This window comes from Paraburkholderia sp. ZP32-5 (assembly GCF_021390495.1).
Classification (GTDB): domain Bacteria; phylum Pseudomonadota; class Gammaproteobacteria; order Burkholderiales; family Burkholderiaceae; genus Paraburkholderia.
The window spans coordinates 2191123-2248486 of the sequence record NZ_JAJEJP010000001.1 but is presented as its reverse complement, the minus strand read 5'-3'; the positions used below and the strand labels follow the sequence as shown (position 1 = coordinate 2248486).

The following is a 57364-nucleotide window of genomic DNA, read 5'->3' as shown; positions in this document are numbered from 1 at the left end:
ATCCGCGAGCGACAGCTTGTACGCGGCGAGGCGCACCGGATCGATCGCGACTTCGAATTCGTCCTGCGCGCCGCCGGTCACCTCGACGCGCGCGACGCCCTCGACCGACGACAGCAGCGGACGCATCTGGAACTGCGCGAGATCGCGCAGCGCGGCAAGCGACTGCCGCGTCGACGTGAGGCTGTACGCGAGCACCGGAAACACCGTCGGGTCCATGCGCCGCACCTGCATCGTCGTGCCGGGCGGCAGCGTCGCGAGAATTTCGCTAATTGCCGATTGCGCCTGCAACGTCGCCTGCGCCATGTCGGTGCCCCAGTCGAAGTTCAGCGAGATTTCCGCCGCGCCCCGGCTCGTCGTCGAATCGACATCGCGCACGTTCGGTACGCGGCGCAGCGCTTCCTCCACCGGCATCGTGACGAGCGTCGCCATCTGTTCGGCCGGGCGGTCGCCGGCATCGAGCGACACCACCGCGCGCGGAAAGGACACGTTCGGAAACAGCGAGATCGGCAGACGGAACGCGGCGAGTGCGCCCGCGATCGCGAGCAGCGCGATCACGAACAGCAGCGAGCGGCGATGCGTCTGCATCCATTGGCCGAAATTCATCGTGGCGCGTCTCCCGCGGCGCGCACCGCGATGCCGTCTTTCAACTCATAGTTGCCGCTGACGACGACGCCGAGCAGCGGATCGAGCGGACCGTCGACGCCGTAGCGCGCGCCGTTTTCGACCGCGATCGTGACCGCGACGCGGCGCGCGGTGTTGCGCGACGTGACCTGGAATACGTACGCGTGATCGCCGTCCTTCAGCACGGCCGCGCGCGGCACGATCCAGTGCATGCCGGGGTGCGTCGCGACGTCGGCGGCAACGCGCGTGCCGGGAATAAACGCGCTCGACGCGAGCGGCAGGTTCGCGCCGATGTCGACCAGTTGCGACGACGGATCGATCGCGGCGCCCACGAATACGACGCGGCCTTCGAGCGTCGTCTTCGCGAGGGCCGCGGACAGGCCGCGCAGCGTCACCGTGTCGCCTGGATGGATCGCGGCTGCGTCCGCCGGCTCGACGCCGAGCATCACGTTCGCACGCGCGGCGCGGGCATCGCTTGCGTCGCGTGCATTCGTGCTCGCGAGTTGCAGGATCGCCGCGCCGGCCTGCACCTGGTCGCCTTGTGCCGCCGACAGTTGCAGCACGACACCGTCGAACGGCGCGGTGACGGTCTTGTTGCCGCTTGCGATGCCGGTCCGGGTCTGCGCGGCGAGTGCTTCACGCGCATCGTCGGCGGCCTTGCGCGCGCCGGCGAGCTGCGATTGCGTGGCGAGCCCTTTGTCGTATAACGATTGCGTGCGGGCGAGTTCGCCTTGCGCGAGCGTCAGCGCGCTTCGGGCCTCGCTGGCCCCGAGTACCGCGGCGGGGTCCGCCTGCACGACGAACAGCGGTGCGCCGCGCCTGACGGTTTCGCCGGCCTGCACGCGCATCTCGGTGATACGCGCGACGTAGGGCAGATTGACGGTCGTCACGTTCGACACCGAGGCCGCGACGATACCGAAGCCGCGCACCGGCTGCGCGATCGTTGCGCGTGCTGCTGGCACGGTTTGCACGGCGACGGAGGGTTGCGCTTCGGCGTTCGCGCTGTCGTTGACGCCGCCGTTTACGTTTTGATCCGCGTGGACCGGATAAACATACGCGTACAGCAACGACGCGCACACGAGCATCGCGGCGGCCACGGTGACGCTCCGCCACGGCCCGCGCCGCGGCGGCGGAAAAGGATTATTTCGCATGGATGTCGATGAAAGTCTGGGCAGAAGAGAAGGCGCTAGCGGGCGCTTCGGAGATCGCGCTGCCGAGCAGCGCCTGCAAGCCGACGCGCTGTTCGGCCAGCGCTTCGTGCAGCGTCGCCACGTCGATGCGTTTGGCAAGCGCGGCGCTTTGCGCATCGGTATACGCGCCGAGCACGAGATTGTGGTCGGCGTAGGCCGCGCCGGCGAGCTGCGCGGCGTGTTCGACATGCGGCAGCGCGGCTTCGGTTTCCTGCAACTGGCGCGCGAGAATCGCGCTGTCTTCGCGTAGCCGCGCGACCTCCGCGTACGCCTGGTTCAAACGCGTCTGATACTCGTCGCGCAGCCGCTGGCGGGTCGCCTGTTCGATCGCGATATTGCCCCGGTTGCGGTTGAAGATCGGCAGACTCAGGTTGATCTGAAAGCCGCTCGTGTAGATGTTCGACGTATCACGCGCGCGCACGAAGCCGACCGACAGGCTCGGAAACTGGCTCAGAATCGCCGCGCGATATTTCTGCTCCTGAGCCTCGTAGCCGGCCTGCAACGCGATCAGGTCCGGGCGGCGGCGCGCGAGCCCGGCAAGCGCGGCATCGAGCGTGGCGTCGTCGAGCGGCGCGATGGTATCGCTGTCCTGCGTCTGCAATTGCAGTTGCATATCGGGCGCGAGACCGAGCAGCGCGTTCAGATCGTGATGCGTTTGCGCGGCCGCGCGTTGCGCGTCGCGATACTGCTTTCGCGCGTCGCTGTATGCGATGAGCGCGGCGTTCAACGTGTCGTCGGTCAGATTGCCGTCGCGGCGCGCCGCGGCCATCCGTTCGTAGCGCGTGCGCGCGAGGTCGCGCTGGCGTTGCAGTAACGGCAGCGTGTCCGCTTCGAAGCGCGTCTTGATGAACAGTTGCCGCGCCTGCGCGACGACCTGCCACTCCTGCCATAGCAGGCCGAGATCGGTCTTCGCGACCGTCGCGTCGGCGGACTGCTGGTTCGCGCTACGCAGCACGATCGCCATCACGTCGATGCTCAGGCCATAATTGAACGCGCGCGTGGTGCCCACGGCGCCCGGATAGTCGCTCGATACGCTCAGTTGCGGATCGGGCAGCAAGCCGGCCGAATACGCCTGCGCGCGGGCGATGCCGAGATCGTCGCGGGCGAGTTTCAGATCGGGATTGTTCGCGACCGCGAGCATCGCGACTTCGTCGCTGTCGAGACCGTCGGCGGGATCGAAGCGATGCGCGGCGAGTTCAGGCAGCGGCATGCTCGACGAATCGATGCGGATGCGTTCGAGCGACTGCGCGGAGGTCGATGTGTCCTGTGGCGCCAGCGGTTCGCGGTGGTAGGTCGCGCAGCCGCCCAGCAGCAGCGCGCCAAGCACGGCGAGCACGATGGGCGCTTTAGGCGCTTTAGGCACTATAGGTGCGATAAGCGCTTGTTGCCGGCGCGCACGGCGAAGGCGTCGCGCCGGAATGTTGGGACGAGCCCTTGGCAAAGCCGCCGCAACGGCATCAAAAATCGGCAAAATCGGGCTCCTGTGCGTCATGTAACGAGGTCGGGCGAATCCGGCTGGATGCCGCTCGACCGGAGCCGATTCTGCGAAGAAGGCGCTTAAGACAGGCTTAACGTGGATACACGTGGATGCACGCGCGGTTTGCCGCGATGCGCCGGGCCCACGGTCAGCGTTCCGTAAGGAATCGTTAAGCCGCCGGCGCCGATAATGCTGCGGGAACAACCGCACGAAGGAGAGGCCATGCGCCTGCTATTGGTCGAAGACGACGACATGATCGCGGAGACGGTGCTCGGCGCGATGCGCCGCGCCGGCTATGCGATCGACTGGGCCGAAGACGGCCGCGCGGCCGAACTGTCGCTCGATAACGACGTGTACGACCTCGTGCTGCTCGATCTGGGGCTGCCGAAAAAGGACGGTATCGACGTGCTCAACGCGTATCGCCGCAACGGCGGCGGCGCGCCGGTCATCATCCTGACCGCGCGCGATGCGATCGACGAACGCATCCGCGGACTCGACGCCGGCGCCGACGACTATCTGGTCAAGCCGTTCGATCTGGACGAACTGGCCGCGCGCATCCGCGCGCTGCTGCGGCGGCGCACCGGCCACAAGCAGCCGGTGTACTCGCACGGCGAGCTGACGCTCGATCCGGCCGCGCACGAAGTCACCAAGGACGGCACGCTGCTGCCGCTGGTGCCGCGCGAATTCGCGTTGCTGCAGGCGCTGATCGAGGAGCCGACGCGCGTGTTCACGAAGGCCGAGCTGGAAGAAAAGCTGTATGGCTGGGGCGAGGAAGTCGGCAGCAACACGATCGAAGTGCATGTGCACAGCCTGCGCCGCAAGATCGGCGCGGATCAGATCGTGACGGTGCGCGGCGTCGGCTACCGGCTCAAGCGATGCGGATGACGTCGATCCGCCGCTGGCTGCTCGGCTGGCTGATTTTCGGCACGGCGGCGGCGTCGGTGGTCGCCGCCTATGCGATCTTTCATACCGCGCGCCGCGAGGCGAGCGAACTGTTCGACTACGAATTGCGCACCGTCGCGCTGTCGTTGCCGTCGAACTTGCGAGGCGCCGCCGACGGCGCGCAGCCGGAGCCCGACTTCGGCGATCTCGCCGACGACCGCATCGTCATCGAAATCTGGGATCGCAGCGGCGCGTCGATCTATCACTCCGCGCAGGCGCCGGTATTCGCGCGTCTGCCGCCCGGCTTCAATACGGTGGAACTCGGCGATGCGCACTGGCGCGCGTTCGGCGCGGAGCAGGGCGAGCGTTATGTGCAGGTCGCGCAGCCGGTGTCGGTGCGCGAAGACCTCGCACTGCAGCTCGCGTTGCACACGCTGTGGCCGCTCGCGGTGCTGTTGCCGGTGACGATCGGGCTGGTGCTGCTGGTGGTCGCGCGCGGGCTCGCGCCGATAGGCGGACTCTCGCGCGCGCTGGCGACACGCTCGATCGATTCGCTCGAACCGCTGCGGTTCGACGGCAACGTGCCGGTCGAAATCCGGCCGCTCGTCGAAGCGCTCAACGATCTGCTGCAACGGCTCAATACGGCCTCGCAGGCGCAGCGCACGTTTATCGCCGATGCCGCGCACGAATTGCGCTCGCCGCTTGCCGCGCTGAAGCTGCAATTGCAGGCGGCTTCGCGCGACGGCTCGTTAAAGGGCGAAGGGCACACGCTCGAACGCGTCGAACATCGCGTGAACCGCATCATCCACCTCGTGCAGCAACTGTTGACGCTCGCGCGCGAAGACGCGCAGCCGGCCACGTCGATGGAGCCGGTCAGCCTGCGTCGCATCGGCGAGCAGGCGGTCAGCGATTTTTCGTTGCTGGCGGAAATGCGCGAGATCGATCTGGGTCTCGAATGCGAGGGCGAGCGCATGCCGAACGACACCTATACGGTGCTCGCCGAATCGCACGGGATGAGCGTGCTGCTGGGTAACCTGATCAACAACGCGATCCGTCACACGCCGGCGGGAGGCCGGGTGGACGTCGTGCTCAGGCGCGACGGCGAACGGGTCGGCTTCGAGGTGGTCGATAGCGGCACCGGTATTGCGCCCGCCGAGCTCGAGCGCGTGTTCGACCGTTTCTATCGCGGCGAGGGCGCGAAGGGCGAGGGCAGCGGGCTCGGACTCGCGATCGTCGCGCGGATCGCCGGGCGTCATCAGCTCGCGCTGTCGCTGCGCAACAACATCGGCCGCGCCGGCCTGAGCGTCGCGGCGTCGGGCCTGCACGCGTACGATGCGAACCCGCCCGCGAGCGGCGCCAGTTGACGATTCGCGTGGCACTAATTGTTGTAATAGTTGTCGCAAGCGTGTTTGCACTCACTGCTACAATCGCACTTTTACGAATCGACAGATTGGTTGTGCACTATGGGTTTCGAACAACTCGCTGAACTGAAGAAGCAACTGGCCGCCGCGCGCGCTGCCGCCGAGTCCGCCGCCAGGCCCGATCGCAAATCGGCTGCGCGGCCCGCTTCGAAGCCCGCTGTCAGGCCGGATGCGACGCCGGGTTCGAAACCGGAGTCACGCGCTGAAGGGCGCTCCGAATCACGTTCGGACACGCGCCAGGATGCAGGCCAGAATGCACGGCCGGAATCCCGGCCCGGTTCGAAACCCAATACGAAAGGCGGTGCGCGTCCGGAGCGCAAACCCGGCGCACGGCCTCCCCGCCAGCACACGCAGCCGCGCGGCGCGGCACCCGCAGCACAAACCCGGCCGCCCGCCGCGGATGCCAAACCGGTGGACCCGGTCGTTCGCTCGATCGGCCGTCTGCAGAAACGTTTCCCGAATGCGTTCCCGAAGAATCCCGCGCCGAAGCTGCCGCTGAAAATCGGCATTTTCGAAGACCTGGTCGTCCATGCGAAAGACCTGTCGCTGACCGAAGCCGAGTTGCGCGACGCGATCAAGACGTGGTGCCGCGGCGGCCGTTACTGGAAGAGCCTCGTCGACGGCGCGGCGCGTATCGATCTGACGGGCGCGGCGGCCGGACAGGTCACCGCGCAGGAAGCGGCGGGCGCGCAGCGTCTGCTCGCGCATCGCGCGGCGCGGGGCGCGCAGAAGGCGGCGGAAGCGGCGAATTCTGCTGAAACTTCGAGCGAAACGCCGAGCGAAACCCCGACCGTGACGCCGAATGCGGATGAAAGCTCCGCAGCAGGCACGCCGGATGTAGCGGCGCCCGCTAACGCAGCGCCTGCGCCTGCTCCCGAAAACGCCGAAGCGGCAGCAGAACCGGCCGCCCAGCAGGCCGAAGCGCAAACCCCCGCGCAAGCCGACATTCAGCCAGAGCCGCAAACGGCCACCGCCGCACCTACTCCCTCGCAGGCATAACTTCCGCAACGGCCTCGTTCACGAGGTCTCCACGGGCCGCGCAGCCGTCAGACGGCTGCGCACGAAGCCCACATGCTCGCGCAGCACATAGAACGCATCCGCATAAGCAAGCGGCATGCGCAGACTATTCAACGCCACTTCAATTTCGTCGAGCCGTGCGAGCAGCTTCGCGCGTTCGTCGTCGGTGGCACCGGCGAGCGCATGCCGTTCGATCGCGATCAGCGAGCCGTAATAGCGATAGATGCGCGAGCGCACCCGCCAGCGATAGAGCGCCGGAATCACGCGCATCGCCGGCACCAGCAACACGGCGAGCGGCAACAGCAGGACGAGCGCGCGATCGCCGATGCTGGCGAGCCAGAACGGCAGCGTGCGGTACAGAAAGCCCTTGCCGGTGCGGTAATAGCGCAACGCGTCTTCGCTGATCGGATATTCATGCTCGACCGGGTTCGGAAACTGTCCCGCGCGCTGCAGCAGCCCCGCCTTGCCATGCACCTCCTGCGCGGCCTCGATCAGCAGATCGGAAATCGCCGGATGCAGATTGCCGCGCGCGACCAGCTCGACGGTCGGGCTGATCAGGTGCACGGTCTCGGGCGGAATCCGCCGTTTCAGATCGAGCACGCCCGGCGGCAAATCGATCTGGTCCAGAAACGGAAAGAGACGCGTATAGGCGTTCGCTTCGTCGAAATTCATCACCGATACGCCAGGCACCTTGAGCAGCCGCAGCATCAGGCCGCGCGTCGCAGAGTCGCCGCTCAGGATCGCCGCGTCGACGTTGCCCGCCACCAGCTGGGTGGCTGCCTCCAGACCGTCGCTCGGCACCAGCGTGGTCCTGCCGCCGGGCTCGATGTCGTTCGCGGCGAGTAGTTGCAGCGCGAGCAGGCGCGTGCCGCTGCCTTCGCGGCCGATCGCGACGCGCTTGCCTTCCAGATCGGATAGCTGCGTGAGCCCCGCGCCGCGATAGAACACGACGACCGGCACATAGAACATGCTGCCGAGCGAGATCAGCGACGACGTATCGATTCCCTGCGCGACGCCGCCTTGCACCAGTGCGAGGTCGACGTGCTGTTGCGGATCCATCAGCCGTTTGAGGTTCTGCACCGAGCCGTCCGATTCGAGCACGTTCAGGCGAATGCCGTTGCGCGCGAGAATTTTCCTGTACTGGTTCGCGGTGACGATAAACGAGCTGTCGCGCGGACCCGCGCTGATCGTGATCGTGCGCGGCGGCGCCGGATTCACAACCCAGACGACCAGCACGACGATGAACGCGACCAGCAGTGCCGTGACGAGCCAGGGCAGCAGATGGTCGCGCCATTCGGCATGCGTGTGCTCGCCATGAAACTGCGGGGTACGCGGACGCTGTGCTTTCATCAACACTCCGTGCCGGAAGCGGGGTTCCCGCATTGTCGCCTGTGCGCGGCGGCTTGACCGTTGGCGGTTTGCTCTATTGACCGGGCGGTTGGTGTGTCTTCGGGGTGTTTCGGCGCTTGTCCGACGTGCCTCCGGTGGGCTTCCCACTATGCGGCCTGGCGGCGGAAAAATGGGGGGGCGTGGCATAATTCGCCGCAAATCGTGGTCTGGCAATCATCGGCCATTACTTTGCAGCGTAGTAGCTGTCGTGCGCATGTTGAATCGTTGGCATCTGAAGATCGGCGGTTGGCTGGGATTGCTCGCGATCCTGATGACGACGCTCGCGCCCACGGTTTCGCAGACGCTTGCCGCGCTTGACCGCGGCGGCGATGGGATGGCGGCCGCGCATTGCCAGATGGCGTCGATGGACGACATGGCGTCGATGCCCGGCATGCAGATGGGGGACACCTCGGCGGATGCGTTGCCCGATGCATCGCCGCAGCCCGTGCAAACCGCCGCGAATACGTCCGGCGACTCCGCCGGCAAGCACACCGGAATGTCCGCCGGCGACGCCTGCGGTTATTGCAGCCTGCTCGCGCATCTGCCGGTGATGCCGAGCGTCGACACGCTGTTCATCGCCGCGGTCCGCGCGCGCCAGCATACGGTCGCGGCGCGCTTTAACAGCGTGCGCCGCGTCGAGCCGCTGACCTTCGCGCAACCGCGCGCCCCACCTGCTATCTGCTGATTCGAATCCCTACGACGTGATGCGGTGAATCCGCATCGCGAAGGCTTGCGCACGTCCATCGGACCGCCTGCGCGGGCATCGTCACAACCGATCAGACAGGATCAGATATGCACACTCCAACGACGCGCGGCGGCCAGACGCCGCGCGTGGCGCCGCTCGCCGCGGCTGCCGCCGCTTATGCCACTACCTGTGCCACCACCTATGCCGGATATGTGACCCGTGCCGCCGATAGCGCGCGCGCCGTGTGCCGCAGATCGGGCCGCGCAACAAGGCTCACCGCAGGTCTCGCGTTCAGCCTCGCATTGGGCTTATCGACCGTGCCATCCATCGCGCGCGCCCACGCGATCGCGGGCAATCGCGTGTTTCCGTCGACGATGGCTGTCGACGACCCCGGCGTCGGCGACGAAGCCAACTTCGAATACGGCCATCAACGCGTGCCTGGCGACGACGGCGATCAGAGCATCAACACCTTCAGCTTCGAGTACGACAAGCTGATCACGTCACGCCTCGCGGTATCGATCGAAGGCGGCTATGTGATGCAGAACAACCCGCGCGCGAGCGGTTTCGACAACTTCGGCGTCGGCCTCAAGTACCTGCTGTACGTGAACGACGCGCATGAGTTCATGACATCGATCGGCGTCGATGCCGATCTCGGCGGCACCGGCAGCCGCGCGATCGGCGACAACTTCTCGACGATCTCGCCGACGATCTACGCCGGCAAGGGCATGGGCGATCTGCCCGATTCGCTCGCGTATTTGCGCCCGGTCGCGATCACCGCCGAGGCGGGGCCGTCGCTGACCACCGGCGCCGGCCAGCCGAATGCGTTCAACTACGGCTTCACCGTGCAATACAGCCTGCCGTATCTGCAGCAGCACGTGCACGACGTGGGCTTGCCGCAGCCGTTCGCGAACCTGATTCCGCTCGTCGAGGTTCCGCTGTCGCGCAGCCAGGGGCAGACGACCGGCACGGTCAATCCGGGCTTCATCTGGATGAATCGCTATGGACAGTTCGGCGTCGAAGCGCAAATTCCGATCAACCGCGCGAGCGGTTCGCACGTCGGCATTCTGGTGCAGGCACATCTGTTCTTCGACGACATTGCGCCGACGACGATCGGCAAACCGCTATTGCACTAACGCAGGAGAACGACGATGAACAGCACACTGAAGTATCGCGCGATGCGCGTGGTCGCCTTGCTGGCCGGTATCACGCTGGCCGGCGCGGCTTTCGCCCATGTGTTTCCACAGAAGCAGGAGCCGGGCGCGGGCGCGACGGTTGCCGCGCCGAGTCAGGTGAAGGTGACGTTCGACGGACCGCTGGAACCGGCGTTCAGCTCGCTCACCGTTACCGATGCGAGCGGCAAGACGGTCAGCACGCAGAAGTCGGCGGTCGATGCGCAGCTACCGGCCGTGATGACGGTGCCGCTGCCGTCGCTCGCGGCCGGGCACTACACCGTGCATTGGGTCGCGGTCGCATCGGACGGACATCGCACGCATGGTGATTATGGGTTCGACGTGAAGTAGCGAAGGGGCCGGCACCGCGTGATAGGTCCTTTGGAGGATCGGTCGCGCGGTGCCCGTGCATCGATAGTCGATGCGCCGAAGCGATAAAGCGAAACAAGCACGATAAAGGCCGTGAATTCGCTGAACGTCAAAACGAAGCATTGGTGAATTAACTAATTCGAGATAATAAAAATCAATCGGACGACTTTGATTTTTTAAAGGTGTTGCAAGTACGCATCGGATTTTGCAATAGGTGACATTTAAGAGCGCATGGATGCGATACCGTACTCGACGGTATTCTTCCTCGGCGCAATGCAGCACCGGCCGGAGCGCTTTTCATCGCTGGATGAAGGCAGCCCCGAAGGCGGCTCGACGCGCCTGCCGTTCAGCCATGAGTTTGGCTATGACGCGCCGTGGAAATATCAAAAACACAGTTCGATCAAAATCCGCTTTGAAGAACGGGCGAATCGAACCGTGATTGATTTCCGAATTTCCAACGGGGGGTCATCCTTTGAAAACATCCACCAGATTTGGCGCGCTGGCGCTCATTTCCGTTGCGGCAGCATTGAGCGGTTGCGCGACCGAATCGTCGCAGAGCTTGCCGGTGCCGGTCATCAGCAGCGCGCAAACGCCTTATGCGGGCAAGCCGGTCGAAATCGCGCTCGGCAAATTCGATAATCGCTCGAGCTATATGCGCGGTCTGTTCTCCGACAACATCGACCGTCTCGGCAGTCAGGCGAAGACGATTCTCGTCACGCATCTGCAGCAGACCCATCGCTTCAATGTGCTCGATCGCGACAACCTCGACGAGATCAAACAGGAAGCGGCGTTCATGAAGAAAGCGCAGAACGTGAAGGGCGCGCGCTTCGTCGTGACCGGCGACGTCACCGAGTTCGGCCGCAAGGAAGTCGGCGACCAGCAGCTGTTCGGCATCCTCGGCCGCGGCAAGAACCAGATTGCGTATGCGAAGGTGAATCTGAACATCGTCGACACGACCACTTCCGAAGTCGTGCTGTCGAGCCAGGGCGCCGGCGAATACAGCCTGTCGAACCGTGAAGTGATCGGCTTCGGCGGCACCGCGAGCTACGATTCGACGCTCAACGGCAAGGTGCTCGATCTGGCGATTCAGGAGGCCGTCAACCGTCTGGTCGAACAGGTCGATGCCGGCGCGCTGCGGGCGGCGAACTAGAACGGTCAACGAAGGGCGTGATCGCGTGCGAGCGGGGCGCTGAAGCGCGTGCGAACCGGTCGCGCCTGAACCGTGCATCGACTCTCGCGCGTCGGCCTCATGCATTGACTTCTTGCATGGACCTCACGTTAGCCGCGCCTAAAGCGCTCAACCGTGCAACGCGGCCTCGCGCGCCTGTCATGCCGCGCGTCGCCGCGCCATCCCCAACAACTATTGATTCGTTTCCCCAATGAGAACCACCTTCATCATGAAAAGCGCATGGCTGCCGCTCGTTGCCGCGGCAGCGATGCTGGCCGGATGCGCGGCGTCTGGACCCGCGCCGCTCTACCAATGGGACGGCTATCAGCCGCAGGTCTACGAGTACTTCAAGGGAAAGTCGAGCCCCGAGCAGCAAATCGACGCGCTCGAACAAGCGCTGCAGACGATCCGCGCGAAGGGCAATACGCCGCCGCCCGGCTTTCATGCGCATCTGGGCATGCTGTACGCGAGCGTCGGTCACGATCAGCAGGCGAAGCAGGAGTTTGCCGCCGAAGAGCAACTGTTTCCCGAATCGTCGACGTATATGGACTTCCTGCTGAAAAAGCCCAAACAACCCTAAGAGAACGCCATGCTGAAACTGATTTCCGTGAAGCTCGTATCGGCGCTGTCGGTCCTCGGCCTGCTGGCCGCATGTGCGACCCAACAACCGCACGCGACGGACTACACCGCCTTCAAAAAAGCCCAGCCGCATTCCATTCTCGTGTTGCCGCCGGTGAACGACACGACCGATGTCAGCGCGTCGACCAGCATGCTGTCGCAGATGACACTGCCGCTCGCCGAATCCGGCTATTACGTGATTCCGGTCGCGGTGATGGAGGAGACGTTCAAGCAGAACGGTCTGACCGCGCCCGTCGATATCGAGCAGGTCGCGCCCGCGAAGCTACGCGAGATCTTCGGCGCGGACGCCGTGCTGTTTTCGAAGATCTCGGCGTATGGGTCGATCTACCGGCTGGTGGATGCGACCACCGTGGTCACCGCGTCGGCGAAACTCGTCGATCTGAGAACGGGCGACGTGCTGTGGCAGAAAGTCGCGACGGCCAACGGCAACGAAGTCGGCGCGAATGCCGGCATCAACGGCGGGCTGATCGTGATGCTCGTGCAAGCGGCGGTCAAGCAGGTCGCGCATTCGCTGACGGACGAAGCGCACGATGTCGCTGGATTGACGAGTTCGCGGTTGCTGTCGGCGGGGCCGCCGAATGGCTTGCTGTACGGACCGCATTCGCCGAAGTTTGGCTCGGACTGAACGGCGTCGGTTTGTTGAGCCGGTATGCGCGAGCGTGCTGGCTTTTTCCTCCGGCGCTCAGGTCCGTTTGAACAACTGTCGCGCGAGCGAACACATCAGCATGGTGGCCGGCGATTCGTCCTGTAAGCGGCGGCTCATGATGATCGGCGACGCAGCACTGGCCGAAGGAATCCGCCGGTACACGACACCATGCGCGCGCAGACCTTCCACGCTCTCCGGCACCAGGCACACGCCAACTTGCGCCGCGACCAGTCCCAGCGCGGTCTGCAATTCCCTCACTTCATGCACGGCCTTCGGTTCCAGCGCCTGATCGTGCATCGCCGAAAGCTGTTGGTCCGCGTAACTCGGCCGCGGTGTGCTCGGATAGACGATCAGCGTTTGCTCGGCGAGCGCAGCGAGCGTCAAGGGCTTCTTTTGCCGCGCGAGCGGATGGTCCTGCGGCAACGCGGCGATCATCGGTTCCTCGACGAGCACTTCGCGCGCGAGTTGCGCGTCATCGAAACGCAGACGGCCGAAGCCCACGTCGATACGGCCGCCCTTGAGCGCGGCCAGTTGCTCGATCGTGAACATTTCGATCAGCGACAGCTCGATATGCGGCGCGGCCTCGCGAAATGACCGGATGACGGCGGGCAGCGCGCCATACAGCGTCGACGGCACGAAGCCGATCACGATGCGCTCGGCCAGTTGCGCGAGCCGGCGCGTGAGCGGCGCGAGTTCGTCGGCTTCATCGATCAGACGCTTCGCCTGCGTATAGAAAATGCGGCCGGCTTCGGTGAGCCGCAATGGCCGCGAGCCGCGCTCGAACAGCGGCAAACCGACGCTTTCCTCGATCTGCTGGATCTGTCGCGACAGCGGCGGCTGTGTCATATGCAGACGGTTGGCCGCCCGCGTGATGTTCATTTCCTCGGCGACCGCGATGAAGTAGCGAAGTTGGCGGAATTCCATGCATACCCTGTGGACAGAGGTTTATCCGGAGCCCGGCATGTTGCCGTCTGGACGTGCGTCGTTATCGGAAGATACTTAAAATCGATCGCGCATATTCTATTCCGCAATTTTTTCCGGCATTGATCTTCGTTGCGATTGTTGCAATCGCAGTGATTTGTGCGTGCGGCGATCGGCGAGGTTCACGGCGCCTCGTGTTTGAACCTCGGGCGTCGGCCTTGAGTGTCGACCATCAGCTTCAACTATCAGGCTTCACCTACAGGCAGGACCATCGAACATGACGAATCTGATGCATTGGCGGCTGTTGGTGGCGATCGCCGATACGGGCTCGGTTTCCAGCGCTGCGGCGCGATGCGGTATCACGCAGTCGGGCGCGAGCCAGGCGATCAGCCAGTTGGAGGACATGCTCGGCATCAGGATACTCGTGCGCGACCGGCGCAAGACCACGGTGACGGCGATCGGCGAACCGGTGATCGAACGGGCGCGCCGCATGCTGGCCGAATGGGATTCGATCAAGGCTCTGGCCGACGCGTCGCGGGGGATGCATACGGGTCGCATCAAGCTCGCGACTTTTCCGTCGGTGTTCACGAAGCTGTTGCCGGGTCTTCTGCAATCGTTCAGGGAGCAGCATCCCGGTGTCGAAATCATCGCGCTCGACGGTACCGACGAAGAAATCGAGACGTGGCTCGCGGCCGGCACGATCGACGTCGGTGTCGTGATGAATCCGGCGGCCGGGAGCGATGCGTTCGTGCTCGGCCGCGATGCGTGGGTCGCGGTGGTGCCGACCGCGCATCCGTTGGCGCGCCGTTCGAGCAGCGTCGCAATCGCGCTTGAGATGCTGATCGATCAGCCCTTCGTCGTCGCGACAGGCGGGTGTCATCTGAACGGCCAACGGCTCGTCGAAAGTGAGGGTTTCGCGTTGTCCGACGTGCGCATTTCCGTGCGCGACTGGCCGACGGCCTTCGAGTTGATTCGCGACGGGGTGGGCCTGTCGGTCGTGCCGGAATCGATGTTGCCCGGCAATCAGCAAGGGCTGCGGATCTTCAGACTCGACCGGCCGATCTATCGGGAATTTGGTCTGATCAGTGCGGAAGCGGCTCGCGGTGCACCCGTGGTGCAAGCGTTTTTCGAGCACATTCGCAAGAGCATGCTGCCAGGCCCACGCGGTTCCCGCGGCGCGGTTGGCACCGTTAGCCGTGTGAGCGAAGCCACGTCATAAGCGTGGCTAATGAGGGCTTGGTCGAATCCGGACTTTACGCGCGCCTCTGCGGGGCCATAGCATTGGCTGTTCATCGCGACGAACGCGGCTGCAAGGCCGGCCGGCTACGCTGTGTTCGCCGTTGTTATCGCCAACTACGTCCGACTATGGTCGACTATCGCTCAACAGGGAGCAGCACTTGAAACTCTATTTCGCGCCCAACGCATGCTCGTTCGCGCCGCACATTATTCTGCGCGAGCTGGGCGTACCGTTCGACCTGGTGCGCGTCAACAACCGGACCAAGCAGACTTCGGAGGGGCGCAGTTTTCTCGAGGTCAATCCGAAAGGCTACGTCGCCGCATTGGCGTTGAGTGACGGCGAGGTCCTGACGGAGGGGCCCGCGATCCTGCAGTACCTGGCCGATCTGAAGCCCGACACCATGCTCGCGCCGGCCAACGGCAGCTGGCAGCGAGTGCGTTTGCAGGAGAGCCTGAACTTCATCACGTCGGAAATTCATGCGGGCTGTGCGCCGTTATTCAGCCCGGACATGCCCGGCGAGGTGAGGACGTTTTTCAAGGAAAAGCTCTATATGCGCCTCGATTCCGTCGATGCCGCGCTGTCGCGGCAAGACTATCTGATGGGATCGTTTAGTGTCGCCGATGCGTATCTGTACACCGTGTCGTCGTGGTTGCCGAGGTTCGATATCGACATCCAGCGCTGGCCTTCGCTGGAGCGTTTCGTTGCGCGCGTTAGCGCGCGGCCGTCGGTGCGCGCGGCGCTGATGGCTGAGGCGGCGATGCCTGAGGTTTGAGCGGTTCGTGGTGGAGAGGTGAAGGGGTGCGGTGCTGAAGTGCTGTAAGCGGCGGCCGGCTAGAGGCTGCGCGTTACTTTTCCGGAAGCGCAAGCGCGGCTTGTCGCCGCTGATCGGTGCGCTGATCGATGTATTCACGGTCTGTCACCAGCGTGTTCGTCGTGCCCGCAGTACCCTGTCTATAAAGGGCTCGCTTTGACAAACGAGGGCATGTTTCAGCTGCTCGATCCGTCTCTCACGATATCCATCCCGCTGATCATCGCATCCCGCGAACATGCATGCGTTCGCTGTCGTTGAACCGGGCGATTCGCTCGCAGCGATGTTGCCCACGCTCGCCGCCATGCAGCTCGGCACGCGCGTCTCGCGGAGCATCAGCGCCGCGATTTTCAGCGAGGGCTCTTCGTCTGTCGCCTCTGCCTCTACATTGAATAAACCGCGTGCGCATTCGTTTAATCAAGACGTGACAGCGGCGAATATCGAAGGAGGGAGATCGTGTGGCACGTTCTTCTGGATACGCTCGGCGCACTTGCGGTACTCGCGAGCGTGACCGCGCAGATCATGATGCTGCGCAAGCAGTGAGTGATCTGCGTCTATTTCACTGCGCCTGTTTGTCCTGTTTATTACATCGGCGCGCAAAGTCAGAGTGAGGCTTTGATATGCTTCGCAAGTTGACCAGGCATTCGCGGGTTGACGAGGCATTAATGCTTGCGATGCAGTACACGCAATGAGCAGCGCCCGCTTATGCGTCCTAAAGCCGCCGAGCTTTGCAGACATCGTCGCATCCGGTAGATCATGCGTAGCACCACGTCCGGCGCGTACGCCGTCCCCACACCTTCCGCATGCCTCGCGCATCGTCGGATTTCAATATGTGGCACCACACACCGCCACGATCACCAGCCGATGCGCCCCAGGCCCACGCCCAAGCCGAAAACAGTAAGCGATCCCATAACCAAATAACCACGACACAAAGCACGCCCTCCGCATTCAACCACTCCGATTGTTCGCCGCAACCGGCCTATCAATTCGTTTCGAGCCACTTTATCCGGACGATGCCGATGTCTACATTGTCTCCAGTGACGGCGCCACTGCATCTGCAGCTTCAGCGGCGCGAACCTCGCGACTTCTCGCGGCGGCGCGCTGGCGCAAACCAATCTGAAAGGACACGATCATGAGCAAGCTCACAGGCAAAGTAGCGGTAGTAACGGGTGGTTCGAAAGGCATCGGCGCGGCGATTGCGAAAGCATTGGCCGCGCAGGGCGCGTCGGTGGTGGTGAACTATGCGTCGAGCCGCGCGGGCGCCGAAAAGGTGGTCGCCGATATCGCCGCGGCGGGCGGCAAGGCAGTGGCGGTAGGTGGCGACGTGTCGAAGGCCGCCGACGCGCAGGACATCATCGATACGGCGATCGAAACGTATGGCCGCCTCGATATTCTCGTCAACAACTCGGGCATCTATGAGTTCGCGCCGATCGAAGAGATCACCGAAGCTCACTTCCATAAGCACTTCGATATCAACGTGCTCGGTCTCCTGCTGGTGACGCAGGCGGCGGTCAAGCATCTCGGCGAAGGCGCGAGCATCGTCAACGTGAGCTCGGTGGTAAGCCGCATCACGCCGCCGAACGCGGCGGTCTATACGGCCACCAAGGGCGCGGTCGACGCGATCACCGGCTCGCTCGCGAAGGAACTCGGCCCGCGCAAGATCCGCGTAAATTCGGTGAATCCGGGCATCGTCGAAACCGAAGGTACGCATGGCGGCGGCATCATGGGTTCCGATTTCGAAACGTGGGCGATCAGCACCACCCCGCTCGGACGCGTCGGTCAGCCTGAAGATATCGCCGACGTGGTCACGTTCCTCGCATCGGACGACGCGCGCTGGCTGACCGGCGAAAGCCTGATCGCGAGCGGCGGTTCGCGTTAAGCGTGACTTTTTTGGCAGCAGGGCTGGCAATGCTCGCATAGCGTGCCAGGCGTGATAAGTGAGCGGCGCGGCCGGTAGTACGAAGGCCGCGCCGCTCGCTGTTTATTCATAACATTGCCGCGCAACCGCAACCGCAACCGCAACCGCAACCGCAACCGCAACCGCAACCGCAACCGCATCGGCGCTTGGGGACCGCCGTGTTCTACACACGCCCCCCTTCGCCGCCCCCCACCTCATCCGCCCCCACCAACTCCACCGCAAAAAACGCATCGAGCAGATTCGACCCCGGCCGCTCGGCCAGCCGCGTCAGCGATTCGATCATCTGCACCTGGCAATCCTGTAACGGCACCATCCTGATGCGCCGCGATTCCTTGAACTCCGCGCGCGCGATCACGCCGACCCCCATGCCTTGCGCGACCGCTTCCTCCAGTGCCTCGCGCCCATCGACGTAAAGTACCGGCTCCACCTGCAGCGATTCGCGCACCAGTTCGATTTCGAGCAGTTGCTGCGTGACCGATTGCGGCTCACGGAAGATCATCGGCTGTTTGACCAGTTCCGCGTAACTGAGCCGGCGTTTCTTCGCGGCGGGGTAGCTCGCCGGCACCATCGCGGCCAGCGGTTCGCGCCGCAGCACGCGCGACTCCAGCCGGCTATGCACCTGCGGCGCGGCGGTGATGGCGGCGTCGACCGCGCTCGATAGCACGCGCTGCATGCACTCGGCCGCGTTCGCGATCGACAGTGTGACGATGATGCCCGGATGCCGGCGACGAAACGCACTGATCAGCGCGACCGCCAGATCGGGCGCGTCGGCGGCGAGCGATAGCGAACCCGATTCGAGCCCGCCTGCCGATTCGAGCAACTGACGCGCGTCGCGCTCGCAACTGAGCATATGCCGGGTGACGCTGAAAAGCCGCAGACCCAGCTCGGTCGTCTCGACGCCGCGCGGCCCGCGCTCGAACAGCTTGACGCCGTAATCCTGCTCGAGCCGGCGCACGTGATCGGACACCGCCGGCTGCGTCAGCGACAGTGCCTGCGCCGCTTTCGAAAAGCCGCCGTGTTCCGCGACCGCATGAAACGCCCGCAATTGCGCATATTGCACATGTGCCTCGCTGCAAAGCCGTTGGATAAGTTTTTACGATATCGACATCGATTATATCGATTTTACCTATGACTGGCCTTTCGATACTGTGTGACGTATCGACATAGCGAATACGGAGTTCCAGTCATGGAAAGCACGCCCGGCGGTTCAGCGGCGAAATCGGTGGCAGCCGCCGCGGCGGCGAGCATGACCCTCCACGGCACGACCCGGCGCGCGCGGCCGGCCGGCGGCGAGCCTTATCTGCTGACACCGGGGCCGCTGACCACCGCGCTGTCGACCAAAGAGGCGATGCTGCGCGACTGGGGCTCGTGGGACGGCGACTTTCGCGCGATGACCGCGCAATTGCGCGCGAGCCTGCTGCACATCGCCGGCGACATCGCGGGCGATTACGACTGCGTGCCGCTGCAGGGCAGCGGCAGCTACTGCGTCGAAGCGATGCTCGGCAGCCTGATTCCACGCGATGGCCACACGCTGGTGCTCGCGAACGGCGCATACGGCAAGCGCGTGGCGACGACGCTCGGCTATCTGGGCCGCGCCTGCACGCTGCTCGACAAGGGCGACTATCTGCCGCCGCGCGGCGTCGAAGTGGCGCGCATGCTCGACGCGGACCCGAGCATCACGCATGTCGTCGCGATTCATTGCGAAACCAGCTCCGGCATTCTGAATCCGCTCGAGGAAATCGCCGCCGTCGTCGCAAAGAAAGGCCGCAAGCTGCTGATCGATTCGATGAGCGCGTTCGGCGCGGTGCCGCTCGACGTGCGGCAGATCGTCTGCGAGGCGTTCGTGTCGTCGGCGAACAAGTGCATCGAGGGCGTGCCGGGGTTCGGCTTCGTGATCGCGCGCAAGAGCGCGCTCGCCGACACGAAGGGCCGCAGCCATTCGCTCGCGCTCGACATCCACGATCAATGGGACGTGATGAACCGCACCGGACAGTGGCGCTTCACGCCGCCCACGCATGCGGTGGCCGCGTTTGTCGAAGCGCTGCGTCTATACCGGCTCGAAGGCGGGCAGCCGGCGCGGCTCGCGCGTTATGCGAACAATCGCGACGTGCTGGTGGCCGGCATGCAAGCGCTCGGCTTCGAGCCGCTGCTGAGCGCGCATTGGCGTTCGCCCGTCATCGTGACGTTTTTCTCGCCCGCGCATCCATTGTTCGAATTCGCGCGCTTCTACGAACTGATGAAGCAACAGGGCTTCGTCATCTATCCGGGCAAGCTGACGGTGGTGGACAGTTTTCGCATCGGCTGCATCGGTCAGGTCGACGCGCATGTGATGCGAAGCGTGGTCGAGGCTTGCGCGTATTCGCTGCGCGCGATGGGCGTCACGCACGCGGCGCCGTCGGCGGCCGCGCTAGACGAGCGCGATGCGCTCGCGCAGGCCGCCTGAGACCAATCCTTCGCGCTCGCGACTCGCAATCTATTTCAAGGACCAAAGCAGATGAAACACGTCAAGGCAGTGATTTTCGATTGGGCCGGCACGGTGGTCGATTACGGTTCGCGCGCGCCGATGGGCGCGTTCGTCGAGACCTTCGCGCAGTTTGGCGTACCGATCACGATCGACGAGGCACGTGGGCCGATGGGCATGGCCAAGCGCCCGCATATCGCGGCGCTGATGGCATTGCCGCGCGTCGCGCGGGCATGGGCCGACAAGTACGGCCACGCGCCGGCCGATGCCGATATCGACGCGGTGTACGACGTATTCGTACCGAAGAACATCGCGGTTGCCGCGAGCTATAGCGCGGTGATTCCGGGTGTCGCGGAGGTCGCGAGCGCGTTGCGTGGCGACGCTATCCGCATCGGCACGACCACCGGCTATACCCGCGAGATCATCGACGAAATCGTGCCTGGCGCGGCTGCGCAGGGCTTTTCGCCGGACAGCATCGTGTGCACCGGCGATACGCCGGAAGGACGGCCGTCGCCATACATGATCTATCGCACGCTGCCGCAACTGGGCGTGTGGCGCGCAAAAGAGGCGATCAAGGTCGACGATACCGAGGTCGGCATCGAGGAAGGCATCAACGGCGGCACATGGACGGTCGGTGTCGCGGTCAGCGGCAACGCGTTCGGGATGAGCGAGGCCGAGGTGAAGGCGCTGCCGGCCGATGAGTTTGCTACGCGACGCCATGATGCGATCGAAAAGCTGAAGGCGGCGGGCGCGCATTACGTGATCGACAGCGTCGCCGATCTGATGCCGGTCGTGTACGACATCGATGCAAGGCTCGCGCGCGGCGAGCGGCCTTGAAGCGGCTTTGACGCCGATTTGAAGCCGCGGTAGCAACGGAAAGGTAAGGGCAGCGCGCGATGGCACGCTACCCAAGCCACCTCACTCGAAAAAGCCAACCGCCAGATCGATGAATTCGCGCACCTTGCGCGGCACGAACTCGCGGCTCGGATAGACCAGCGAAACGGCCACGTCGCCATTGAGCACCTTATAGCCGTCGAGCACGCGCACCAGCGTGCCCGCGCGCAATTCGTCGGCGACCATCTCGAGCGGCAGCAACGCGATGCCCATCGCGCCGAGCGCCGCCTGCTTCTGCATGATCATGCTGTTGACGGTAAACGACGCATCGACCGCGATGCTTTCGTTGCGTTGGTCCGCGTCTTCGCCTTCGTCTTTACCGTCGCCGCCGTCGCCATTGCCATCGCGGAAGATCCACGTCGGCGCGGCCGTGTTGAACGGCGCGGCAATCAGCCGGTGTCGCGCAAGTTCCGCCGGCTTTTGCGGATGCCCGGCCTGCGCGAGATACGCGGCCGCGGCCACCGGCACCGCGTGCGAATTGATCAGCCGCCGCACCACCAGCGATTCCGAGCGGATCATATGCTCGGTCACGATGCCGACGTCGAAACCGCCTTCGAGCAGATCGACGCGCTTTTCGGTCAGCGTGACGCGCAGATTCACCTGCGGGAAACGCGCCTGATAGGCGGAGAAGAGCGGCGTCAGGCGAAACAGCGAAAAGCTGCCGAGCGCGACGATCCGCAGATCGCCGGCTACGTCGCGCGACGCGGTGGTCGCGCGCGACTCCACTTCGGCGAGTTCGGCGAGCAGCACCCGGCAGCCGTCCGCGTATTGCGCGCCGGCTTCGGTCAGCACGACCTTGCGCGTCGTGCGCTGGAACAGGCGGATGCCGAGATGCTGTTCGAGACTGGAAACGTGGCGCGTCACCACCGATGTCGACACGCCGAGTTGTGCCGCGGCCTGCGCAAAGCTGCCGACGTCGGCAACCTTGACGAAGGCCTGCATGGCCTGGAAAAGATTGATCATCTGAATGCGAGAAACGTCTTGTTGTGGTCAGCGACGGGGGCTGGAAAGCGGGCAACAGCGGGCCAGGTAGCGGCCCATGCAGCGACCCAGGCAGCGGGCAAAATCCAGGGCCGGACGGCCGTTCACGGTATACTCCCGCGTAACTTGCCTGATCGCGAGGCTTGCCCGATACTCTGCTGTTCCCTCCAAATCTCCCCGTACGTCGAGTTTAACGCTACTGTCTATGAGTACAATTCTTGAAAATGTTCCGGTTGGCCAGAAGGTCGGCATTGCCTTTTCCGGTGGCCTCGACACCAGCGCCGCGCTGCACTGGATGCGCCAGAAGGGCGCCGTGCCGTACGCCTACACGGCCAACCTCGGTCAGCCCGACGAAGACGACTACGATTCGATCCCGCGTCGCGCGACGCAATATGGCGCCGAAGGCGCGCGCCTGATCGACTGCCGCGCGCAACTGGTCGCCGAAGGCATCGCGGCGCTGCAGTGCGGCGCGTTCCATATCTCGACGGCGGGCGTCACCTACTTCAACACCACGCCGATCGGCCGCGCGGTGACCGGCACGATGCTGGTCGCGGCGATGAAGGAAGACGGCGTCAACATCTGGGGCGACGGCAGCACGTATAAGGGCAACGACATCGAGCGTTTCTATCGCTACGGTCTGCTCGTGAATCCGGATCTGAAGATCTACAAGCCGTGGCTCGACCAGCTGTTTATCGACGAACTCGGCGGCCGCGCGGAAATGTCCGAATTCATGCGCCAGTCGGGCTTCGACTACAAGATGTCGGCGGAAAAAGCGTATTCGACCGACTCGAACCTGCTGGGTGCCACGCACGAAGCGAAGGATCTCGAAAGCCTCGAATCGGGTATCCGCATCGTCAACCCGATCATGGGTGTCGCGTTCTGGCGCGACGACGTGCAGATCGCGAAGGAAGAAATCACGATCCGTTTCGAGGAAGGCCAACCGGTCGCGCTGAACGGCAAGACTTTCGCGAATCAGGTCGAACTGCTGCTGGAGGCGAATCGCATCGGCGGCCGTCATGGTCTCGGTATGAGCGACCAGATCGAGAACCGCATCATCGAGGCGAAGAGCCGCGGCATCTATGAAGCACCGGGTCTCGCACTGCTGCATATCGCGTATGAGCGTCTCGTCACCGGTATCCACAACGAAGACACGATCGAGCAGTACCGCGAGAATGGCCGCCGTCTTGGCCGTCTGCTGTACCAGGGCCGCTGGTTCGATCCGCAGGCGATCATGCTGCGCGAAACCGCCCAACGCTGGGTCGCGCGCGCGATCACCGGCGAAGTGACGGTCGAACTGCGTCGCGGCAACGACTACTCGATCGTCAGCACGAAGTCGCCGAATCTCACGTATCAGCCGGAGCGTCTGTCGATGGAGAAGGTTGCGTCGACGTTCTCGCCGCGCGACCGCATCGGTCAACTGACGATGCGCAACCTCGATATCACCGATACGCGCGACAAGCTGCGCATCTACTCGCAGGTGGGGCTGCTGTCGTCGAACGAGACGTCGGCGCTGCCGCAGGTGAAGGGCGACAACGAGTAACGCAGCGTTTGCATGAGCGGGCTTCAGTGAAGTCCGCTCGCTCAACACGGCATCAAGAATGGGCCCGCTCGCAAGAGTCGGCCCATTTTTATTGGGCTTCATCCGACTGCATTTCACTGCACTGGCGCAGTGGGCAGACCCCAATCGTCTGCGGAATAGCACGCGGCGTTTTGACGCCAGCGGACCACTTTATGCTCAAGTTTCACGCGCCTATGCCGTTGACATGGCCAGAACCTATTATGGAAAACCCGCCGTGCAACTCGCTTACAGTAACGACCGCCTCGCCAGCCGGATGCCCGCGGAGCCGCCCGTCAGCAGCGAGGCCGAGGTCGAGTCTTCGGTTATCGAATGGCTGTTGCACGACGATCAGGTGATGCGCGAGTGCTTTACGCACGCGGCCGAAATTCTGAAGAGCGTGACCGGCGCGGCGATTACCGCGATCGTGCTGCTCGACGAGGAGCATCAGCACTATCGCGCGGAAGTCGGCATGGCGATGCCGCTCGTGACGCGCGCACGCTCGCTCGCCGACTATGCGGTGCGCGACGCGGAACTGTTCGTGATCGAGGACGCGCATGCCGACAGCCGTTTCGGCGAATGCATGCTGGTCAAGCGTCATCCGTTCGTGCGGTTTTACGCGGCGATCGCGCTGCGCGCGCCGAACGGCGAGATCGTCGGCGCGTTGTGCGCGATGGACCCGTCGCCCGGCCGGCTCGACGAAGGACAGCGCGGCGTGTTCCATCATCTGCGCGCGATGGTCGAGAACGATCTGAAGATGCGCACCGCCACCGCGATCGATCCGCTCACGCAGCTCTATAACCGCCGCTTCCTGCTGGAGAGCATCGCGCGCCGCTGGAAGGAAGCACGCGATGGCGACGTGATGGGCTCGGTGGTCGTCGACGTCGACTGGTTCAAGCAGTACAACGACACCTACGGTCATCAGGCTGGCGATCATTGCCTGCGTGAGGTCGCATCGGTGATGCAGGCCGCCGCCGATGGCGAGCGCATCATGGTCGGTCGTATGGGCGGCGAGGAATTCGGGCTGCTGGTGCTCGAAGCGCGGCCGTGCATGCTCGAAGACACGCTCGAAACGCTGCGGCAGGGCGTGATGAATCTCGCGATCGAGCATCGCGCGTCGCCCCTCGGTGTGGTGACGGTCAGCGTTGGCGCATCGCTGACGCGCATCAGCGATCTGTCGCGTCCCGCGCATCGCGATGGTTTTGCGACTGCGGACCGCGCGTTGTATAGCTCGAAGCACAACGGCCGCAATCGCGTGACGATGGCGTAGCTTGCTGCTTCGCTCGAATTTCTCTTACGGCACGCGCAAAAAATTATTCGCACAGGTTACGCGTGCATCGATCGTCCATCAGGTTTTCTTAAGGTTGTGCTGCTCAGATAAAGAGTCGAACAACGGCGAGAACAACAATGATGACCCGTGGACGCAAGCATGGCCGCGTAGCCGACAAACAGCAGTACCGGTCGATCTATGTTGTGGAACTGGCGCGTGGCAGTTCCTATATCGCGAGCACGTTGAGCGCCGAGAGTCTGCATGCGGCGATTGCCGAAGTGCTGCGTGATTTCGCGCTGCAATACGGCGACGACGCGCTGCCGCTGTTTCGCGAACTGCTCGCGGAAAGCCTCGAAGACCGCGGCAACGTGGCGGCGGCGCAGGCGGTGTGGGATTTCGAGCCGCGTAAATAGCGCCGCCCGTTAGCGGTCCGCTCAGACACCCATCAGCCACCGATCAACTGCAACCCCGCCGGCAGCGCCTCCCCGAATACACGCCCTTCGTCGGCGTTATCAAGCGCGACCGTTTCGCTGACCATCGTGATCCACGCGCGCGGCGCGGTCGTCGCTTCCAGACGCCGCACGAGCGTGGCGCGCAGATCGTCGGCGAGATCGCGCGAGCGGTCGCCGGTCATGCGCGCGATCTGCACGGCCGCGAATGCCGCGGGATCGACCTTCTTCCAGTCGAGCTTCAGGATCGCGTCGAGCCATTGCGCGGCAACCTCGGGCGGCACGACGCTATGCGCGCTGCCGTAGAACGGCTGCCGCGCACCGATACGCCCGACCGCCCACCAGCTCTGATGATTTTCCGACGGCTTTTGCAAACGCGCGAGCACCGCCTCGCCGAGTTCGATCTTGCGTTCGGCCGGGATCCGTTCGAGCGATGCGCCGAGCCGCACCATATCGGCGAAGCCGGTCTTCGCGACATCGAACGGCAGCTTGTGACGCGATTGCGCGGCCTTCTGCAGATAGTCCATGGCCTCCAGAACGCGCAGTTGCGCGTCTTCACCGAGGCCGCCGGCTGCGCGGCGCCACAGCGTCCACCATTCGGACCACACCTGACTGTCGCTCACATACTGGATGCCGTCGTCGAACAGCGACCACAACTGCTCGACACGCCATTCGTCGAGCGGATAGCCGAAGCCGGGCCGCACGCAATAGCCGGCGAGATTCAGCCATAGCCGTTCGTGATCCGCCGAGCGGCGCCGGCGACGCGCGCGTTCCCACAGCGCGCCGAACAGTTCGCGCAGCAACGCGCTGTTCCAGCTGTCGCGCGGGCCGAGCAGATGTTCGAGCTGCGCGCGCAGCCGTTTGATTTCCTTCGGATCGACATTGTGTGCGCGCGCACCGAACGAGCGGTCGATCAGTTCGATCGCGCGATCGAGCGCGGGGTGACGTTCGGGCCCACCAGTGGCGCCGAGGTTCACCTGCGCGTCTTCGCGGCGTAGCTGGAATTCGAGCAGCCAGCGCTGCGCGGGATTGTCGAGTTCGATGCAATGGACGTCGAGCGTGCCGACTTCGGTCAGCGACGTGGCGATACGCACCGCGGTTTCGCGCGCGCCGTCACCATCGCGCGGCTGCACGACGGTGGCGATCGGCGGCAGGCGCACGAAATCGCCGTCCGCGAGATCGATCAGTTCGCCTGGCTGATACACGGTGTCCGCGCTCGACGACACCAGATGGAAGCGCACCGGGTGACCGAGCCGCAGCGCGAAGGTGCGATCCGCGATCAGGATCTCGTGGCCTTCCTCGGTGCTGCGCGGCAGCAGGCAGATGCCGCGTGGTGTCGGTGCCTGGTTGGCGTCGCTATCCGGTTTGGCAGCGGGTGCGTCGTCGAGCACGAGGAAATAGCTGCGCGGCGAGCCGCCGCCGATTTTCGGCGCGAAGCCCGCGCGCGCCAGCGTATAGGCAACCGCGCCGCGCGCGACAGCGACGTCGGGATTGTCGTTGTGCAGGACGTTGAGCGGCGCGCCGCGCCAGCCGCCGAGCGTGTCGGCGAGGCGCCTTGACAGCGCGTCGGCGCGGAACACGCCGCCGTTGAGCAGCAGCGTGTCGGGGATGGGCAGCGCGGCTTCGCTGCCGTTCGTATCAGCATCACCATCGGCTGACGACGCGGAACCGAGCGCCTTGCGCGATTGCGCGGCGAACCGGTCGAGAAACGCCGCGATATGCCGGGTAATCGCCGCATCGGTCGCATAGGGCAGGCCGAACTCGACGATCGCGCCGCGCGCTCGACCCGGCCGGTCGTGCGCGGCGACCTTCGGAAAAAAGCCATCGACGATGATCTTTTCCGCTTCATCACGCGTGAGCTGAGCGGTGCGCGCGCCGCCGATCAGCTTCGAGCCCGCGCCGAGCAGCGTCACCGATGCCGACTCCGGCGCCTGCTCGCCGAGCAGTTGCTCCTTCACGGCGCGGCAACGCTCGACCAGCTGCGACAGACTCGCAGCCGATAGCCGCTGCGGCGCTTGCGCATTGCGACCAGAAGCACCCGACCCACCCGGCAAGCGCGCCTCGACCAGATGCGCGAGCGCGAGATCCATGTTGTCGCCGCCGAGCATCAGATGATTGCCGACGCCGATGCGCGTCAGGCGCGGCTCGCCGTCGTCGCCCAGCGCGACTTCGATCAGCGTCAGATCGGTCGTGCCGCCGCCGACGTCGCAGATCAGCACGAGACGCGTATCCGCAAGCTCGCCGGCAAGGTTCTCGCGATGATGAAACAGCCAGTCGTAGAACGCCGCCTGCGGCTCTTCGAGCAGCCGCAGCGACGGCAGCCCCGCGAGCCGCGCCGCTTCGACGGTCAACGCGCGTGCGCCTTCATCGAACGACGCCGGTACCGTCAGCACGACGTCCTGCTGTTCGAGCGGTGCATCCGCAAAACGCTGATTCCACGCGGCGCGCACGTGCGCGAGGTAGCTCGCGCTGGCATCGACCGGCGACACCTTGCGGACTTCGTCGGGTGCACCCCACGGCAGGATCGGCGCGACGCGATCGACCGACGCATGCGACAGCCAGCTTTTCGCGCTCGCGACGAGCCGCCCCGGCACCTGCGCACCGAGCAGGCGCGCGAGCCGGCCGACCACGACCGGCGAGCCCGCATCGCCGTCGATACGACCCATCGCTTGATGAGACCACGGCAATTGCAGATCGGCCGCGCTCAGTTCGCCGTCTGCCGCGTGATAGCGCACCGACGGCAACAGTGGCCGCGCGGCGACTTCGCCGGGGCTCACCAACTGCTCGATCTCGAAGACGCGGATCGTCTGCGATCCGCGTTCCGCATATGCCAGCACCGTATTACTGGTACCGAGATCGATGCCGACGCTGTACCGCTTCATCTCAGTCATTCATCCATCTCATTCAGCCATGCGCGCTGCCGCGCACGTCGAATTCGACTTTCCAGCGTTGATCCGAGCCGCGCGGGATCGCTTCGAGTTCGAGCGTGCCCGCCTCGGTCACGCGCGCATGCAGCTTGACCGGCACGACTTCGCCGGCGGTGCGGCCGGCCGCGGGCAGCGTCGCCTCGATTTCCTCCAGCTCCTGCAATTCCTCGGGGCCCCAGTAGTCGAGCAGCGTGCCGACCTGATCCTGGCGACGCACCGACGAGCCGAAGAAGCGGAAATGCACCGGCTCGCCGACCACCAGGCCGAATTCCTGCGCGGGCAATTCGGCGTCGGTGCCTTCCTCCATGCCGAACGGCGCGACGCACAGCGCCTGCACCGGCGGTTCGAGGCCGGGCACGGCCGGCATCGCCGATTCGATTGCGATGTAGTACGCGCGCGCGGTGCCGCCGCGAATCCGCACGCCGCGGCCGCGCCGCACGTAGCCGTAATAGGCCGCGCCGCGCGCGACTGCCAGATCGAGATCCGCGCCGCCGAGCAGACGCGCGGGCGCCGCACCTTCGGCCGCGAGCCACTGATTCAGCGTGCCCATGATCCGCTCGACCAGCAGTTCCGACTTGAACACGCCGCCGTTGAACAGCACGGCGGTCGGGTGCAGGAAGCTCGCGTTTTGCGCGACATGCTCACGCAGTCCTTCGAGTTCGGCCAGCGCGCCGACCTGACGGCCGAGGAAGGCCGCCAGATGCCGCGTGATACCCGCGTCCTGCGCATACGGCAGGCCGAGCTGCGTCAGACCGACCCGTGCGCGGCTGACCGGACGCGCGGCGCTGTCCACCTGCGGGAAGAAACCTTCGAGGATCGTCTGCGTGAGTTCGGCGCGCGTCAGTTCGGTGCGGATCGAGCCGCCGATCAGCTTCGAGCCGCGGCTCGGCACGACGAGCGGCACGGTGTCGGTGGCGGGATCGCTGAGCAGCGTTTCCTTCGCCGCGCGGCACGCGTAGGTGAGGGCGCGCAACTGCCATGCGTCGGCCTGGGTGCCCTGCGCGGCGAGCTTTCTCGCGACCACGTGCGCGAGCGCGAGGTCCATGTTGTCGCCGCCGAGCAGGATGTGATCGCCGACCGCGACGCGATGCAGTTCGAGATTGCCGTCGCGCTCGATCACCGCGATCAGCGACAGGTCGGTGGTGCCGCCGCCGACGTCGACGACGAGGATGATGTCGCCGACCTGGACCTGCTTGCGCCACTGGCCGCCGCTTTTCTGGATCCAGCTATAGAGCGCCGCCTGCGGTTCTTCGAGCAGCGTCATGCGGGTGAAGCCCGCTGCGTCGGCGGCTTCGGCGGTCAGTTCGCGCGCGGCCGGATCGAACGACGCGGGGATCGTCACGGTGATGTCCTGATCGGCGAACGGCGCGTCCGGATGCGCGTGGTCCCAGGCTTCGCGCAGATGCGTCAGATAGCGCACCGAGCTTTCGAGCGGCGACACGCGCGCGACTTCGGGCGGCGCATCGTTCGGCAAAATGCCCGCGCGACGGTCGACGCCCGGATGGCACAGCCAGCTCTTCGCGCTCGATACGAGCCGGATCGGCGTGCCGGCGCCGCGGCTGCGCGCGAATTCGCCGACCGCGAATTCGCGCTGGCCGGTCCACGGCAGATAGAGATCGCCCGACGCGAGTTCGTCGGGATGCGGCAGGTACAGGAACGACGGCAGCAGCGGCAGATTGTCGATCGCGCCGGGGCCGGTCAGCTGCGCGATCGGCAGCACATCCTGCGCGGTTTTCTCGCCGTCGCTCGCGTGCGTGTCCACGTAGGACATCGCGCAGTGCGTGGTGCCGAGGTCGATGCCGATCGAATAGCGTGCGTCGCTCATAGTTCCACCTCCGCCGGCGCGATGACCTTCGCGTTATGGCCGTCCGCGAGCTTCGGCAGACGCACGTCGTCGACGCGCCAGCCGCGATGGCTGATGCTGCCGTTGAACGGCGCGCTGCCGACCACGTTGCCGGTCAGGCGGATCGCGCTCGCGTCGAAGCCCTCGGCGAGCGTCACGCGGCTGCCTTCGGCTTCGTCGCGCACCGGGCGGATCGTGAAGTGCTCGCGCAGCGTCGCGCGGCAGCCGTCGTGGACGAGGCGCGCGGCCGCGCCGATATCGGCGTCGCTATAGGCCTTGATGTCTTCCTCGACGAAATCGATGAAGCGCGCGTCGCGTTGCAGCAGACCGAGCAGTTGCAGCGCGGCGTCGGGCGTGGCTTCTTTCAGGACCGGCGCGGGTTGCGGTTTCGGCTGCGGGGCCGGTGCGGGGGCGGGAGCGGGTGCTGGCGCCGCGCTGGCTTTTTCGCCGATTTTCTCGCCGTTTTTTTCACCGTTACGCAGACGCAGTACGTCGGCGGCGAACCCGCCATTGCCGAGAATGCTGAAAAACGTGCCGACGGCCAGTGAAATCCGGCCGAGGAAGGAAGGGTTCGAATCGCTCATAAAGGCTCCTGATCTGCTCTGTCAAAGGACGAGCTGTCCTTGCCGCGCCGCGGGTGCCGGGCGTTGAAGCGTCGGCGGGGCCGCGGGGGCCATGGTGTCGTGGGTCGGCGGCGCTGCCGGTGGACATGCCTGCGCGCACCGTGTGGCTGGGCACGGAGCCGGTCAGCCATGGGGGCGTGAGCCGTGCTTTATGCAGCGGGTCGGCCGCGCCCGCGGCGCGCGCAAAACCTGTATTTTGCCTTGCGGCGCACCCCAACGCGGACAAAGCCGGCAATTCTAGCGGGCAATCGGGTGGGATTGGCGGGGAGTTGAGGGGCGGAGGGCGGGGCTTGAGCTGCGGGATTGGGTGGATCCACGGCAGCCGGGTGCCGCTGGGTGCCGTTGCTGGGAGCGGTGCGGAGATTGGCTATGACTTGTTCCTGCCGTAGCTGCCGTAGCTGCCGTAGCTGCCGGAACTACCGGAACTACCGGAACTACCGGAACTACCGGAACTACCGGAACTACCGGAACTACCGGAACTACCGGCTGCCGTCGCGGCAGCCGGCAAAAGGTATCAGGCCAACCTCGGAGACCGCGGCCTTACGACCTCTTCGTATCCTTCGAAGCGGGCTTCGGTGCCGGCGCGGGCCGCGCCGGGCCGGCCGCATGCATGTCGGGCCGCGGCGGCTGGCCGTGCGCGGCCATCGCCGGTCCCGGTCCGCCCGGATGCCCGACCGGCGGACGGCCGACACCCGGATGCTCGCCATGCTCACCGCCGGCGTGTTCACCGCCGACCGCATGCCCCGGCAGATGGCCGTCATGGCTAGCCATCACGCGATGCAATTCCTCGCGACGATGCAAGACATCCGCGCGATGATCGCCATGCGCATAGAACTGCCGATGCCGCGCGCCATTGGGACCAACGACCCAGATATACGTATCGCCGCCGACGATCACGACATCGCGGTCGACCACGTTGGCGACATAGACGTCGGTCGGCAGCGGCTCATACTCAGGTTCGACGACCACGGGCGCCGGAGGCGGCGGCGTCAGCGCGGTCGCGATGACTTCATTTACCTTGTTCGGGTCGATCACGAGCTGGCCTTGCTCGTTGGTCGCACAGCCGGCGAGAAACGCGGCGCACGCAGCCGATGCCAACAGGACGTTGGTTATGGTTTTCAACTTCGAATCCCCAGTTTGTATTGATTATTTGTCGAACGACGATTTCTTAACGACCGGTATTTTTCGTTCTTGATATATGAATCGCCGGACGGAGAATTTTTATAGTTACGTCGTATTACACGACACGAATAACTCGAATGACGAGCGAACGAAAATTGATGCTATGCGGATCAACTTGCGATGAAAATCGCCGGCGTTATTCACGCGCGCGCAAGCACACGTGCAAGCCGCGAAGCAAACTGCGTCACGCTTCGCCCGACTGGTTGATTCAATCGAAGAAAAGACAGAAAAATGCCTGAAAACTCAGGCATTTAAAGCATACTTAATTGCCATCCGCATTGCCGTTTTTCGGCTTTGTTTCATCCCAGTTCATCCGATGGCGATTAACCGTTTCCGTATGCCGCGAATCGTCCTCGGTATGCAGGTAAAGACTGGTCGTATTCAGCGATACATGGCCGAGATTGTCGCGGATCGTGCGCAGATCGACGCCGCCGTCGGCCTGGTGCGAACCGGCGGTATGGCGCAGCCAGTGCGCGGACGCGCGTTCGAGTTCGTCGGCGCGATCGGCGAATTCCGGGCCGCGCTCGCGCAGCCAGGCCGCCGCGCCGGCAAAGATGCCCTTGATCGCATCGTGGATCGCCGAGCGCGACAGACAACGGTTGCGACCCTTGAACGGCATCACCAGCGGCGTTTCCTCCGCGCGGGTCGGCAGCGCCGCAAGGCCGTTGAGCGTGCGATAGCTGCGCAACTCCTGGATCAGTTCGGCGGACACCGGTACGATCCGCTCCTTGTCGCCCTTGCCGAGCGTCTCCAGCCACCACTGGTCCTGGCCGTCGGCGCCGAGTCGTCTGAAGAACTGGCCCATCTGGCCGCCGGCAACTTCCGAAATCCGCATGCCCTGCAAATAGAACAGCGTGGTCAGCCAGCGGCAGCGCGCGTAATACGCGCGTTGCGCATCGCTGTCGCGCGGCAGTTGCTCGACGAACAGCTTCACTTCGTCCCACAGCGACGTCGACAGATAACGCGTGACGCGCGGCGCCGAGCGTTTCGCGCGCTGCCGCAACAGCGCCATCGGATTGCCGCGTAGATAACCGGCGTTGACGAGCCACGTGAACATCGCGTTCAGAATGATCAGCGCCTGGCGCTGGCTTGCCGGCGACAGCGGCCCGTTGAACGGCCGCCAGCGCTCGTCGCCGCGCGGATACTTGCCGCCGTTGGCCGAGACCCAGCGCGCAGCCGGTTGCGGATCGGCGATGAACGCCTTGAACAGCAGCAGGTCCTCGTGCGTCAGCGACGACAGCGGCTTGCCGAGCTGCACGACCGCCCATAGCAGCAGCCGTTCGGCTTCCTTGCGGTAGTTGTCGAAGGTGGTTTTGGTGTCCGCGTAATTCGACAGCCACGCACGCACCGCATCGAGATCGTTGCGTGCCGACAGTTGCGAGTTTTCGGCGGCGCCGCGGTTGGTGCCGTCGCGGCCATCGAGGATGGCGGGCACGACCAGCGCTTCGACGGGTTGGACGGTGGCGAGCTCGGCGTGAGAGGCAGCTTGTGGCACGGCTTTGGACACAGTTTGGAAAACTCCTTGAAACGCCGCGAGGCTGGCGCGGAACACTATCACACAGCGGGCTTCGTCCGGCGTAAAAGCATCGTCGGCGCAATAGCCAACGAGCCGGCGGGACAATGGGTCAGCGAGTCAACTTGCTATCGGCATGGCGGCGCGAGCCGCAGCGCAGGGATGCGCGCGCGACGCTATAGTCGTCACCTATGACCGGCATTGCCGTAATCGAATTCTATTGAACTTTGCGCTCGCCTATATTCGAATAGTCTACGCGCGCCGAACGCAGCCACGAGTGCATCAAGCAGTGCTTTATCGTGGCATCGGCCGGCTGGCTACACCGACAACTTTTCCCCCTCGACCCAGGATCCATGCACGATGAATTGATAGCACGGTAGTCACCGTAGATGAGCGCACTGCCGGGCTTGCCCGGCTGGCTGGCAGGTTTTCAGATCGTCAAATTGCCATGGAAGCCTGACACCATGGCAACCGCATAACGGAGACATCCTCCAAAGGAGAGAACGCATGTCAAACGAAGCAAAGTGCCCGTTCATTCATTCCGCCGGCGGCGGGACAACCAATCGCGACTGGTGGCCGAAGGCGTTGCGCCTCGACCTGCTGAGCCAGCATTCGAACCGTTCCAATCCGCTGGATAAAGACTTCAACTATGCCGAGGCATTCAGGAGCCTCGACCTCGCCGCGGTCAAGAAAGACCTCGCCGCGCTGATGACCGATTCGCAGCCGTGGTGGCCCGCGGACTTCGGCCACTATGGGCCGCTCTTCATCCGCATGGCATGGCACGCCGCCGGCACCTATCGCATCGGCGACGGCCGTGGCGGCGCAGGGCGCGGCCAGCAGCGTTTCGCGCCGCTCAATAGCTGGCCGGACAACGTCAGCCTCGACAAGGCGCGCCGTCTGCTATGGCCGATCAAGCAGAAATATGGCCAGAAGATTTCGTGGGCCGACCTGCTGGTGCTGACCGGTAACGTCGCGCTCGAAACGATGGGCTTCAAGACCTTCGGTTTCGGCGGTGGCCGCGAGGACACGTGGGAACCGGATCAGGACATCTACTGGGGCAATGAAAAAACCTGGCTCGGCGGCGACGTCCGCTATGGCAAGGGCGCGGCCGGCAAGCAGGATGACGAAGGCGTGCTGGTCGCCGACGAGGAGTTGCACGGCAGCGAAGTGAGCCGCACCGACACGGGCCGCAATCTTGAAAATCCGCTCGGCGCAGTGCAGATGGGGCTGATCTACGTGAACCCGGAAGGCCCGGACGGCAATCCCGATCCGCTTGCAGCCGCTGTCGACATTCGCGAAACCTTCGCCCGCATGGCGATGAACGACGAGGAAACCGTCGCGCTGATCGCCGGTGGCCACACGTTCGGCAAGACGCACGGCGCGGGGCCGGCCGATAACGTCGGTCCGGAACCGGAAGGCGCCGGTCTCGAGAACATGGGCCTCGGCTGGAAGAACAGCTTCGGCACCGGCCATGGCGGCGACACGATCACGAGCGGTCTGGAAGTCACGTGGACCGCGACGCCGACGCAATGGGGCATGGGCTTCTTCCAGAACCTGTTCGGCCACGAATGGGAACTGACGAAGAGTCCGGCGGGCGCGAACCAGTGGGTCGCGAAAGACGCGCAGGCGACGATTCCGCACGCGCACGATCCGTCGAAAAAAATCGTGCCGACGATGCTCACGACCGACCTGTCGTTGCGCCTCGACCCGGTATACGAAAAGATCTCGCGCCGCTTCATGGACAACCCCGACGAGTTCGCCGATGCGTTTGCGCGTGCGTGGTTCAAGCTGACGCACCGCGACATGGGTCCGCGTGCCCGTTATCTCGGCCCGGAAGTGCCGGCCGAGGAACTGGTGTGGCAGGATCCGGTGCCGGCCGTCGACCATCCGCTCGTCGACGACAAGGATGTCGTCGCGCTGAAGCAGAAGATCCTCGCCTCGGGCCTGTCCGTCGCGCAACTGGTGTCGGCCGCGTGGGCCTCGGCCTCGACGTTCCGTGGTTCGGACAAGCGCGGCGGCGCCAATGGCGCGCGCGTCCGTCTCGCGCCGCAGAAGGACTGGGAGGCCAACCAGCCTGCTGAGCTTGCGAAGGTGCTGAAGGCGCTCGAAGGCATCCAGAGCGAGTTCAACGGCGCGCAGTCGGGCGGCAAGAAGATCTCGCTGGCCGATTTGATCGTGCTGGCGGGTGGGGCTGCCATCGAGCAGGCCGCGAAGGCTGGCGGCCTGCAGGTGACGGTGCCGTTCGCGCCGGGTCGCACCGACGCGTCGCAGGAGCAGACCGACGTTGAATCCATCGCGATGCTCGAACCGGTGGCCGACGGCTTCCGTAACTATCTGCGGAGCGGTCTGAAGGTGTCGGCGGAAACGCTGCTGATCGACAAGGCGCAACTGCTGACGCTGACGGTGCCCGAGATGACGGTGCTGATCGGCGGCCTGCGTGTGCTCGACGTTCACACGGGCTCCGAAGCGCACGGCGTGCTGACGAAGCAGCCGGGAACGCTCACCAACGACTTCTTCCGCAACCTGCTCGATATGGGCACGGAATGGAAGCCGCTGTCGGCTGCCGCGGATGTGTTCGAAGGGCGTGACGCGAAAACCGGCCAACGCAAGTGGACTGGCACGCGTGTCGATCTGGTGTTCGGCTCGAATTCCCAGCTGCGCTCGCTGTGCGAAGTCTATGCAAGCGATGACGCGAAGGAGAAATTCGTGCGTGACTTCGTCGCCGCGTGGAGCAAGGTGATGAACCTTGATCGGTTCGATCTCGCGTGAACCGTCGCTGCCGGGAGATAGCAGTGGGCGGCGAAGCAGAGGTTGTGGTTTGTTGACGCTGTTTCGCTGTTTTCTCCGCTTTTTGCGGCGTTGGGTTGGATAACCGCTACGTGAACTGAGGCGTAGGTTCCGACGCAGTTTTTCAGCATGTGGGGCGATGGCCGGTAGAGCGGCCATCGCCCCTTTCTTATTTGCGTTTATCCGCGCGCCGGCCAGCGGCAGCGGTGAGTTCTGACGTAGCCGCATCGTGATGCCGTGGCAGCGGGGCCGGCGCGTGCGTTCGCACGACGCTCTTCAATTGCGGCATTCCCCGTTGAGGGGATACCGCCTCTGTTCGAAGTTCCGCCGCGCCGCTCAATAACACACCGAATCTTCGGCCACGCGTAATTCGATCGTGCGGCGCGCAGCACCGGCCCCGCCACCCGCGAGCGCGCGCCGATACCACGTGTGAAAATGCCGCATCCCGTCTTCCAGCGGCGACTGGTACGGCCCCGCGTCGCTGACGCCGCGCTGGTGCAGACGCAGGCGGCCCGCGTCCATCCGCTCGGCGATTTCGTCGTCTTCGATCACGGTTTCCAGGTACGCGGCGCGCTGTGCGTCGACGAAATCGCGCTCGAACGCGGCGATTTCCTCTGGATAGTAGAACTCGACGACATTCAGCGTTTCCTGCGGCCCGCGCGGATAGAGCGTCGATACGACCAGCGTATGCGGATAAAGCTCGATCATCTGCGTCGGGAAATACGCAAGCCAGATCGCACCGAACGATGGCGCGTCGCCGCCGCGGTAGTCGAGCAGGTGATCGTGCCACGTGCGATACACATCCGAGCCAGGCTGCGCGAGGGCGTTGTGCACGCCGACGCGTTGCATGCTGTAGGTATCCGCGAACTCCCAGTCGAGATCGTCACAGCTGACGAACTTGCCGAGCCCCGGATGAAACGGCGCGACGTGATAGTCCTCCAGATACACCTCGATAAAGGTCTTCCAGTTGTAGCGGCATTGGTGCGTCTCGGTGTGGTCGAGCACGTAGCCGGAAAAATCGAATTCGGGGCGGGCGAACACACGGGCCATGTCCTCGGCGGGCTCGCGCGGTCCTTCGTATAGCAGGCCGTGGCAGTGCTTCAACGCGAAGCGTTCGAGATGGCGGCACGGCTTGCGCTCGAACTCGGGCGCGCCGATCAGCTCACCGTTGCCGTCGTAAGTCCAGCGATGCAGCGGGCACACGATATTGCCGCCCGTCGCCGCGAGATTGCCGCTCGCCTGCACCGGACCACCGACGTCGCCCGTCGCACCTCCGAGCATTAGCGCCTGGCGATGACGGCACACATTCGACAGCAGTTGCACGCCGCCCGCGTTGCGCACCAGCACGCGGCCGCCTTCGTCCTGCGGCAGTCGCCGCCAGTCGCCGGGGTTGGGCACCGACTGTTCGTGGCCTACGTAAAGCGCTGAATTCGCGAAGATGCGCGCCATCTCGAGTTCGAATAGCGCTTCGTCGAAGTAGGCGCTCGGCGGCAGTTGAAGCACCCCGTCGCCGATATCGTCCGTCGTGGCGAGATGGGGCAGGTTGCTGATGTCGTTCATCGATCGATTCCTTTTGTTGGAACGTCGCACGCTTGCATACGCGTTTAACCACGTTGAGCCGCGTTGGTTCGCACGAGGTTGCGCCGCTGCGCGCAGCTCCGTTGTTGTCGCTTGCGTGGTTGGGCGTTCGTGTTCAGGCGGGCGCTTCTGCGTCGTGGTCCCTGTTCAGACGGGCGATGCGCTCGCACTTGCTCAGACGCGGACAGGTGCTGCACAGCTCGCCGTCGCGTCGCCGATAGTGGTAGCAGCAGGTCTGTCGATCGAGCGCGAGCGCGCGCGAATGGTCGCTGCGTGCGTAAGCGAAGAAGCCGCTGCGTTCGTCGAGTGAGAGCGCCGCGAGCCAGCGCGCGCCGAGCGCTTCGAGCTGCACGTGATGCCCGTCACGCTGCCAGTCGGGACGCACCGCGCGCACCGCGAGTAGCGCCGCGAGCACGCAATCGGCTTGCATGCATGCTGCAGCGTGTGCGTTGACAGGGATGACGCGCGACAGCTCGTCGAAGATGCGCTTGCAGCAGGTGGAAATTTCTTGCGCGGCCCGTTCGATCAGCGCATTGGTTTCGCCGCACGCCGGTTCGTGATCGGGTACGCGTACTTCGCGCGTCCAGCCGTGTTCGATCGGCTGTTCGAAAGAGGCGAGCGATAACACGCGTTGCGCGCTGTGCACACCGATCACGCTCAGATAGATCGGCTGCCAGATCAGAATGCCCCAGCAGCGCAGCGACCAGTACATGCGCCCGGCTTCCGGGTACGCATCGCGCCAATGAGCGAGCAGCGCTTCGAGTGCGGCGCGATTGCCGTCATGGTCACGATCATCGTCATTGCTTTCGCCGGGAGCTGGGTAGCGGTATACAGCGCGCGACGAGGCTTTGTTGCAGTCGCACGGAGCGGCGCTTGCACGATCCGCGATCACGCCGCTCAGTCCAGGCACGACGGTGGCGGCGAGCCGCAGCAGATCTCGCAATGCAGGGCTCGCCGTCATACTCAGGCCTCGACCGGTTCAACCGGCGTGCGCGGGCCGGCTTCCTGGCTCGCTGCGTGGCCCGCTTCGCGTCCGGCCTCGCGCCGTCCCGCCAGCGGGTTGCGCAGATTGCCCGCCATCTTCAGATTGCCCGCCGGGTCCGACAGATTGACCATCTGCAGATTGTTGCCGAGTTGCAGGCGGTTCAGGCACGAGTGCAGGAACTCCGGCGCGAACATATCGTACTCGGCGTATTTCCCCGCGAGTTGCGGATGCGCGTGCTGATAGCGCGTGACGCAGCGCGCCACCGTGTTCCAGAACACGTCCTCGCTACAGCAGCCGTGCTCGACGAGAATCTGGTTCATGTAGCGGAAAAAGCCATCGAACACGTCGATGAAGATCGCGAGCAGTTTCACGCGCTCGGGCACGTCGACCGCGAGGCGCTTCACGTTGTCGGGAAGCTGCGCGTCCTTGTTCAGGATCGCGGATTCTTCCGCGATGTCCTTCATGATCGCGCGCACCGGAACGTGGTTGTCGAGCACCAGAATCAGATTTTCGCCATGCGGCATAAACACCAGATCGTACGTGTAGAAGCAATGCACGAGCGGCGCCAGATACGCTTGCATATAGCGTTCGAGCCAGGCTTCGGCGCCGAGCCCGGATGCTTCGATCAGCGCGGGCAGCAGTGCGCGTCCGTGACGGTCGGTGTGCAGCAGTGCGGCCATCGTCATCAGGCGCTGGCCATCGCCCGCGTGCACGAGCGGGTTCTCGCGCCACAGCGCGGAAAACATCTTCTTATAAGGGGTATCCGCTTGCACCGCGGCTTCGTAATAGCTGTTGCGAAAGCCGAGCGACGCCACTTCGCGCAGGATCGTGAAGCCCTGGCCGCGCAGATACGCATCGCTGCTGACGAGTCCCTTGATGTAGTCGTTGATCGCCGGCGTGCCCGACATGTAATACGGCGACAGGCCGCGCATGAAGCCCATGTTGAGGATTGACAGCGAGGTCTTCACATATCGCTTCGAACGGTCTGACACGTTGAAGAACGTGCGGATCGATTGCTGCGCGATATAGCGGTCGTCGCCATAGCCGACACAGATGATCCGATTGGTCGCCGCATAGGACGCAAACGCGATCGACAGCTTGTTGAACCATTGCCACGGGTGCGCGGGCATCAGGTGATAGTCGTCGAAGCGGCAACCGCGCGCTTCGACTATCTGCCTGAAACGCGCGACCGCCGGCGCACCGAGTTCTTCGTCCAGCAGCCGCGCATAGTCGAGGTCCGCCGAACAATGAAAGGCCGCGTTGTCCTTGTGAACGGCCAGCCAGATGATCTGGATCGTCGAGCCTGCTTCGGGGGCGAACGCGCGGTAGTCGCCCGCGTCGAAGCCGAGCCGGCCGTTGTTCGCCACGAAGCCGGGATGACCTTCGGTCATCGCGGTCTCGATCTCCTGAAAATCCGCGTTCAACAGTTCGGGTGTGTCCGGGCCTTCCTTCACCGCTTTATAAGCAGCGCCGTACAGCGTGCTGCTGATTTCGTCGAGATAGATCGGCAGCATCTCTTCCTTGATACCGAGGCGCGCTCTCACGTCGAGAATGAACGCGAGCGCATCGAGTGGCTGCTCGGCGCCGTCCTTCGTGCACGCGATCGATTCGGCGCGAATGCTCCAGTGGCGCAGTGCGAGCTGGCGTGCTTCGAACGTATAGACCCGCGAGCCGTCGTCCGATTTCACTTCATAACGCGCGTGATGTTCGCCTGGCGCTTCGCCGACGTGCTGCGGCTCGACGATCAGTTCATGCGCGTATTCGGCCAGCGCCTTGCGCACGAGCATCCGGTTAGCGTGTTGCCAGACTTCGGGCGTCAGATGCGCGGTGGCTTCGCGCGGATTGAGCGTTACGTGTTGCATCGCGTGCTGCATCGTGATCGATTGGGTCATCGCTGTTGGTCCTTTTTCAGGGTGGCTTGCGTGGCGGCGTTAAAGTCCGCGCGCGTGCAGAACGCGAGCGCGGCGGTTTTCTCGCGGAACGCGACGTTCTTCGCATGGACGAATCCCATCGCGCGATTCAGTGCATGGATGCGGGTGTTGCGCGCGTCCGGTTCGACGACGATGCGTACAGCGTTCAACTGTTCGAACAGGAACGTCATCAGCGCGCGGAACACGCGGTGCGTGTAACCGGGCACGGGTGTTAGCGCGGGTCCGACGAACAGATGCATGCCGACATCGCCGGGTAGCGGGTCGTAGTGCTCGCCGGCTTCGTCATGGGCGGGATCGTAGGTCTCGAACAGGAATGCGTTTTTGCCATGCTCGCTGCCGATCCAGGCCTGCGCGTGCGGCGAATCCTGAATGGCTTGATAGAAGGCGGCGACTTCGTCGACGCTCTTGTCGCGCATGTTCCAGAACGCCGCGCGTTCTTCGACGAACCAGCGATGCAGCGTGGGCGCATCGCGTGGGGTGTCGATCGCGCGGATGTCGAAGCCGTTCACGCTCGCGGCGTAGTTCGGGTGACGCGCGGTTATCGCGGCGCGGCTGTCGTTCGCATTCGCATGGCGCGTGGCAGGCGAGGGCGCTGTGAAGCGCAGTGCGATTTCATTGGCAACGATATCAGTTCGCATGGGCAGTGGCTCCGGTGTCGGCAAGCTCGGGGGAAAGCGTCGTCGCGTGGGCGAGCGCGGGCTTTGGTAAGGGCACTGCATTCGCGGCCGGGGTGCGCTGTGGCTGATCGAGCAGCCAGATGCTGACGAGCGCGCACAGCACAAGTCCCACCGCGGCGATAAAGAACGGCGCACGCAAGCCGGTTTCATCAACGATCGCGCCTGCTGCGAACGACGCCAGCAACACGCCGAGGTTCTGGAAGAAGTTGATCACGCTGAAGTCGGCCGCGTACGACGCCGGCGTGCTGAGCGCGAACATCGTCACGTCGAGCTTCACGACGATCTGGAAGAAAGCCCAGCCGAACAGCACACGGCCGATGACGATCGCGAACGGTGCTTCGACGCCTTGCAGCAGGAGGCCTATCGTGCACAACAGCAGATTGCCGATCATGTGATCCGGCAGGCGCCGGCCCGCATCCGCGATGCGCTTGTTGATACGCAGCGCGACGAGCGCAACCATGCCGGGAATCGCGAACACGGCGCCCGACACGAGCTCGCCCGGCGAACCGCTGACGCTCTGCCAGTACGACGACATGAACGGACGGATCAGGTACACGCAGAAGTCGAACGCGAGCATCAGCAGCGCGAGCCGCAGGATCGGTAGCCGCTCGCGCAGCGTGCGCGCGGTGCCGTGTGCGCCGGGGTGCGTTTCGTGCGCGAAACGGCAACGTCGGTTGATCGCGTGCGAACGGATCAACCAGATGCAGATGGCCATCTGCGCGAAGTCGCCGGCGGCCATCGCGAAGATGCAGGTATGTGCATCCCAGACCTGCATCACGAAGCCGCCCGCCAGCGCGCCGGCGATCGCGCCGAAGTGCACGACCACGGAGAGCAGGCCGATCGTGTGCGCGTGCGATTCCTTCGGTTCGAGCCGCATCATGTACGGATACATCAGCAGATAGCTGCTTTTGCACATGAACATCGCGAGCGACAGTACCCAGAACAGCGGTACCGTCGGTGCCCAGTAGCTTGCGATCGACAGCACGCCGGCCGCGCACTGCGTGTAGACGAGCAGATGCATCGCGTCGAGCCGCTTCGCGATGCGTGCCCATACGGGCAGCGTCAGCATCACGACGATCGAAATAAACGCGACATAGGCGCCCGTATGTACCGGGCTCGTTACGCCATAGCGCGCGGCAAAGAACTGCGGGTAGAACGGGATCAGGATCGCGTCGCTGACGACGGCGAAGCTCGTCATCAGGATGATCATGCTGCGCAGTGTCATTCGGCCTCCAGCGGCGCTTTGACGAACGCGTCGGTGTCCGGCACGGAGAAGTCCTGCAAGGCGATGCGCCGCTCGATCCGGTAGTGTTCGACGCCGGTGATTTCGCGCAGGATGCACGAATTGCGGTAGCAGCTCATGCCGAGATCGGGATTGGTCAGGCCGTGGCTATAGAGCCCCGCGTTCTGCACGAAGATGTCGCCGCCGTTTACGTCGATCGCATAGTTGCGCGACAGACGATAGCGGCCTTTGTCGTCCCAGCGGATGCGTTCGTGAATGCCGTCGATAAAACGCGGCACGTTCTGCGTATAACCGGTCGCGAAGATCGCACCATCGGTCACGTGCGTGTATTGCACGCGTTCGTCGCGCTGCACGAAGCGCAGCCGGTAGTGGTCGCCGGCGTGGTCGTATTCGCAGCCGGTCAATTCGGAGTTCGTGATCAGACGCGCGTTCCGATGACCGCGGCTGCGGCGATCGTCGAGCAGGTCGTAGATCTGGTTGATCAGCGACGCGTTCACGCCTTTGTAAAGGCTGTCCTGCTTCGCGATGATGTTTTCGCGCACACCGTCCGGCAGATTGTAGAAATAGTCGATGTAGTCCGGCGAGATCATCTCGAGCGTCAGCTTGGTGTTCTCCATCTGGAAGAAGCGCGGCGAACGCGTGATCCACGTGAGCGAGTAGTCGTGTTCGTCGCTTTCCTTGAGCAGGTCGTGGAAGATTTCGGCGGCGCTCTGGCCGCTGCCGATCACCGCGATCGAGCGTCTGTTCTGCAATTGCTGCTTGCTCGCGACGTATTGCGCGCTGTGGATGCAATGCTCGCGTACGTCGTCGCAGCACGACGGCAGTTGCGGCACTGAGCCCACGCCGATCACGAGCCGCTTCGCGCGATACACGAACGGTTGGCCGGTACGGACGTCGCGTCCGCTCACGACGTAATGCGCGCGCCCGGCATCGTATTCGACACGCTCGACGTTCGAGCCGAACGCGATGCTGGAAAGCTGCCGAATCGCCCATTTGCAATAGCGGTTGTACTCGGCGCGGCTCAGGTAAAAGCGCTCGCGGATGTAGTACGCGTAGAGCTTGCCTTCCTGCTTGCAGTAGTTGAGGAAGCTGAACTTGCTCTGCGGATCGGCGAGGCTGACGAGATCGGCGAGGAAGGGATTCTGCAATGTCGTGTCGTCGATCAGCATGCCCGGATGCCAGTCGAAATCTTCATTGCGCTCGAGAAAGAGGCCATGCAGATCGGCAATCGGCTCGGCGAGACACGCAAGGCTCAGGTTGAACGGGCCTAGACCAATCGCGATGAAGTCAAGCACGGCGGGCTCGGTCGACGCATGTGTCGTCTGCCTCGCATGGATATTAGTCGTACTCATGTTTAGCTTCCTGTTTGGCCGGCTAGGACCATGTTGAGATGCTTCATCGATGAACGGAAATCAGTTGGGTTTTCGGGCGGCGGTGCAATCGGGCATCTGTGACATCGAACGCAATTTAAATGAGAATCAATCGCATTTGTGTTCGGCGAATCATAGGAAGTTTGGCGAGCGATGGCAAGAGTGAATCGCAACGTTCGAAGGAATCCAAACTAATCGATCGATTCGCGATGCATGAGGTAACGGGGCGCCGTATCTCCGGCAAAGCCCTTCTGTATCGGCACAAACTCGGGATGGCAAAGCGCTTGCTTTGCGTGCGCCGCATCGGTCCTTCGAATAGCTCATTTCTTACAATTTCGTTCGCCGGAAAACCCTCTCGACGGTGGGGCTTAATGCGCGTCAGATCGCTTCGCCACGCCGCGCGGACGTCTGCTGGGCCACGATACGTTCTCCGCAAGCCCTTTTCAATGCTCGCGTAATGCTTTCAAAAGCCTGGAGGCTTTGCTAATATCGCGCTCTCGTCACAAATGAGAATCAATCGCATTCTCAATTAATGGAGGCGCTCGCTCGCTGGCAGACATGAAAAATCAACTAACCACACGCCCAAAAACCACACTTGATCGTCCTTTGCAGCTTGCGGTCTGGCTGACTTTTGCTGTCGCGGCGCAATCCGCGTTGGCGCAGAGCAGCACCGGAGTAGCGGCGCCAGCGCCTGCGTCGGCGCTATCAAGCAGTGCGGCAGCGGCAACAGCAACGGCAGGCGCGGATGCATCGTCGGCGGCAAACGGAAGCGAACAGGCATTGCCCGTCGTGAAAGTAAGCGCGACCACCGAGGCCGATTCGCCGATGCATCTGCAAACGCCCGTGTCGATTGGCGCGCTCGGTGCGCGCTCGCAGCTCGACACGCCGTTTTCGACCACTGTCGTGACCGGCGAAGAACTGGCCGACCGTCAGGCGAACAAGCTCGGCGATGTGTTCGCCGTCGACTCATCGGTGACCGACAGCAGCAATCCGTACAGCGCGTGGGCGACCTACATCTCGATCCGCGGTCTGCCGATCGACTGGCAGAACGGCTTTCGCATCGACGGCAATCCATTTATTTCGTATGGCATCACGATGCCTTATGAAAATCTCGAACGGGTGGAACTGCTGAAGGGACTCGGCGGCTTCATGTACGGGTTCGTGGAGCCGGGCGGGGTGGTCAATTACGTGACGAAGAAGCCGGCGGCGCAGCCCGTGACGAGCGTGTCCGTCGGTTACCGGATGGATAGCGTGTTCAGCCAGCACGTCGACCTGAGCCGGCGCTTCGGCCCGGACGATATGTTCGGCGCGCGCATCAACTACACGCACGAGGCGGGCAAGACCTACAACGCGGGCGATATCAACCGCAATTCGCTGGCGGTGGCGCTCGACGGTCAGCTCACGCGCGACCTCGGCGTCTACTTCGACGCGATCTATCAGCAAAGCCGCTCGAGTGGCCAGACCCCCGCGATCTATACCGGCAGCTATGTGGGCACCGAATTGCCCGCCACGATCAGCGGCGGCAGCAATCTGCTGGGCGGCACCGATCAGCATCTGAACACGAACCTGCAGCTCTACACGGCGGGCGTCAAATACCGGATCACGCCGAACTGGTCGTTCAACACGTCGGCGAGCTACAGCAAGTCGTCGCGCGATCGCAACGAGAGCACGCTGACGCTGCTCAACCAGGCCGGCGACTACACCGACAGTCGCTGGAACGGCGACGAAGGCCACCAGGACATCTACTGGCAGGGCGTATTCGAAGGCAACGTGAAGACCGGCATCTTCGCGCATCAACTGGCGCTCGGCGCATCGTGGCAGCGTCAGACCAATGACTACAGCGCGGTATCGCACTTTTTCACCCTCGGCGACGGCAATCTGTTCCAGCCGAATCCATGGCGCTACTACTCGGGCGCCGGCCTCGACAAATACCGCGCGAGCGAGATCACGCAGAAGGCGCTGTTCGCCAGCGATACGATCGCGCTGACTGAGCGCTGGTCGTTGCTCGCGGGCGTGCGCTACACCAACTACGATCAGCAGAGCTACAACCTCGACGGCACGCTCGCGTCATCGTATGGACAGAACGGCGTGCTGACGCCGACCGCCGCGCTGATGTACAAGCTCCAGCCGAACACGACGCTGTACGCGAGCTATGTGGAGTCGCTGGAGCAGGGCGCGATCGTCAACGACATCTATGCGAACGGCGGAGCGTTGCTGCGTCCGTTGCGCTCGCGTCAGTACGAAATCGGCATCAAGAGCGAGCAGGCACGCTGGAGCGCGACGGCCGCGGTGTTCCGTATCGAACGCGGCGCCGCGTATGCGAACGACCAGAACGTCTACGTGCAGGACGGCACGTCGATCTACGAGGGGATCGAAGCGGGCGGCAGCGTGCGCGTCGGCCGCGGCTGGCAGGTAGCCGGCAACCTGATGCTGCTTGATACGTGGTACGCGAAGGGGCAGTCGTATAGCGGCAATCGCGTCGCGGGCGCGCCGCAGTTCGTCGCCGCCGGGCGCGTTACCTACGACGTACCGGGAGTGCCGGGCCTGCAGGTCGGCACCGACGCCAAGTTCACCGGCAGCACGAAGGTGCGGCCGGCGGGCAACCTGGAGACGGGCGGCTATCTGATCGTCAACGCGGGCGCGAGCTACATGACTCGTGTCGGCGGACACGACGTGACGCTGAGAGCGGCGATCGACAACATCACGAATCGCCGCTACTGGATGTACCAGTATTCGGACTACATCGCGCCGGGCGATCCGCGCACGGTCAGTCTGAATGCGAAGATCGACTTCTGATCGACGGTGCGGTGTACAGCGCGGCCGGTTCCGGACAAACAGCACGAACGACGGTGGCTACGCCGGGCGACCGTCGCCGATAGCCGCTACTGCTTTCATCTGCCGTCGCAGTACGGACTGTCGTTGCTGCGCATCGCGAACGAAATTCGTCTCGCGATGGAAACGACGACCTATGCTTTAAGCGATGCGACCCGCGCGCTCGATGATCTGCTCGACGGCAAGCTGAGCGTCGCAGCGGCCTCATCTGCACGACAGCGGCGCGATGAATGCATGACGTGTAACGCATGATGAACACCCGCGCCAGCATCGACGGACCGGCCACGAATCCACCCTAGCGGAGAATCGCCATGTACCAGAACATTCTCGTCGCATTCGACGGCAGCAGTTCCTCGAAACTCGCGCTGAAAGAAGCGGTCAGCTTCGCCACGTTGACGAAGGGCGTCGTGCATCCGATCTATGTGCTGGACAAGACGCCGCTTTTTTCCTACGCCGGCCACTACGATCCGCTGACGCTCGTCGAGGCGCTGCGCAAGGATGGCGAATCGTTGCTGGAAGAGGCGCAGCAGACCTGCGCGGCGGCGGGCGTGCCATGCCATCCCGAACTGGTCGAATCGAACGACCCATCCGATGACGTCGCCAACGTGATCCTGCGCCACGCCGAGCAGATCCATACCGATCTGCTCGTGATGGGCACGCATGGACGTCGCGGCGTGCGGCGTCTGGTGATCGGCAGCGTCGCGGAGCGGGCCTTGCGCTTCTCGCGCTGTCCGGTGTTGCTGATTCGCGAAGAGGGCAAGCAGGAGGCCAGTACCGTCTAGCCGGTCACGAGCCTGAGTGCGCGGGCGTGAGCGTTAGCCGAGCGCATCGGCGGGAATCTGTATCGAGATTCTGAAGCCGTGGCCCGGCGAACTCGAAAACGACACGTTGCCGCGCAGTTGCCGCACGCGTTCGCGGATCCCGAGCAGGCCGAACGCGTGCCTGTCGCACGGCAGGTCGAGTTCGGCGCCGTTGCCGTCGTCCTCGATATCGAGCGACAGCGTCGGGCCCGCGCGCGTCATCTCGACGCGCACGAGACCTGCGTTGGCGTGTCGCGCGACATTGGTCAACGCTTCCTGAACGATCCGGAACAGTGCGGTCGATGCAAATTCGCTGAACTCCGGCTCGGCCGGTTCGAGATGAACGCTCGCGCGCACGCCATAGCGTTTGGTGAAGTCCTCGGCCAGCCATTCGAGCGCGGCGGCGAGCCCGAGATCATCGAGCAGCGGCGGGCGCAGGTCGGCCGCGATACGTCGAAGCGCTGCCGCCATCCCGTCGATCTGCAACTGGAGTTCATGGGTTTGCGACGCGAGCGGCGCGGTCGCGGGCTGCTGATGCAGATTCGCTTCGAGCAGCGCGACGCTCATTTTCAGCGCGGTCAGCCGTTGCCCGAGATCGTCGTGGAGTTCGCGCGCCATGCGCTTCTGCTCGTTTTCTCGGGCGATCTGCACATGGGTGGATACGGCGTTCGCGCGCTCGAGTTCCGCGAGGCGCATGCGCGCGGTCAGATCACGCGTGATCTTGGCGAAGCCGAGCAGCGCGCCGGATGCATCGTGCACGGCGGAAACCACGACGTTGGCCCAGAACCGCGAGCCGTCGCGACGCACCCGCCAGCCCTCGTCCTCGACGCGGCCTGCCGCGGCGGCGATGTCGAGTTCGCGAGCGGGCTTGCCGGCGGCGATATCTTCCGGGGCATAGAAGGTCGAGAAGTGCCGTCCGATGATTTCCTCGGACGTATAGCCTTTGATGCGCTGCGCGCCGGGATTCCAGCTCGTCACGCGCCCGGACGGATCCAGCATGAAGATCGCGTAATCCTGCACCGCTTCGATCAATAGAAAGTAACGGTCCTCGACGGGCACGCCCGAGATCGACGCCGCACGGCCGAAGCGGAAAGACTCGCCAGTCGACTGACCCATCGCTCCTCCGCGTGGCGCGGCATCGGCTGCCGCAGGTCAGTCAGTTATATCAGGTCGGCAGCGCGGGTTCCACTGCGCATGAGCCCGAACGCGCCCGCGATGTGCCACTTCGTCTAGCCGCCGGCTCGCTCAGATCCGCGCCAAGGCTTGCGCGTCGACGATACGGATCGTCTTGCCTTGCGCGCTGACGAGGCGTTCGCGCTGAAACTTCGAGAACATCCGGCTCACCGTTTCGAGCTTCATGCCGAGGTAACAGCCGATTTCCTCGCGCGTCATGCGCAGATGGAATTCGGCGGCCGAGAAGCCGCGCGCCTTGAAGCGCTTCGACAGGTTCAGCAGAAACGTCGCGACGCGCTGCTCCGCCGTCATCGTGCCGAGCAGCAGCATCTGGCTCGATTCGCGGACGATCTCGCTGCTCATCATCTGATAGATGTGATGCTGCATCGGCTTCATCTCGCGACAGATCGCCTCGAGCTGCGCGAACGGAATGATGCACACGGCACTATCTTCGAGCGCGATCGCATCGCAGTTCTGCTTGCCCGCGCCGACGCCGTCGAGGCCGAGCGCGTCGCCGGCAATCTGGAAGCCGGTGACGTGCTCGCGGCCGTCGCGATGCACGATCACGGTTTTGAACGATCCGGCGCGGACCGCATAGATGCTCTGGAATGGGTCGCCGGTCCGATACAGCGCGTCGCCCCGTTTGACGGCACGCGTCGTGCAGATCACCTCGTCCAGTTTCGCGAGTTCGCTGGCGCTCAGACCGGGCGGCATGCAGACCGCGCGCATCGAGCAACTGGAGCAGCGCGGCGTGCCGGCTGTTCCATGCGTGCCATTCGTGCGTTGAATGCCGCGGCTCGTCGCGGCGCCGGACTGGGTCGCGTGGATCGGCACCGTGGTCATAGCGCGGGATACCGGGTATGCCGGGTCTTGAAGTTCGCGGGCGGTTGCAACTTGCATGATCGTCTCCGGCTGGCTACGCAAAATGTGCACGGCGTGCATTCGCAAGGGTTTCGACGGTGTGGCAGGCGAGTTCGAACTCCGCGGTCTTGTCGAAGAAGAAATCCGCGCCGGCCGCTTCGCACGCACGGCGGCATGCGCTCGCGCAATGGTTCGTCAGCACGATGTTGACGATGGACGGCCGCGCGCGCGAAAGCGCTTCGATCAGCATCAGATTCGTCTTGCCGGCAAAGCACGGATCCAGCACGGCAATGTGAGCCTCGCTCGCGACGATGATCTCGAACGCGCGCTCGACGCCGCCGCACTCTCCGGCGATCTCGACGCCGGGCGTCAGCGCCAGCAGCCGCGCGAGGCGGCGTCTGACATCGGTCGCGTCATCGACGAGGAAGACTCTCGATACGGTGGCGGGCGTGACGGTGTCCATACCACCAGTATTGGTGGTGCTATCTCAAAAAAACATCAGCGCTGCCTTAAGCGACACCAGGAGTTCGGGTAGCGGATGTAGGAATATTCCTGGTCCGAGACAAGGAGTGGAGCGGAGGGGAAAAACGAGAAGAGACGGCCGACGTGCCTGGATATCACCTAGATATCGTTTTCATCGTCGAACAGCTTGTGGTGGATCGCATAGCGCACGAGCCCGTTCTCGTGCGGCATCTGCATTTTTTCGAGGATCCGCGTTTTGTGCGTGCTGATCGTCTTCACGCTGACGCACAGTTCGTTGGCAATCTCCGTGATGCTCTGGCCGCCGACGATGCGACGGAACACGTCGAATTCGCGATCGGACAAACGCTGATGCGGCAACGCGTCGGCGGGCTCCTGCAGATTCCTTGCGAAACGTTCGGCCATCGCGAGGCTCACATAGACGCCGCCCGACGCGATTTTCGTGACCGCGTCGACCAGCTCCGCGCTCGCGCTTTCCTTGGTCAGGTAGCCGGATGCGCCGGCCTTGAACGCACGCACCGCGTACTGCTGCTCGGCATGCATCGTCAGCACCAGAATCCTCAGCCCGGGTTGCTCGTCCCTGATCTGCCGGATCAGTTCGATGCCGTTGCGTCCGGGCATCGACAGATCGAGTACCAGCACGTGCGCATCGGTCGAGCGGATCAGCGCGATCGTCGTCGCGCTGTCGCAGGCTTCGCCCGCCACGTCGAAGCCGCTCGCTTTCTGCAGGATATGGCGCAGCCCGTCGCGCACGAGCGTGTGGTCGTCGGCCAGCGGCACCTTGATCATGGGTCGAACTCTTCCTGTTGCATCGATTGCAGGGGAAACGTCACGGTCATTGCGAATCCCGCGTCTTGCGCGGTGTCGATCCGCATCGATCCGCCGAGCCGGTGCGCGCGTTCGCGCACGCCGATCAGGCCGAACGGCTTGGTCTGGCTCGGGTGCACCGCGTGCGCCGCGGCGCCGCGTCCATTATCGGCGATACGCAGCAGGCAGTGCGTGCCGCTCGTGTCGAGCGTCAGTTCGACGGCGCTCGCTTGCGCATGGCGGACCACGTTGTTCAGCGCTTCCTGGACGATGCGAAACAACGCGGTCGCGCCTTGCTTCGAATAGGCGGCGTTCAGCGGCTCGATGCGGCGCACGATGTCGATCCCGTAGCGGTTCGTGAAATCGTTGGCGAGCCATTCGATCGCGGCGACGAGGCCGAGGTCGTCCAGCATCGTCGGGCGCAGGTCGGCGGCGATTCGCCGCAGCGACGCCACCGCCGCATCGATGGCGCGGCGCATGTCGTCGAGCTGCTCGGGGATCTCGCCGTCGAGCAGCGAGTCGGCGCCTGGCAACGCCTCGTCGGCGCGGTCGATCAGCGCCTGTTCGAGCGCCGCCAGATCCATCTTCAGCGCGGCCAACTGTTGACCGAGATCGTCGTGCAGCTCGCGCGCGATACGGTGCTTTTCCTCTTCCCGCACATTCTGCAGATTGGCCGACAGCTGGCGCAGTTCTTCGCGCGACTGCTTCAGCGCGTTTTCCGCTTCGACCCGTTTGGTGACGTCGCGCAGCATCACCGTGTACAGCTTGCCGCCGTCCTCGTGGAGTTGCGAAATCGACGCCTCCAGCGGGAATTCCTCACCGTTCGCGCGCAAGCCCGGCAATACGCGCTGACCGCCCATGCGCGTGTCGGACGCGCCGGTGAGCCCGAATCGGTCGACATGGAGCGCATGCGCGACCCGGAAGCGCTGCGGAATGAAACGCGCTAGCGGGGTGCCGAGCGCATCGGCCGCGCTGATGCCGAAAATCCGTTCGGCCGCCGGGTTGAAGAACACGATGTTCTGGGCATCGTCGATCGTGACGATCGCCTCCATCGACGAACGGATGATGCCCAGCATGCGTGCTTCATTGCGTCGAGACCCGGCCAGCGCGCGCGACGCGGCCGCGAGCCAGATCAGCATGGCGAGCAGCGCGGCGATTGCGATGCCGACGGTGGCGATGATCGTGACGAGGTGTTCGTGCGCCTGAGCGGGTGTGATGATGCGGGTGAAAGCCAGAGTCAACGCCAGTGTCAGCGCGGCTGCGAACACGCACGCGAACAGGCATGGCAACGATGGGGCGGCCAGCGAGGTTTTTCGGGCCGCTTGCGATGGTTGGACCGGCTGGCGGGTTTTGGCGGCCCGGCCATGTGTCGGCATTCGGTCCATTTTTTTATTCAGTGCTTTCAATGCGATAGCAGAACCGGCACGGTCATCGATTGCAGTATCGTGCGCGTGGCGCCGCCCAGCACCATTTCGTGCAGACGCGAATGCGCGTAGGCGCCCATCACGATCAGGTCGCAGTCCAGCTCGGACGCCTGCGACAGCAGCGCGTCGCCCACCGGCGTGTCGTTGTCGATGTTCAACTCGCGCACCCTGGCCGTCACGCCATGATGGGCCAGCGTGTCGGCGATATCCGCGCCCGCGATCCGGTCGCGCGGCGGTTGATCGCTGGTCGCGTGGACCGTCAGCAGCGTCACCTGTCCGGCATGGTCGAGAAACGGCAGCGCGTCGTGGATCGCCCGGGTCGCTTCGCGGCTGCCGTCCCACGCGATCAGCACGTGCCGGCCCGGCGCGGCAACGGTGCCGCCGGACGGCACCACCAGCACAGGCCGGCCCGCCGCCAGCACGACATGCTCGACGAACTGCTCGGCGATGAAGGATTCGGGGTCGCTCAGGTCCGTTTGCCCGAGCACGATCAGATCGGCGACACGGGCGTGCAGCGGCACGACGTCGTTCGCGTCGCCGTTCGCGGCGATCCACTGACCGTCGACTCGCGCACGCGCGAGTTCCGCGTGAAAGAGCCGCTGCAGCGCGCCGGCTCGCTCGTGACGCAGGCGTTCGTGTTCCGCGTAATAGTCGGCGGTGCCGGCCATCACGACAAACGCATGGCGCGGCGGCACATAAGTCGAAAACAGACCGGTCAGCCGCGCATGAAAGCGATGCGCCAACTGCAACGCGATTTCGAGCCGCGGATGCGCGCGTATGCCCGCATCGAGGTGAACGAGGATGCTTTTGTAGCTCATCGCCGGGACTCCGTGACAGAACGACACAGCAGGGGACAAAGCGGGCGGCCGCCCATCGTGCCATCGAGTCTATGGGCCAGGCGGGCGCGGTCGTTGACGCAGATCAAGCGCCGTGAGGTTGGATGAGCTTGAGTACCGCTTGACGCAGGTCAAGCGCGACGAGCCGCGCATCCTTACAGTGAGATCATCAAACAGTCATACATAACCGGCCTTGCAATCCTATGCTGTGTTCTGGAGGACAGCGATGATGATCCCCGAATCCGACCCGCCATCCAATGCGCATGCGCCGCAAGCCGCGACGCCCGCGCGACGCGCCCGCGCAACCGGCGTCGTGCCAGATCAGCGGCGCGATCCACAGCCGTGGGATACCAGGCGACGTTCGCGCGACAGCGCCGGCACGACGCGCGGCGCAAATATGCAGCCGCCGTCGGACCCCTGGCTCGCCTACACGACACTCTGGCAGACGAGCGCAAACGAATATGCGAGCCAGAGCCTCGCCAACTGGCTTCAGCCTGTCTCTCTCTATGCGCAGCACGAGGCGCAATGGTTCGAAGAGTCCTACCGCGCGTTCACCGCATGGTGCGCGTGGTGGCAGGCTTCATTCGGTATCCCGCCCGCAGCCGCGCCGTTCGCTGGCGGCGTCAGCGCATGGTGGTGGGCGTGTCACCGCGCGCTACCGTTTGCTGGCATCGCGTAGCGGCGCGCATTCGCAACGCCGGGCAACGAACCGGCCATTTCATTTCGAACTCTGCAAGGAGAGGCAAGCATGGGAACAGGTCGTGTGGCACTGGTCACGGGCGGAATGGGAGGGCTGGGCGCGGCGATCAGCCGGACGCTTCATGACGCCGGGCTGACGGTCGCGGTGTCGTATTCGACGCGCAACGATCACGTCGCGACGTGGCTGCAGTGCGAACGGGACTCGGGGCGCAAGTTTCACGCCTACGAGGCCGACGTGGCCGACTTCGATTCATGCGCGCGCTGCGCGCAACAGGCACTCGAAGAACTCGGCGCGATCGACGTGCTGATCAACAACGCGGGCATCACGCGCGACAAGACGTTCGTCCGCATGAGCCGGCAGGATTGGGATGCGGTGCTGCGCACCAATCTCGACGGCCTGTTCAACATGACGAGGCCGCTGCTGCCCGGGATGATCGAGCGCCGCCAGGGCCGCATCGTCAATGTCGGCTCGGTCAATGGCTCGCGCGGCGCTTACGGGCAAAGCAATTATTCGGCCGCGAAAGCGGGCCTGCATGGCTTCACGAAGGCGCTCGCGCTCGAAACCGCGAAGCACGGCGTGACGGTCAACACCGTTTCGCCCGGCTATCTGGCGACCGCGATGGTCGAAGCGGTGCCGCGCGAAGTCCTCGAAACGAAGATCCTGCCGCAGATTCCAGTGGGGCGACTGGGGCGCCCGGAAGAGGTGGCGGCGCTGATCGCGTTTCTCTGTTCCGATGCGGCCGCTTTTATCACCGGCGCCGATATCGCGATCAATGGCGGCATGCATATGCATTGAGCCGCGCTACCGGGCGTTACCAGGCATCAACACGCATCAACACGCATCAATACGCACCACCACGCATCACACCTCACGTGTCGTTCTGGCTATGGGAGAAATCCGCCATGAAAGCACTCGTTTATCACGGTCCCGGCAAAAAGTCGCTCGACGAGCGGCCGATGCCCGAACTCGCCGCGTCCACCGATGCCATCGTCAAGGTCACGCGCACGACGATCTGCGGGACCGATCTGCACATTCTCAAAGGCGATGTGCCGACCTGCGAACCGGGGCGCATTCTCGGCCATGAAGGCGTTGGTATCGTCGATCGTCTCGGCGATGCGGTGAGCGGGCTATCGGTCGGCGATCACGTGCTGATCTCGTGCATCTCGTCGTGCGGCCGCTGCAACTATTGCCGGCGCGGCATGTATTCGCATTGCACGACGGGCGGCTGGATTCTCGGCCATCGGATCGACGGCACGCAGGCCGAGTACGTGCGGATTCCGCATGCGCAGAGCAGTCTGTATCGCATTCCGGCGGGCCTCGACGAAGAAGCGCTGGTGATGCTGTCCGATATCCTGCCGACGGGTTTCGAATGCGGCGTACTCAATGGCAAGGTTCAACCGGGCTCTACGGTGGCGATCGTCGGCGCGGGGCCGATCGGGCTCGCGTCGCTGTTGACCGCGCAGTTCTATTCGCCGGCTGAGATCATCATGATCGACCCCGATGCGAACCGGCTCGAAGTCGCGCGCCAGTTCGGCGCGACCGCGTGCATCGACAACGGGCGCACCGATGCGGTCGCCGAAGTGATGCGGCTGACGGAAAGCACGGGGGCCGATTGCGTGATCGAGGCGGTCGGCATTCCCGCGACGTTCGAACTGTGTCAGGCGCTGGTCGCGCCGGGCGGCACGATCGCCAATGTCGGCGTGCATGGCGTGAAGTGCGATCTGCATCTGGAAAAGCTGTGGGATTGCAATATCGCGATCACCACGCGTCTGGTCGATACCGTCAGCACGCCGATGCTGCTGAAGACGGTGAAAGCAGGGCGGCTCGATCCCGCACGGCTGATTACGCATCGGTTCAAGCTGGCCGACATGCTGGCGGCGTATGAGACGTTTGCCGGCGCCGCCAGTACGCATGCGTTGAAGGTGTTGGTCGAGGCGGAATAGGGGTGGTGATAGGCGTGTCGATGGCGACGCTACACGCTAATGACGAGGTCCGTGTATTTGGACAGGTGAGCGTCCGACGTCAGCAGACGTAACGGTTCCGATAGTGCCTGTGCAACCAGCAGCCGGTCGAACGGGTCCCGGTGAATATCGGGCAGATCACGAACCATCGCCGCATGAACCGCCCGTACCGGCAACTCCGTGAAACCGCTCGCTTCAATCTCGGACACCAGCAGGTTGACGTCCACATGAAGCTTGCCGAGACCCGCCTTGATCGATGCTTCCCAGATACTCGCGCTGCTGACAAAAACGTCGGCGGCGTCGAGTATCAGTTTGCGCGCGGCTTTGGTGAGCTTCCGGTCGTCCGTGACCGCCCAGAGGAAAACGTGGGTGTCGAGCAACAATCGCATCAACGGCCCTCGAACAAGGCAATCACGTCGTCGGGCAGCGGTGCATCGAAGTCTGCCGCAATGCGCACTTTTCCTTTCATCCCGCCAAACCGGCGCACGACCTTGACGGGCTCCATGGGCACGAGCCGCGCCGCCGGCTTGCCGGCCTTGGCAATCACGATCTCCTCGCCATTGGCCGCGGCATCGACCAGACGTGAAAACTGGGTCTTTGCCTGATGAATGTTGATGGTCTGCATGTCTGCTCCTAGTGGACTTAGTCCATGTTAGTCCAGTGATCGAAGGAACGTCAAGCGATGATCAATGTTCCCCTCGCGCGCGGTTTGCGCGCAGAGGTTCGGTTTCCGGTCAAAAACCCGCTTCCCGCCGCCCGCTGCCACCTCACGGTCGCGTTCGCAAACGACGCTCCGCAAGCACCAACCGCACGTCTATACTGTGCGTCGTCAATGAACCCGCCAACCAACGACGAGGCATTGCCAGCCTCCCGTCACAGGTCGGCGCCGGCCTCTTCACATGCGCATCCGCATGGATACCGACCTGTCATCACCGCAGCCGTCCCGGCTTGCGCGCATCCTCGAAGTTCTCACTGTTTTCCTGAAGCTCGGGCTGACGAGCTTCGGCGGTCCGATCGCGCATATCGGTTACTTTCGGCGCGAATTTGTCGAGCGCCGCCGCTGGCTCGATGACGAAGCTTTCACCGATCTGATCGGCCTCTGCCAGTTCCTGCCCGGACCGGCGAGCAGCCAGGCTGGGTTTTCGATCGGTCTGCTGCGCGCGGGATGGGCCGGCGGGCTTGCCGCATGGTGCGGCTTCACGCTGCCGTCGATCGTCGTGATGCTGGCGTTTGCCGCCATCGCGCCGGATCTTGCCGGCCCGGCCGGCGCGGGTGCGATCCACGGGCTGAAACTCGTCGCGGTCGCAGTCGTCGCGCAGGCGGTGTGGGATATGGCGCGACGTCTGTGTCCGGACCGGCGCCGCGCGGCGATCGCGCTCGCGTCCATCGCGTTGCTGAGTCTGCTCGACACCGCGTTCGCGCAACTGATCGTGATCGGCGCCGGCGCGTTGCTTGGTGTCGCGTTATGCCGGCCCAACGCAGCCGACGCTGCGAGTCGGGCGCCCTCGCAGCATCGGCACCATTTTCAGGTGTCGCGCCCAGCGGGCATCGCCGCATTGATAGCCTTTTGCGCGCTGCTTTTCGCGCTGCCGCTGTGGACCACGACCGCCGGCTCGCAAAGCTTGCGCGTGTTCGACGCGTTCTATCGATCCGGCGCGCTGGTA

Annotated in this window: 51 protein-coding genes and 1 pseudogene (2 of these 52 running past the window's edge); 26 read left to right on the top strand and 26 right to left on the bottom strand. The window is 64.2% G+C overall.

What is annotated here, in order from left to right:
* The 3 genes in view from L0U82_RS09530 to L0U82_RS09520 are tightly spaced (at most 43 nt apart) and all read right to left on the bottom strand, a layout consistent with a single transcriptional unit that may run on beyond the window.
* Nucleotides 1–603: the start of an efflux RND transporter permease subunit gene (locus L0U82_RS09530; RefSeq protein ID WP_233830306.1), read on the bottom strand. It extends 2457 nt beyond the left edge of the window; the window shows 603 of its 3060 coding nt (coding positions 1–603); its start codon is at nt 601–603; its stop codon lies off the left edge, out of view.
* Complete coding sequence (locus tag L0U82_RS09525) at nt 600–1718, bottom strand: efflux RND transporter periplasmic adaptor subunit (protein WP_233830304.1); 1119 nt, start codon at nt 1716–1718, stop codon at nt 600–602. Before L0U82_RS09525 ends, L0U82_RS09530 begins: the two co-directional genes overlap by 4 nt.
* A gap of 43 nt (nt 1719–1761) precedes the next feature.
* Nucleotides 1762–3147 carry a TolC family protein gene (locus L0U82_RS09520; protein ID WP_233830303.1) on the bottom strand — a complete coding sequence of 462 codons (1386 nt, stop codon included), beginning with the start codon at nt 3145–3147 and terminating at the stop codon, nt 1762–1764.
* Nucleotides 3148–3510: 363 nt separating this feature from the next.
* On the opposite strand from L0U82_RS09520, the gene L0U82_RS09515 reads away from it, so the two are divergent.
* The 3 genes from L0U82_RS09515 to L0U82_RS09505 all read left to right on the top strand — a co-directional run bounded on the left by L0U82_RS09515 (nt 3511) and on the right by L0U82_RS09505 (nt 6590).
* On the top strand, nt 3511–4173 hold the full coding sequence (locus L0U82_RS09515) for a response regulator (RefSeq protein ID WP_233830302.1): 663 nt from the start codon (nt 3511–3513) through the stop codon (nt 4171–4173).
* Nucleotides 4170–5534 (top strand): ATP-binding protein, encoded by a 1365-nt coding sequence (locus tag L0U82_RS09510; protein ID WP_233830301.1) that lies wholly within the window; start codon nt 4170–4172, stop codon nt 5532–5534. The genes L0U82_RS09515 and L0U82_RS09510 overlap by 4 nt, the downstream gene beginning before the upstream one ends.
* Nucleotides 5535–5633: 99 nt before the next feature.
* Entirely contained in the window at nt 5634–6590 is a 957-nt protein-coding gene (locus L0U82_RS09505; RefSeq protein WP_233830300.1) for a ProQ/FinO family protein, read from the top strand.
* An 18-nt stretch (nt 6591–6608) separates the two neighbouring features.
* On the opposite strand, the gene L0U82_RS09500 is transcribed toward L0U82_RS09505, so the two are convergent.
* A complete protein-coding gene (locus L0U82_RS09500; protein ID WP_233830299.1) occupies nt 6609–7958 on the bottom strand; it encodes a TAXI family TRAP transporter solute-binding subunit in 1350 nt (449 codons plus the stop codon).
* 253 nt (nt 7959–8211) lie between these two features.
* Between L0U82_RS09500 and L0U82_RS09495 the strand changes: the two genes are divergently transcribed.
* The 7 genes from L0U82_RS09495 to L0U82_RS09465 all read left to right on the top strand — a co-directional run bounded on the left by L0U82_RS09495 (nt 8212) and on the right by L0U82_RS09465 (nt 12652).
* Nucleotides 8212–8682 carry a DUF2946 domain-containing protein gene (locus tag L0U82_RS09495; protein ID WP_233830298.1) on the top strand — a complete coding sequence of 157 codons (471 nt, stop codon included), beginning with the start codon at nt 8212–8214 and terminating at the stop codon, nt 8680–8682.
* 107 nt (nt 8683–8789) lie between these two features.
* Nucleotides 8790–9815 carry a hypothetical protein gene (locus L0U82_RS09490; RefSeq protein ID WP_233830297.1) on the top strand — a complete coding sequence of 342 codons (1026 nt, stop codon included), beginning with the start codon at nt 8790–8792 and terminating at the stop codon, nt 9813–9815.
* A 15-nt stretch (nt 9816–9830) separates the two neighbouring features.
* Entirely contained in the window at nt 9831–10202 is a 372-nt protein-coding gene (locus tag L0U82_RS09485; RefSeq protein ID WP_233830294.1) for a copper resistance CopC family protein, read from the top strand.
* A gap of 249 nt (nt 10203–10451) precedes the next feature.
* Complete coding sequence (locus L0U82_RS09480; protein ID WP_233830292.1) at nt 10452–10859, top strand: hypothetical protein; 408 nt, start codon at nt 10452–10454, stop codon at nt 10857–10859.
* Nucleotides 10747–11370 (top strand): CsgG/HfaB family protein, encoded by a 624-nt coding sequence (locus tag L0U82_RS09475; protein WP_233830290.1) that lies wholly within the window; start codon nt 10747–10749, stop codon nt 11368–11370. The genes L0U82_RS09480 and L0U82_RS09475 overlap by 113 nt, the downstream gene beginning before the upstream one ends.
* A 247-nt stretch (nt 11371–11617) precedes the next feature.
* Nucleotides 11618–11968 (top strand): DUF4810 domain-containing protein, encoded by a 351-nt coding sequence (locus L0U82_RS09470; RefSeq protein ID WP_442793633.1) that lies wholly within the window; start codon nt 11618–11620, stop codon nt 11966–11968.
* 9 nt (nt 11969–11977) lie between these two features.
* Nucleotides 11978–12652, top strand: a complete 675-nt coding sequence (locus L0U82_RS09465) for a DUF799 domain-containing protein (RefSeq protein ID WP_233830286.1) — start codon at nt 11978–11980, stop codon at nt 12650–12652.
* Between the two features lie 57 nt (nt 12653–12709).
* Here the strand turns inward: L0U82_RS09465 and L0U82_RS09460 are convergent, their stop codons facing one another.
* Nucleotides 12710–13597, bottom strand: coding sequence for a LysR family transcriptional regulator (locus L0U82_RS09460; protein ID WP_233830284.1), 888 nt, complete (start codon nt 13595–13597; stop codon nt 12710–12712).
* A gap of 274 nt (nt 13598–13871) precedes the next feature.
* Here L0U82_RS09460 and L0U82_RS09455 point away from each other — a divergent pair, with 274 nt between their 5' ends.
* The 3 genes from L0U82_RS09455 (at nt 13872) to L0U82_RS09445 (ending at nt 17518) form a co-directional block, all read left to right on the top strand.
* A complete protein-coding gene (locus L0U82_RS09455; protein ID WP_233830281.1) occupies nt 13872–14813 on the top strand; it encodes a LysR family transcriptional regulator in 942 nt (313 codons plus the stop codon).
* 178 nt (nt 14814–14991) lie between these two features.
* The gene (gene gstA / locus L0U82_RS09450; RefSeq protein WP_233830279.1) at nt 14992–15603 is read left to right on the top strand and encodes a glutathione transferase GstA; all 612 of its coding nucleotides are present in this window, start codon (nt 14992–14994) and stop codon (nt 15601–15603) included.
* A 1168-nt stretch (nt 15604–16771) separates the two neighbouring features.
* A complete protein-coding gene (locus L0U82_RS09445; protein WP_233830277.1) occupies nt 16772–17518 on the top strand; it encodes a glucose 1-dehydrogenase in 747 nt (248 codons plus the stop codon).
* A gap of 202 nt (nt 17519–17720) precedes the next feature.
* On the opposite strand, the gene L0U82_RS09440 is transcribed toward L0U82_RS09445, so the two are convergent.
* The gene (locus L0U82_RS09440; RefSeq protein WP_233830275.1) at nt 17721–18617 is read right to left on the bottom strand and encodes a LysR substrate-binding domain-containing protein; all 897 of its coding nucleotides are present in this window, start codon (nt 18615–18617) and stop codon (nt 17721–17723) included.
* 126 nt (nt 18618–18743) lie between these two features.
* On the opposite strand from L0U82_RS09440, the gene L0U82_RS09435 reads away from it, so the two are divergent.
* The gene (locus L0U82_RS09435) at nt 18744–20000 is read left to right on the top strand and encodes a 2-aminoethylphosphonate--pyruvate transaminase (protein ID WP_233830272.1); all 1257 of its coding nucleotides are present in this window, start codon (nt 18744–18746) and stop codon (nt 19998–20000) included.
* A gap of 51 nt (nt 20001–20051) precedes the next feature.
* Nucleotides 20052–20855: a phosphonoacetaldehyde hydrolase gene (gene phnX, locus L0U82_RS09430; protein WP_233830270.1), complete on the top strand. Its 804-nt coding sequence runs from the start codon at nt 20052–20054 to the stop codon at nt 20853–20855.
* Nucleotides 20856–20936: 81 nt separating this feature from the next.
* On the opposite strand, the gene L0U82_RS09425 is transcribed toward phnX, so the two are convergent.
* Nucleotides 20937–21875, bottom strand: a complete 939-nt coding sequence (locus L0U82_RS09425) for a LysR family transcriptional regulator (protein ID WP_233830267.1) — start codon at nt 21873–21875, stop codon at nt 20937–20939.
* A gap of 223 nt (nt 21876–22098) precedes the next feature.
* Between L0U82_RS09425 and argG the strand changes: the two genes are divergently transcribed.
* From argG to L0U82_RS09410, 3 genes are all read left to right on the top strand, one after another.
* Nucleotides 22099–23433 carry an argininosuccinate synthase gene (gene argG / locus L0U82_RS09420; protein ID WP_233830265.1) on the top strand — a complete coding sequence of 445 codons (1335 nt, stop codon included), beginning with the start codon at nt 22099–22101 and terminating at the stop codon, nt 23431–23433.
* A 223-nt stretch (nt 23434–23656) separates the two neighbouring features.
* The gene (locus L0U82_RS09415; RefSeq protein WP_233830263.1) at nt 23657–24718 is read left to right on the top strand and encodes a GGDEF domain-containing protein; all 1062 of its coding nucleotides are present in this window, start codon (nt 23657–23659) and stop codon (nt 24716–24718) included.
* A 137-nt stretch (nt 24719–24855) separates the two neighbouring features.
* Complete coding sequence (locus tag L0U82_RS09410) at nt 24856–25131, top strand: hypothetical protein (protein ID WP_233830261.1); 276 nt, start codon at nt 24856–24858, stop codon at nt 25129–25131.
* 32 nt (nt 25132–25163) lie between these two features.
* Here L0U82_RS09410 and L0U82_RS09405 read toward each other — a convergent pair whose 3' ends face one another.
* From L0U82_RS09405 to L0U82_RS09385, 5 genes are all read right to left on the bottom strand, one after another.
* Nucleotides 25164–28058 carry an Hsp70 family protein gene (locus L0U82_RS09405; RefSeq protein ID WP_233830259.1) on the bottom strand — a complete coding sequence of 965 codons (2895 nt, stop codon included), beginning with the start codon at nt 28056–28058 and terminating at the stop codon, nt 25164–25166.
* Nucleotides 28059–28071: 13 nt separating this feature from the next.
* Complete coding sequence (locus L0U82_RS09400) at nt 28072–29919, bottom strand: Hsp70 family protein (RefSeq protein WP_233830257.1); 1848 nt, start codon at nt 29917–29919, stop codon at nt 28072–28074.
* Entirely contained in the window at nt 29916–30521 is a 606-nt protein-coding gene (locus tag L0U82_RS09395) for a DUF2760 domain-containing protein (RefSeq protein ID WP_233830255.1), read from the bottom strand. The genes L0U82_RS09400 and L0U82_RS09395 overlap by 4 nt, the downstream gene beginning before the upstream one ends.
* A 579-nt stretch (nt 30522–31100) precedes the next feature.
* Nucleotides 31101–31682 carry a hypothetical protein gene (locus tag L0U82_RS09390; RefSeq protein WP_233830253.1) on the bottom strand — a complete coding sequence of 194 codons (582 nt, stop codon included), beginning with the start codon at nt 31680–31682 and terminating at the stop codon, nt 31101–31103.
* 322 nt (nt 31683–32004) lie between these two features.
* The gene (locus tag L0U82_RS09385) at nt 32005–33249 is read right to left on the bottom strand and encodes a tyrosine-type recombinase/integrase (RefSeq protein WP_233830251.1); all 1245 of its coding nucleotides are present in this window, start codon (nt 33247–33249) and stop codon (nt 32005–32007) included.
* 513 nt (nt 33250–33762) lie between these two features.
* Here L0U82_RS09385 and katG point away from each other — a divergent pair.
* Complete coding sequence (gene katG / locus L0U82_RS09380; RefSeq protein ID WP_233830249.1) at nt 33763–36024, top strand: catalase/peroxidase HPI; 2262 nt, start codon at nt 33763–33765, stop codon at nt 36022–36024.
* A 354-nt stretch (nt 36025–36378) separates the two neighbouring features.
* Here the strand turns inward: katG and L0U82_RS09375 are convergent, their stop codons facing one another.
* The 6 genes from L0U82_RS09375 to L0U82_RS09350 all read right to left on the bottom strand — a co-directional run bounded on the left by L0U82_RS09375 (nt 36379) and on the right by L0U82_RS09350 (nt 43808).
* Complete coding sequence (locus L0U82_RS09375; RefSeq protein WP_233830246.1) at nt 36379–37602, bottom strand: aromatic ring-hydroxylating oxygenase subunit alpha; 1224 nt, start codon at nt 37600–37602, stop codon at nt 36379–36381.
* Nucleotides 37603–37735: 133 nt separating this feature from the next.
* Nucleotides 37736–38581: a siderophore ferric iron reductase gene (locus tag L0U82_RS09370; RefSeq protein ID WP_233830244.1), complete on the bottom strand. Its 846-nt coding sequence runs from the start codon at nt 38579–38581 to the stop codon at nt 37736–37738.
* Between the two features lie 2 nt (nt 38582–38583).
* On the bottom strand, nt 38584–40497 hold the full coding sequence (locus L0U82_RS09365) for an IucA/IucC family protein (protein WP_326489716.1): 1914 nt from the start codon (nt 40495–40497) through the stop codon (nt 38584–38586).
* A complete protein-coding gene (locus L0U82_RS09360) occupies nt 40494–41174 on the bottom strand; it encodes a GNAT family N-acetyltransferase (protein WP_233830243.1) in 681 nt (226 codons plus the stop codon). Before L0U82_RS09360 ends, L0U82_RS09365 begins: the two co-directional genes overlap by 4 nt.
* The gene (locus tag L0U82_RS09355; RefSeq protein ID WP_233830242.1) at nt 41164–42438 is read right to left on the bottom strand and encodes an MFS transporter; all 1275 of its coding nucleotides are present in this window, start codon (nt 42436–42438) and stop codon (nt 41164–41166) included. Before L0U82_RS09355 ends, L0U82_RS09360 begins: the two co-directional genes overlap by 11 nt.
* Nucleotides 42435–43808: a lysine N(6)-hydroxylase/L-ornithine N(5)-oxygenase family protein gene (locus L0U82_RS09350; RefSeq protein WP_233830241.1), complete on the bottom strand. Its 1374-nt coding sequence runs from the start codon at nt 43806–43808 to the stop codon at nt 42435–42437. Before L0U82_RS09350 ends, L0U82_RS09355 begins: the two co-directional genes overlap by 4 nt.
* Before the next feature lie 624 nt (nt 43809–44432).
* On the opposite strand from L0U82_RS09350, the gene L0U82_RS09345 reads away from it, so the two are divergent.
* The 3 genes from L0U82_RS09345 (at nt 44433) to L0U82_RS09335 (ending at nt 47440) form a co-directional block, all read left to right on the top strand.
* Complete coding sequence (locus L0U82_RS09345) at nt 44433–46622, top strand: TonB-dependent siderophore receptor (protein WP_233830240.1); 2190 nt, start codon at nt 44433–44435, stop codon at nt 46620–46622.
* Nucleotides 46623–46745: 123 nt separating this feature from the next.
* A complete protein-coding gene (locus tag L0U82_RS09340; protein ID WP_233830239.1) occupies nt 46746–46910 on the top strand; it encodes a hypothetical protein in 165 nt (54 codons plus the stop codon).
* A gap of 59 nt (nt 46911–46969) precedes the next feature.
* Entirely contained in the window at nt 46970–47440 is a 471-nt protein-coding gene (locus L0U82_RS09335) for a universal stress protein (protein WP_233830238.1), read from the top strand.
* A 33-nt stretch (nt 47441–47473) separates the two neighbouring features.
* Here L0U82_RS09335 and L0U82_RS09330 read toward each other — a convergent pair whose 3' ends face one another.
* From L0U82_RS09330 to L0U82_RS09305, 6 genes and pseudogenes are all read right to left on the bottom strand, one after another.
* Nucleotides 47474–48574: a PAS domain-containing sensor histidine kinase gene (locus L0U82_RS09330; RefSeq protein WP_233830237.1), complete on the bottom strand. Its 1101-nt coding sequence runs from the start codon at nt 48572–48574 to the stop codon at nt 47474–47476.
* A gap of 129 nt (nt 48575–48703) precedes the next feature.
* Nucleotides 48704–49531, bottom strand: coding sequence for a fumarate/nitrate reduction transcriptional regulator Fnr (gene fnr / locus L0U82_RS09325; protein WP_233830234.1), 828 nt, complete (start codon nt 49529–49531; stop codon nt 48704–48706).
* Nucleotides 49532–49547: 16 nt separating this feature from the next.
* Nucleotides 49548–49955: a response regulator gene (locus tag L0U82_RS09320; protein ID WP_233830232.1), complete on the bottom strand. Its 408-nt coding sequence runs from the start codon at nt 49953–49955 to the stop codon at nt 49548–49550.
* 158 nt (nt 49956–50113) lie between these two features.
* A complete protein-coding gene (locus L0U82_RS09315) occupies nt 50114–50761 on the bottom strand; it encodes a response regulator (RefSeq protein ID WP_233830230.1) in 648 nt (215 codons plus the stop codon).
* Nucleotides 50758–52020, bottom strand: a pseudogene (locus tag L0U82_RS09310) (PAS domain S-box protein); the annotation flags it as partial. The gene L0U82_RS09315 and the pseudogene L0U82_RS09310, both read right to left, overlap by 4 nt.
* Nucleotides 52021–52181: 161 nt before the next feature.
* On the bottom strand, nt 52182–53021 hold the full coding sequence (locus L0U82_RS09305; protein ID WP_233830228.1) for a universal stress protein: 840 nt from the start codon (nt 53019–53021) through the stop codon (nt 52182–52184).
* A gap of 244 nt (nt 53022–53265) precedes the next feature.
* Between L0U82_RS09305 and L0U82_RS09300 the strand changes: the two genes are divergently transcribed.
* From L0U82_RS09300 to L0U82_RS09290, 3 genes are all read left to right on the top strand, one after another.
* On the top strand, nt 53266–53718 hold the full coding sequence (locus tag L0U82_RS09300; RefSeq protein WP_233830226.1) for a hypothetical protein: 453 nt from the start codon (nt 53266–53268) through the stop codon (nt 53716–53718).
* Between the two features lie 69 nt (nt 53719–53787).
* Complete coding sequence (locus L0U82_RS09295) at nt 53788–54534, top strand: beta-ketoacyl-ACP reductase (RefSeq protein WP_233830224.1); 747 nt, start codon at nt 53788–53790, stop codon at nt 54532–54534.
* A 107-nt stretch (nt 54535–54641) separates the two neighbouring features.
* Nucleotides 54642–55682: a zinc-dependent alcohol dehydrogenase family protein gene (locus L0U82_RS09290; protein ID WP_233830223.1), complete on the top strand. Its 1041-nt coding sequence runs from the start codon at nt 54642–54644 to the stop codon at nt 55680–55682.
* 29 nt (nt 55683–55711) lie between these two features.
* Here the strand turns inward: L0U82_RS09290 and L0U82_RS09285 are convergent, their stop codons facing one another.
* On the bottom strand, nt 55712–56089 hold the full coding sequence (locus L0U82_RS09285; protein WP_233830220.1) for a type II toxin-antitoxin system VapC family toxin: 378 nt from the start codon (nt 56087–56089) through the stop codon (nt 55712–55714).
* Entirely contained in the window at nt 56089–56325 is a 237-nt protein-coding gene (locus L0U82_RS09280) for a type II toxin-antitoxin system Phd/YefM family antitoxin (protein WP_233830218.1), read from the bottom strand. The genes L0U82_RS09285 and L0U82_RS09280 overlap by 1 nt, the downstream gene beginning before the upstream one ends.
* A 286-nt stretch (nt 56326–56611) precedes the next feature.
* Between L0U82_RS09280 and chrA the strand changes: the two genes are divergently transcribed.
* Nucleotides 56612–57364, top strand: the 5' portion of a protein-coding gene (gene chrA, locus L0U82_RS09275; RefSeq protein WP_233830216.1) for a chromate efflux transporter. It continues 492 nt past the right edge of the window; the window shows 753 of its 1245 coding nt (coding positions 1–753); the start codon lies at nt 56612–56614; its stop codon lies off the right edge, out of view.

What these genes read in the sequence shown, in the direction of transcription:
- L0U82_RS09375 (WP_233830246.1), bottom strand. Translation starts at nt 37,602, where the DNA reads ATGAACGACATCAGCAACCTGCCCCATCTCGCCACGACGGACGATATC.
- L0U82_RS09285 (WP_233830220.1), bottom strand. Translation starts at nt 56,089, where the DNA reads ATGCGATTGTTGCTCGACACCCACGTTTTCCTCTGGGCGGTCACGGAC.
- L0U82_RS09460 (WP_233830284.1), bottom strand. Translation starts at nt 13,597, where the DNA reads ATGGAATTCCGCCAACTTCGCTACTTCATCGCGGTCGCCGAGGAAATG.
- L0U82_RS09415 (WP_233830263.1), top strand. Translation starts at nt 23,657, where the DNA reads ATGGCCAGAACCTATTATGGAAAACCCGCCGTGCAACTCGCTTACAGT.
- L0U82_RS09500 (WP_233830299.1), bottom strand. Translation starts at nt 7,958, where the DNA reads ATGAAAGCACAGCGTCCGCGTACCCCGCAGTTTCATGGCGAGCACACG.
- L0U82_RS09335 (WP_233830238.1), top strand. Translation starts at nt 46,970, where the DNA reads ATGTACCAGAACATTCTCGTCGCATTCGACGGCAGCAGTTCCTCGAAA.
- L0U82_RS09290 (WP_233830223.1), top strand. Translation starts at nt 54,642, where the DNA reads ATGAAAGCACTCGTTTATCACGGTCCCGGCAAAAAGTCGCTCGACGAG.
- L0U82_RS09435 (WP_233830272.1), top strand. Translation starts at nt 18,744, where the DNA reads ATGGAAAGCACGCCCGGCGGTTCAGCGGCGAAATCGGTGGCAGCCGCC.
- L0U82_RS09360 (WP_233830243.1), bottom strand. Translation starts at nt 41,174, where the DNA reads ATGCGAACTGATATCGTTGCCAATGAAATCGCACTGCGCTTCACAGCG.
- L0U82_RS09455 (WP_233830281.1), top strand. Translation starts at nt 13,872, where the DNA reads ATGACGAATCTGATGCATTGGCGGCTGTTGGTGGCGATCGCCGATACG.
- L0U82_RS09445 (WP_233830277.1), top strand. Translation starts at nt 16,772, where the DNA reads ATGAGCAAGCTCACAGGCAAAGTAGCGGTAGTAACGGGTGGTTCGAAA.
- L0U82_RS09515 (WP_233830302.1), top strand. Translation starts at nt 3,511, where the DNA reads ATGCGCCTGCTATTGGTCGAAGACGACGACATGATCGCGGAGACGGTG.
- L0U82_RS09365 (WP_326489716.1), bottom strand. Translation starts at nt 40,497, where the DNA reads ATGACCCAATCGATCACGATGCAGCACGCGATGCAACACGTAACGCTC.
- L0U82_RS09350 (WP_233830241.1), bottom strand. Translation starts at nt 43,808, where the DNA reads ATGAGTACGACTAATATCCATGCGAGGCAGACGACACATGCGTCGACC.
- L0U82_RS09510 (WP_233830301.1), top strand. Translation starts at nt 4,170, where the DNA reads ATGACGTCGATCCGCCGCTGGCTGCTCGGCTGGCTGATTTTCGGCACG.
- L0U82_RS09505 (WP_233830300.1), top strand. Translation starts at nt 5,634, where the DNA reads ATGGGTTTCGAACAACTCGCTGAACTGAAGAAGCAACTGGCCGCCGCG.
- L0U82_RS09355 (WP_233830242.1), bottom strand. Translation starts at nt 42,438, where the DNA reads ATGACACTGCGCAGCATGATCATCCTGATGACGAGCTTCGCCGTCGTC.
- L0U82_RS09470 (WP_442793633.1), top strand. Translation starts at nt 11,618, where the DNA reads ATGAAAAGCGCATGGCTGCCGCTCGTTGCCGCGGCAGCGATGCTGGCC.
- L0U82_RS09465 (WP_233830286.1), top strand. Translation starts at nt 11,978, where the DNA reads ATGCTGAAACTGATTTCCGTGAAGCTCGTATCGGCGCTGTCGGTCCTC.
- L0U82_RS09370 (WP_233830244.1), bottom strand. Translation starts at nt 38,581, where the DNA reads ATGACGGCGAGCCCTGCATTGCGAGATCTGCTGCGGCTCGCCGCCACC.
- L0U82_RS09315 (WP_233830230.1), bottom strand. Translation starts at nt 50,761, where the DNA reads ATGATCAAGGTGCCGCTGGCCGACGACCACACGCTCGTGCGCGACGGG.
- L0U82_RS09410 (WP_233830261.1), top strand. Translation starts at nt 24,856, where the DNA reads ATGATGACCCGTGGACGCAAGCATGGCCGCGTAGCCGACAAACAGCAG.
- L0U82_RS09295 (WP_233830224.1), top strand. Translation starts at nt 53,788, where the DNA reads ATGGGAACAGGTCGTGTGGCACTGGTCACGGGCGGAATGGGAGGGCTG.
- L0U82_RS09330 (WP_233830237.1), bottom strand. Translation starts at nt 48,574, where the DNA reads ATGGGTCAGTCGACTGGCGAGTCTTTCCGCTTCGGCCGTGCGGCGTCG.
- argG (WP_233830265.1), top strand. Translation starts at nt 22,099, where the DNA reads ATGAGTACAATTCTTGAAAATGTTCCGGTTGGCCAGAAGGTCGGCATT.
- L0U82_RS09490 (WP_233830297.1), top strand. Translation starts at nt 8,790, where the DNA reads ATGCACACTCCAACGACGCGCGGCGGCCAGACGCCGCGCGTGGCGCCG.
- L0U82_RS09320 (WP_233830232.1), bottom strand. Translation starts at nt 49,955, where the DNA reads ATGGACACCGTCACGCCCGCCACCGTATCGAGAGTCTTCCTCGTCGAT.
- phnX (WP_233830270.1), top strand. Translation starts at nt 20,052, where the DNA reads ATGAAACACGTCAAGGCAGTGATTTTCGATTGGGCCGGCACGGTGGTC.
- fnr (WP_233830234.1), bottom strand. Translation starts at nt 49,531, where the DNA reads ATGCAAGTTGCAACCGCCCGCGAACTTCAAGACCCGGCATACCCGGTA.
- L0U82_RS09405 (WP_233830259.1), bottom strand. Translation starts at nt 28,058, where the DNA reads ATGACTGAGATGAAGCGGTACAGCGTCGGCATCGATCTCGGTACCAGT.
- L0U82_RS09480 (WP_233830292.1), top strand. Translation starts at nt 10,452, where the DNA reads ATGGATGCGATACCGTACTCGACGGTATTCTTCCTCGGCGCAATGCAG.
- L0U82_RS09300 (WP_233830226.1), top strand. Translation starts at nt 53,266, where the DNA reads ATGATGATCCCCGAATCCGACCCGCCATCCAATGCGCATGCGCCGCAA.
- L0U82_RS09305 (WP_233830228.1), bottom strand. Translation starts at nt 53,021, where the DNA reads ATGAGCTACAAAAGCATCCTCGTTCACCTCGATGCGGGCATACGCGCG.
- L0U82_RS09395 (WP_233830255.1), bottom strand. Translation starts at nt 30,521, where the DNA reads ATGAGCGATTCGAACCCTTCCTTCCTCGGCCGGATTTCACTGGCCGTC.
- L0U82_RS09280 (WP_233830218.1), bottom strand. Translation starts at nt 56,325, where the DNA reads ATGCAGACCATCAACATTCATCAGGCAAAGACCCAGTTTTCACGTCTG.
- L0U82_RS09425 (WP_233830267.1), bottom strand. Translation starts at nt 21,875, where the DNA reads ATGATCAATCTTTTCCAGGCCATGCAGGCCTTCGTCAAGGTTGCCGAC.
- katG (WP_233830249.1), top strand. Translation starts at nt 33,763, where the DNA reads ATGTCAAACGAAGCAAAGTGCCCGTTCATTCATTCCGCCGGCGGCGGG.
- L0U82_RS09495 (WP_233830298.1), top strand. Translation starts at nt 8,212, where the DNA reads ATGTTGAATCGTTGGCATCTGAAGATCGGCGGTTGGCTGGGATTGCTC.
- L0U82_RS09400 (WP_233830257.1), bottom strand. Translation starts at nt 29,919, where the DNA reads ATGAGCGACGCACGCTATTCGATCGGCATCGACCTCGGCACCACGCAC.
- L0U82_RS09485 (WP_233830294.1), top strand. Translation starts at nt 9,831, where the DNA reads ATGAACAGCACACTGAAGTATCGCGCGATGCGCGTGGTCGCCTTGCTG.